Origin of the sequence: Methanobrevibacter sp., from assembly GCF_051877095.1 — an archaeon.
Classification (GTDB): domain Archaea; phylum Methanobacteriota; class Methanobacteria; order Methanobacteriales; family Methanobacteriaceae; genus Methanocatella.
Map to the genome: position 1 here is coordinate 57672 of NZ_JBJEIO010000012.1, position 50332 is coordinate 108003.

Annotated in this window: 54 protein-coding genes and 1 pseudogene (1 of these 55 running past the window's edge); 21 read left to right on the forward strand and 34 right to left on the reverse strand. The window is 28.7% G+C overall.

The genetic code is table 11. The annotated features are described in order from the left end of the window. Positions 1-392, reverse strand: the beginning of a protein-coding gene (gene tgtA, locus ACI389_RS07270) for a tRNA guanosine(15) transglycosylase TgtA (RefSeq protein WP_439780870.1). Its footprint begins 1585 nt before the window's first position; the window shows 392 of its 1977 coding nt (coding positions 1-392); its start codon is at positions 390-392; its stop codon lies off the left edge, out of view. A gap of 180 nt (positions 393-572) precedes the next feature. Between tgtA and ACI389_RS07275 the strand changes: the two genes are divergently transcribed. Further along, complete coding sequence (locus ACI389_RS07275; RefSeq protein WP_439780871.1) at positions 573-1799, forward strand: MnmC family methyltransferase; 1227 nt, start codon at positions 573-575, stop codon at positions 1797-1799. Here the strand turns inward: ACI389_RS07275 and ACI389_RS07280 are convergent. From ACI389_RS07280 to aepX, 15 genes are all read right to left on the reverse strand, one after another. Continuing rightward, positions 1784-3688, reverse strand: coding sequence for a hypothetical protein (locus ACI389_RS07280; protein ID WP_439780872.1), 1905 nt, complete (start codon positions 3686-3688; stop codon positions 1784-1786). The two genes, ACI389_RS07275 and ACI389_RS07280, sit on opposite strands and share 16 nt — an antisense overlap. Before the next feature lie 393 nt (positions 3689-4081). After that, positions 4082-5869, reverse strand: a complete 1788-nt coding sequence (glmS, locus tag ACI389_RS07285; RefSeq protein ID WP_439780873.1) for a glutamine--fructose-6-phosphate transaminase (isomerizing) — start codon at positions 5867-5869, stop codon at positions 4082-4084. Next, entirely contained in the window at positions 5870-6589 is a 720-nt protein-coding gene (gene cobA, locus ACI389_RS07290) for a uroporphyrinogen-III C-methyltransferase (protein ID WP_439780874.1), read from the reverse strand. A 12-nt stretch (positions 6590-6601) separates the two neighbouring features. Continuing rightward, positions 6602-7243, reverse strand: a complete 642-nt coding sequence (gene purQ, locus ACI389_RS07295; RefSeq protein ID WP_439780875.1) for a phosphoribosylformylglycinamidine synthase subunit PurQ — start codon at positions 7241-7243, stop codon at positions 6602-6604. A 9-nt stretch (positions 7244-7252) separates the two neighbouring features. Next, a complete protein-coding gene (gene purS / locus ACI389_RS07300; protein WP_432644752.1) occupies positions 7253-7519 on the reverse strand; it encodes a phosphoribosylformylglycinamidine synthase subunit PurS in 267 nt (88 codons plus the stop codon). Further along, the gene (purC, locus tag ACI389_RS07305) at positions 7520-8248 is read right to left on the reverse strand and encodes a phosphoribosylaminoimidazolesuccinocarboxamide synthase (RefSeq protein ID WP_439780876.1); all 729 of its coding nucleotides are present in this window, start codon (positions 8246-8248) and stop codon (positions 7520-7522) included. 90 nt (positions 8249-8338) lie between these two features. Further along, positions 8339-8623, reverse strand: coding sequence for a hypothetical protein (locus tag ACI389_RS07310; protein ID WP_295029389.1), 285 nt, complete (start codon positions 8621-8623; stop codon positions 8339-8341). A 5-nt stretch (positions 8624-8628) separates the two neighbouring features. Next, positions 8629-9000: a flagellar protein, FliL gene (locus tag ACI389_RS07315; protein ID WP_439780877.1), complete on the reverse strand. Its 372-nt coding sequence runs from the start codon at positions 8998-9000 to the stop codon at positions 8629-8631. Positions 9001-9179: 179 nt separating this feature from the next. Continuing rightward, a complete protein-coding gene (locus ACI389_RS07320) occupies positions 9180-10019 on the reverse strand; it encodes a LicD family protein (RefSeq protein ID WP_439780878.1) in 840 nt (279 codons plus the stop codon). Between the two features lie 18 nt (positions 10020-10037). Next, complete coding sequence (aepY, locus tag ACI389_RS07325; protein ID WP_439780879.1) at positions 10038-11153, reverse strand: phosphonopyruvate decarboxylase; 1116 nt, start codon at positions 11151-11153, stop codon at positions 10038-10040. A gap of 10 nt (positions 11154-11163) precedes the next feature. Next, the gene (locus ACI389_RS07330) at positions 11164-12345 is read right to left on the reverse strand and encodes a saccharopine dehydrogenase NADP-binding domain-containing protein (RefSeq protein ID WP_439780880.1); all 1182 of its coding nucleotides are present in this window, start codon (positions 12343-12345) and stop codon (positions 11164-11166) included. A gap of 2 nt (positions 12346-12347) precedes the next feature. Further along, positions 12348-13118: a DUF6564 domain-containing protein gene (locus ACI389_RS07335; protein ID WP_439780881.1), complete on the reverse strand. Its 771-nt coding sequence runs from the start codon at positions 13116-13118 to the stop codon at positions 12348-12350. Between the two features lie 10 nt (positions 13119-13128). Further along, complete coding sequence (locus ACI389_RS07340) at positions 13129-14133, reverse strand: NAD-dependent epimerase/dehydratase family protein (RefSeq protein ID WP_439780882.1); 1005 nt, start codon at positions 14131-14133, stop codon at positions 13129-13131. A 15-nt stretch (positions 14134-14148) separates the two neighbouring features. Then, a complete protein-coding gene (locus tag ACI389_RS07345; protein WP_439780883.1) occupies positions 14149-14880 on the reverse strand; it encodes a metallophosphoesterase family protein in 732 nt (243 codons plus the stop codon). A gap of 8 nt (positions 14881-14888) precedes the next feature. Then, the gene (gene aepX, locus ACI389_RS07350) at positions 14889-16196 is read right to left on the reverse strand and encodes a phosphoenolpyruvate mutase (RefSeq protein ID WP_439780884.1); all 1308 of its coding nucleotides are present in this window, start codon (positions 16194-16196) and stop codon (positions 14889-14891) included. Between the two features lie 119 nt (positions 16197-16315). On the opposite strand from aepX, the gene ACI389_RS07355 reads away from it, so the two are divergent. Then, on the forward strand, positions 16316-17149 hold the full coding sequence (locus tag ACI389_RS07355; protein ID WP_439780885.1) for a LicD family protein: 834 nt from the start codon (positions 16316-16318) through the stop codon (positions 17147-17149). Between the two features lie 16 nt (positions 17150-17165). Continuing rightward, positions 17166-18161 (forward strand): acyltransferase, encoded by a 996-nt coding sequence (locus tag ACI389_RS07360; RefSeq protein WP_439780886.1) that lies wholly within the window; start codon positions 17166-17168, stop codon positions 18159-18161. Between the two features lie 8 nt (positions 18162-18169). On the opposite strand, the gene ACI389_RS07365 is transcribed toward ACI389_RS07360, so the two are convergent. Genes ACI389_RS07365 through ACI389_RS07375 form a run of 3 tightly spaced genes read right to left on the reverse strand, consistent with a single transcriptional unit; the run spans position 18170 to position 20902 of the window. Beyond that, positions 18170-19213, reverse strand: coding sequence for a glycosyltransferase family 2 protein (locus ACI389_RS07365; RefSeq protein WP_439780887.1), 1044 nt, complete (start codon positions 19211-19213; stop codon positions 18170-18172). Positions 19214-19228: 15 nt separating this feature from the next. Further along, complete coding sequence (locus ACI389_RS07370; protein ID WP_439780888.1) at positions 19229-19921, reverse strand: IspD/TarI family cytidylyltransferase; 693 nt, start codon at positions 19919-19921, stop codon at positions 19229-19231. A 12-nt stretch (positions 19922-19933) separates the two neighbouring features. Then, on the reverse strand, positions 19934-20902 hold the full coding sequence (locus ACI389_RS07375) for an NAD(P)H-dependent glycerol-3-phosphate dehydrogenase (protein WP_439780889.1): 969 nt from the start codon (positions 20900-20902) through the stop codon (positions 19934-19936). A 174-nt stretch (positions 20903-21076) separates the two neighbouring features. Here ACI389_RS07375 and ACI389_RS07380 point away from each other — a divergent pair, with 174 nt between their 5' ends. The 6 genes from ACI389_RS07380 to ACI389_RS07405 all read left to right on the forward strand — a co-directional run bounded on the left by ACI389_RS07380 (position 21077) and on the right by ACI389_RS07405 (position 26772). Further along, the gene (locus tag ACI389_RS07380; RefSeq protein WP_439780890.1) at positions 21077-21847 is read left to right on the forward strand and encodes a uroporphyrinogen-III synthase; all 771 of its coding nucleotides are present in this window, start codon (positions 21077-21079) and stop codon (positions 21845-21847) included. Further along, entirely contained in the window at positions 21840-22943 is a 1104-nt protein-coding gene (locus ACI389_RS07385) for a glycosyltransferase (RefSeq protein ID WP_439780891.1), read from the forward strand. The genes ACI389_RS07380 and ACI389_RS07385 overlap by 8 nt, the downstream gene beginning before the upstream one ends. Before the next feature lie 4 nt (positions 22944-22947). Then, positions 22948-24042, forward strand: a complete 1095-nt coding sequence (glf, locus tag ACI389_RS07390) for a UDP-galactopyranose mutase (RefSeq protein ID WP_439780892.1) — start codon at positions 22948-22950, stop codon at positions 24040-24042. Between the two features lie 9 nt (positions 24043-24051). After that, positions 24052-24321, forward strand: a complete 270-nt coding sequence (locus tag ACI389_RS07395) for a signal recognition particle subunit SRP19/SEC65 family protein (protein ID WP_439780893.1) — start codon at positions 24052-24054, stop codon at positions 24319-24321. Between the two features lie 5 nt (positions 24322-24326). Beyond that, positions 24327-25733 carry a single-stranded-DNA-specific exonuclease RecJ gene (gene recJ, locus ACI389_RS07400; protein WP_439780894.1) on the forward strand — a complete coding sequence of 469 codons (1407 nt, stop codon included), beginning with the start codon at positions 24327-24329 and terminating at the stop codon, positions 25731-25733. Positions 25734-25968: 235 nt separating this feature from the next. Continuing rightward, positions 25969-26772: a DUF7839 domain-containing protein gene (locus tag ACI389_RS07405; RefSeq protein WP_439780922.1), complete on the forward strand. Its 804-nt coding sequence runs from the start codon at positions 25969-25971 to the stop codon at positions 26770-26772. Here the strand turns inward: ACI389_RS07405 and ACI389_RS07410 are convergent, their stop codons facing one another. Then, entirely contained in the window at positions 26773-28056 is a 1284-nt protein-coding gene (locus tag ACI389_RS07410) for a DEAD/DEAH box helicase (protein WP_439780895.1), read from the reverse strand. It lies immediately after the preceding gene. A gap of 27 nt (positions 28057-28083) precedes the next feature. Beyond that, a complete protein-coding gene (locus ACI389_RS07415) occupies positions 28084-28944 on the reverse strand; it encodes an SPL family radical SAM protein (protein WP_439780896.1) in 861 nt (286 codons plus the stop codon). A 60-nt stretch (positions 28945-29004) separates the two neighbouring features. Here ACI389_RS07415 and cas4 point away from each other — a divergent pair. Beyond that, positions 29005-29711, forward strand: a pseudogene (cas4, locus tag ACI389_RS07420) (CRISPR-associated protein Cas4). A gap of 9 nt (positions 29712-29720) precedes the next feature. Here the strand turns inward: cas4 and ACI389_RS07425 are convergent. From ACI389_RS07425 to ACI389_RS07450, 6 genes are all read right to left on the reverse strand, one after another. Beyond that, on the reverse strand, positions 29721-30110 hold the full coding sequence (locus ACI389_RS07425; protein WP_439780897.1) for an RDD family protein: 390 nt from the start codon (positions 30108-30110) through the stop codon (positions 29721-29723). Positions 30111-30119: 9 nt separating this feature from the next. Beyond that, the gene (gene hypE, locus ACI389_RS07430; protein WP_439780898.1) at positions 30120-31142 is read right to left on the reverse strand and encodes a hydrogenase expression/formation protein HypE; all 1023 of its coding nucleotides are present in this window, start codon (positions 31140-31142) and stop codon (positions 30120-30122) included. A 106-nt stretch (positions 31143-31248) separates the two neighbouring features. Continuing rightward, positions 31249-31623 (reverse strand): 30S ribosomal protein S8e, encoded by a 375-nt coding sequence (locus tag ACI389_RS07435; protein WP_432644766.1) that lies wholly within the window; start codon positions 31621-31623, stop codon positions 31249-31251. A 191-nt stretch (positions 31624-31814) separates the two neighbouring features. Then, a complete protein-coding gene (locus ACI389_RS07440; RefSeq protein WP_439780899.1) occupies positions 31815-32045 on the reverse strand; it encodes a hypothetical protein in 231 nt (76 codons plus the stop codon). A 15-nt stretch (positions 32046-32060) separates the two neighbouring features. Beyond that, positions 32061-32339: a hypothetical protein gene (locus tag ACI389_RS07445; protein ID WP_439780900.1), complete on the reverse strand. Its 279-nt coding sequence runs from the start codon at positions 32337-32339 to the stop codon at positions 32061-32063. Positions 32340-32407: 68 nt separating this feature from the next. Then, positions 32408-32752 carry a hypothetical protein gene (locus tag ACI389_RS07450; RefSeq protein WP_439780901.1) on the reverse strand — a complete coding sequence of 115 codons (345 nt, stop codon included), beginning with the start codon at positions 32750-32752 and terminating at the stop codon, positions 32408-32410. A gap of 192 nt (positions 32753-32944) precedes the next feature. On the opposite strand from ACI389_RS07450, the gene ACI389_RS07455 reads away from it, so the two are divergent. Next, a complete protein-coding gene (locus ACI389_RS07455; RefSeq protein WP_439780902.1) occupies positions 32945-33628 on the forward strand; it encodes a DNA polymerase domain-containing protein in 684 nt (227 codons plus the stop codon). A gap of 38 nt (positions 33629-33666) precedes the next feature. After that, positions 33667-34359 (forward strand): TIGR02253 family HAD-type hydrolase, encoded by a 693-nt coding sequence (locus tag ACI389_RS07460; protein WP_439780903.1) that lies wholly within the window; start codon positions 33667-33669, stop codon positions 34357-34359. Between the two features lie 18 nt (positions 34360-34377). Here the strand turns inward: ACI389_RS07460 and ACI389_RS07465 are convergent, their stop codons facing one another. The 5 genes from ACI389_RS07465 to ACI389_RS07485 form a co-directional block, all read right to left on the reverse strand. Next, on the reverse strand, positions 34378-35151 hold the full coding sequence (locus ACI389_RS07465; RefSeq protein ID WP_439780904.1) for an exodeoxyribonuclease III: 774 nt from the start codon (positions 35149-35151) through the stop codon (positions 34378-34380). Continuing rightward, a complete protein-coding gene (gene pheS / locus ACI389_RS07470; protein ID WP_439780905.1) occupies positions 35151-36695 on the reverse strand; it encodes a phenylalanine--tRNA ligase subunit alpha in 1545 nt (514 codons plus the stop codon). Before pheS ends, ACI389_RS07465 begins: the two co-directional genes overlap by 1 nt. 165 nt (positions 36696-36860) lie before the next feature. Continuing rightward, positions 36861-37838, reverse strand: coding sequence for a hypothetical protein (locus ACI389_RS07475; RefSeq protein WP_439780906.1), 978 nt, complete (start codon positions 37836-37838; stop codon positions 36861-36863). Positions 37839-38044: 206 nt separating this feature from the next. Then, positions 38045-38818, reverse strand: a complete 774-nt coding sequence (locus tag ACI389_RS07480; protein ID WP_439780907.1) for a hypothetical protein — start codon at positions 38816-38818, stop codon at positions 38045-38047. 131 nt (positions 38819-38949) lie between these two features. After that, positions 38950-39201 (reverse strand): hypothetical protein, encoded by a 252-nt coding sequence (locus tag ACI389_RS07485; protein ID WP_439780908.1) that lies wholly within the window; start codon positions 39199-39201, stop codon positions 38950-38952. A 156-nt stretch (positions 39202-39357) separates the two neighbouring features. Here ACI389_RS07485 and ACI389_RS07490 point away from each other — a divergent pair, with 156 nt between their 5' ends. The 5 genes from ACI389_RS07490 (at position 39358) to ACI389_RS07510 (ending at position 42778) form a co-directional block, all read left to right on the forward strand. Continuing rightward, complete coding sequence (locus ACI389_RS07490; RefSeq protein ID WP_439780909.1) at positions 39358-40380, forward strand: adenylosuccinate synthetase; 1023 nt, start codon at positions 39358-39360, stop codon at positions 40378-40380. A gap of 344 nt (positions 40381-40724) precedes the next feature. Further along, positions 40725-41696, forward strand: coding sequence for an ABC transporter substrate-binding protein (locus ACI389_RS07495; protein WP_439780910.1), 972 nt, complete (start codon positions 40725-40727; stop codon positions 41694-41696). 85 nt (positions 41697-41781) lie between these two features. Further along, positions 41782-42003 carry a hypothetical protein gene (locus tag ACI389_RS07500; RefSeq protein WP_439780911.1) on the forward strand — a complete coding sequence of 74 codons (222 nt, stop codon included), beginning with the start codon at positions 41782-41784 and terminating at the stop codon, positions 42001-42003. Further along, positions 42003-42155 (forward strand): hypothetical protein, encoded by a 153-nt coding sequence (locus ACI389_RS07505; protein ID WP_439780912.1) that lies wholly within the window; start codon positions 42003-42005, stop codon positions 42153-42155. Before ACI389_RS07500 ends, ACI389_RS07505 begins: the two co-directional genes overlap by 1 nt. Then, positions 42152-42778, forward strand: a complete 627-nt coding sequence (locus tag ACI389_RS07510; protein WP_439780913.1) for a DUF447 domain-containing protein — start codon at positions 42152-42154, stop codon at positions 42776-42778. The genes ACI389_RS07505 and ACI389_RS07510 overlap by 4 nt, the downstream gene beginning before the upstream one ends. A 43-nt stretch (positions 42779-42821) precedes the next feature. Here the strand turns inward: ACI389_RS07510 and acs are convergent, their stop codons facing one another. Next, positions 42822-44918: an acetate--CoA ligase alpha subunit gene (acs, locus tag ACI389_RS07515; RefSeq protein WP_439780914.1), complete on the reverse strand. Its 2097-nt coding sequence runs from the start codon at positions 44916-44918 to the stop codon at positions 42822-42824. Between the two features lie 311 nt (positions 44919-45229). Here acs and ACI389_RS07520 point away from each other — a divergent pair, with 311 nt between their 5' ends. Both ACI389_RS07520 and ACI389_RS07525 read left to right on the forward strand, forming a co-directional pair. Continuing rightward, positions 45230-46150 (forward strand): MJ0548 connectase family domain-containing protein, encoded by a 921-nt coding sequence (locus tag ACI389_RS07520; RefSeq protein ID WP_439780915.1) that lies wholly within the window; start codon positions 45230-45232, stop codon positions 46148-46150. A 10-nt stretch (positions 46151-46160) separates the two neighbouring features. Continuing rightward, positions 46161-47084 carry an MBL fold metallo-hydrolase gene (locus ACI389_RS07525; RefSeq protein ID WP_439780916.1) on the forward strand — a complete coding sequence of 308 codons (924 nt, stop codon included), beginning with the start codon at positions 46161-46163 and terminating at the stop codon, positions 47082-47084. Here the strand turns inward: ACI389_RS07525 and aroC are convergent. Then, on the reverse strand, positions 47081-48181 hold the full coding sequence (gene aroC / locus ACI389_RS07530; protein WP_439780917.1) for a chorismate synthase: 1101 nt from the start codon (positions 48179-48181) through the stop codon (positions 47081-47083). The genes ACI389_RS07525 and aroC overlap by 4 nt on opposite strands. 104 nt (positions 48182-48285) lie before the next feature. Here aroC and hemB point away from each other — a divergent pair, with 104 nt between their 5' ends. Together hemB and ACI389_RS07540 are read left to right on the forward strand one after the other, a co-directional pair. Next, positions 48286-49290, forward strand: a complete 1005-nt coding sequence (gene hemB, locus ACI389_RS07535) for a porphobilinogen synthase (RefSeq protein ID WP_439780918.1) — start codon at positions 48286-48288, stop codon at positions 49288-49290. After that, complete coding sequence (locus ACI389_RS07540) at positions 49287-50165, forward strand: triphosphoribosyl-dephospho-CoA synthase (protein ID WP_439780919.1); 879 nt, start codon at positions 49287-49289, stop codon at positions 50163-50165. Before hemB ends, ACI389_RS07540 begins: the two co-directional genes overlap by 4 nt. Positions 50166-50332 lie beyond the last annotated feature (167 nt).

The window sequence follows — 50332 nt, forward strand, 5'->3', positions numbered from 1 at the left end:
GCTTTTTCCCTATCTACAAATGGAGCTGTTGGAATATCAAGACTAGTTCCAATATCTGTCTTGATTAACTCTTGAAATTCAATTACTTCTTTATTTGTTATTTCTACATCCCCATAAACAGATAACTGAAATGACCCAGAATCAGTCATAATTGGACCATCAAAGTTAATTAATTTATGTAATCCTTCATCAATTGCCTTTTGTTTTAATTCATCATCTTTATATATTAAATAAGCATTAGTAATCACGATGTCTGCACCATATTTTGCAACATCAATTGCTTGTTTTCTAGGATGAATAACCGGCATTAATGCAGGAGTCTTCACATTACCGTGTTTAGTTTTTAAAACACCTACACGACCCATATTATCCTTTGCTTTAATTTCAAACATATTGTAACCATTGTATTTTAATTCTAGTAAAATAAATAATTTAGATTTATTAAAAAAAATATATCCAAAAATTTTGGACATTATAATATCTAGATTTTATTTTAATTAGAAAATTATATAAAGTTTGCTCAAAATTTAAAGTTTATTAAAAAGGACTTCCAAAAATTAAATTTAGATAAAATGAGTTATGAAAATAGTGCTAGAATAATTAATGATGATATTTTTGATTTAGTAAACGAATGTTTTGATCAAGAAAAAAATAGTCGAAATAATAAAAATAGACTTAATTTTTTTGATACTTACAACGATTATTTTGTTTTAACTGATGATGGATCATATTCTATTAATTCAAAAGAGATAAACAACAAAGTTGAAACATTACATACATCTACAGGAGCAATAAGTGAGTCATTTGAGAAATTTATCAAACCTATGAAATTTGATTACACAAAAGATATTGCTATTTTAGATATTTGTGCAGGATTAGGTTATAATTCATCAGCAGCTATTGCTGATTTTATGAAAAATAATCATAATTCAAATTTGAAAGTAGATATGGTGGAAATTTCAAAAGCAACCTTTGCATGTGGTATTTTAGTTCCCTCCCCAATACCAGAACATGATATTACTAAAAAAGCAATTGAAGATGAACTAATCAGACTAGATTATGCGACTTTAAGTTTAGAAAAATGTGAAATCCCAAAAAATATTAATATTAATGTATTTGTTGAAGATGCAAGACAAACTGTCCAAAATCTTGAGGACAATACTTACGATGCAATATTTTTAGACCCATTTAGCCAAAATATGGCTCCAGAACTATTCTCACTTGAATTTTTCAAAGAATTTAAAAGAATAATTAAAGATGATGGTATTATTGCAACTTATACCTCATCAGCACCTATTCGAGCAGCATTTATTGAAGCTGGTTTCTATATTGGTCTTGGTCCCATCTTTGGAAGAAAACAAGGAGGAACTCTTGCTAGTCCAAATCCAGAAATGCTTGATTATTCACTTCCTAAAAATGATGAGATTAGGATTGCACTTTCAGATGTTGGAATTCCATTTAGAGACCCTGGCTTAAATAATTCCAGTGAATTTATCTTAAATAAACGTTCTGAAGAAAGACATGATGCACGTCATAATACTAAAATCTCATCTGCTGTTAAAACACCTATTTTTTTAGGAGATGCAATGGAAAATGATGAAAAATTAAAAAGACGTGTTGAAAGAAACCTTAAAAAAATGAATATATCCTCAACAACTTCACCAGAAGCATTCTACATTATCGAATGTGAAAACGAATATCAAGAAAAACAAGATGAAAAAAACAATTCAACTATTAGAATATTAGATATGAAAAAAAGATTAAAAAAAGTTAAAGAAGGATATTATACTTCAACATAATATCCGCTTTTAAGTAAATATGCCTCTAATTCTGATGATTTAACTGGTTTTGATAAAAGTTTTAAGTTTCTACCACTACCATCATGGTTATGTGAGAAAACAGACCAATCAGCATCACAATACTCACCAGCACCAGTATAATGCATACAAATAATAATACCCTCTAGGTTACCCTCATCATAATGAGCTGGACGACTAGGTGTTGCTGGAAAAGTTCCACCATCTACTATACCAGAAGCCCAAAATATACTCCAATAAAGTTCATGACTTCCACAGATTGGGCAAGTCCTACTTAATTCAGTTTTATAATAAGTATAACCATATTTAGATGTTTCACCAGAAGCAGACGGTCTACCAATTACTAACATTGATTTACCATCTTCTGAAACACCAAACTTATCATAGGATTTACCTTTACCCACTTCTACAACATTAATCTTTTTAGTTATCTTAAATCCAGTGCTTAAATCTTTACAAATTACAGTATGAACACCAGGATTTTTAAAAGTAAAATTATAACTTGCAATACCCCTTGAATTAGTTTTAACTTTGTGTGTTACACCATCAACAGTCATTTCAAGATAAGTATTGGTAGCTGCTTTACCATCCTGTTTTAAAAGTTTAGCAAGGAACATACCTGTTTTTCCTTCTATCGCATTAACATCAATAGCATTAATTGAAGATAATTTTACAGATACTTTCTTATTTAAGACATAACCTGTGAAAGGATCAACAGATTTAAAATTATAAGTTCCTTTACTTAATTTAAAATTAACAGTTGCAACACCATTTGAGTTTGTAGTTACTCTTTTTTTAGCACCATCAACATAAACAGTCATTTTAGTATTTTTAGCAACAGATTCACCTTTATAAAGTTTAACTTGGAATTTTGAAGTAGTACCAGTGAAAACTGTCATTGATTTAGCCTCTAATGTTGGTAATACAACAAGAGTATTAGATTTTTTCTCACCAGTATTAGTATTAATTGAAGTAATCTTATATGTTCCTGGTGCTGAAATTACACTAATAGAAGCTACACCTTTTGAATTAGTTTTTTTATAGAAATAAGTTCCTTTAGTGTAAAATTTAATAGTTTTACCTTTTAATACCTTACCATTTGTACCATAAAAAGTCGCACTGAATACTCTTGAACTTTTATAATGTTTTTTCAAATTGCTAGATACAATTGAATTTTTCACAGTAATCTTATTTGAAATTGTACGTCCATCAGGATGTATTGCATAAATCTTATAAGTACCAATTGTTGAACCAATATTTAATTGAGCTACACCTTTGGAATTTGTTTTCTTAGTGTATGTTTTTCCATTTACTTTAAATTTAACATTAGTATTAGCTAACGGTTTACCATTACTTTTTAAAAAAGTAGCAGAATATAGTACAGTATGCTTATAAGTTGTTGTAACATCCTTTCCTTTTACAATATCCAATACTTTAATAGTGTTCTTTGTTGTTAAATTACCATAAATAACAGTAATAATATGATTTCCAACAGGTAAATTTTTTATTAAAAGAGAAACTTTACCTTCAGAATCAGTAGTTCTATTATAATTTTTACCATTAATATTTAATGTAACTATTTTTCCACTTACAGGAGAACTACCATTAGATAAAGATACCTTATAATTAGCATCTCCTTTATAATAAGTAGTTACATCATTACCTTTTAAAGTATAATCTTCTTTTTGAGTCGAATTAATAGTATTACTATTATTAGTTGATGCTTCTTGATGAACTTCCACCGAATCATCAATATTATCATCACTAAGCATTACATCATCAGTTGAATTCGTATCAGTTGCAACAACTGCAGAAATAGATAACATAAAAATTAGTGTTAATAAACTTAAACAAATTTTTTTATTAACCATAAATAAACTCCATTTAATATTATTGTATTTAATTCTTATTTGGTTTAATGTATAAAAAGCTTTTGTTTTACGAAATAAGCTTAAATAAGCCTAAATTAAAAAAATAAAGAAATAAAAAGCTGAAAATCGTAACAAATATGTTGGAATAATTGAAATTATCAACAAAAGAAAAAAGCAAATAGAAATTTAAATCCCAAAAATGAAAAATGAAAGAAAAGGAGTCTAAAAACTCAACAACTTATATACAAAATATAAACATATATTTACTCAATGAAATTAAATTAACATTAATAATTTAAGATAAAACACAAATAGCTATTTTAAAGATGCTAAAATAAAGAATAAAGTACGAAAAATCGTTAAATAAAAAAAATCAAATAAGGTTGAAACACCTTATTCAACAGTTACACATTTTGCTAAATTTTTAGGTTTATCAGGATCATGTCCTTTCTCAAGAGTAATGAAATATGCGATTAATTGAAGAGGAACCACATAAATCAAAGGTGCAATTAATTCATCTATCTCAGGATTAATTGTAATAACATCATCTGCTTGTTCCTTCAAAGCATCATCATCAGCTGAACCAATAGCAAGCACATTAGCTCCACGAGATTTAACCTCTTCTAAATTACTCATTGTTTTTCTGTAAGAATCACCTGGAGGAACAATAACCACAACTGGAATTCCTTCATCAATTAAAGCTAAAGGACCATGCTTAAGCTCACCTGCAGCATAACCTTCACCATGAATATAAGTAATCTCCTTAAGTTTTAAAGCACCCTCAAGAGCAGTAGGGTATGAAAAACCTCTTCCTAAATAAAAGAAATCACGAGCATAATTATATCTTTTTGAAATTCCTTTTATAAAGTCAATATTTTCAAGAGTTTCATCAATGAAATCTGGAACCTTATCAAGCTCATTAACTAACTCTTCATTTTTAGCAAGTAATGCTGAAAATAGATAAATTGCTGTAAGTTGAGCCAAATAAGTTTTTGTTGCTGCAACTCCAATTTCAGGACCTGCTTGAGTTTGAATCACATATTGAGCTCTTCTTGTAATTGATGAACCTACTACATTAACAATACCTAAAGTTTTTGATGTTTGATTTGCAATATCTAATGCTTTAAGAGAATCAGCAGTCTCACCAGATTGTGAAATAAATATAACTAAAGTTTTATCATTTAAAGTATTAGCTGAATATTTAAACTCTGAAGCTAGAATAACATCTGTTGGAATGCCTGCAAGGGATTCAATTAAATATTTTCCAGTCAATGATGCATGATAAGAAGTTCCACATGCAACAAAACAAATTCTTTGAATATTTCCCTCAATATCATCAATAATCTCTTGTATATGTTCTTTTTGAGTTAAAGTATTCTTAACAGCACTTGCTTGTTCATTAATCTCTTTAATCATGAAATGATCATAACCTTCTTTTTCAGCCATTTCAGGTGTCCAGTTAATTGATTCTATTTCTTTGTTGACTATATTATCAAATTCATCATGAACAACAACACCATTCTCATCAAGGATAACAATTTCTCCTTTTTCAGGATAAATAATATCACGAGCATATTTTAAAATAGCTGGAGAATCTGATGCAAGGTAATATCCATTTTCACCAATCCCAACAATTAATGGAGAATCTTTACGAGTTGCAACAATTTTATTTGGTTCTTTTGTTGATATTGCTGCAATTGAATAAGCTCCATGAATAACATCAATTGTTTCTCTAAGTGCATGCTCAAGGTCAAAACCTTCATTCATAAATTTTTCAATTAAATGAGGAATAACTTCAGTATCAGTATCAGATTTAAATACATGACCTTCTTTTATTAATTCTTCTTTAATTTCCAAATAATTTTCAATAATACCATTGTGGACAATAGCTAACTCTTTTCTTTCATCAACATGAGGATGTGAGTTTAATTTAGATGGATCACCATGTGTTGCCCATCTTACATGAGCAATACCTAACTTTCCAGGCATATTAGAGAGATTCAATTTATTCTCTACTTCTTCAATTTTACCTTTGTCTTTTTTAATGTGAATTCTATTTTCACTATAAGTAGCAAAACCAATTGAATCATACCCCCTATATTCCAATTTAGAAATACAATTAAAAAGAATTGGAGCTACATCCTCATCATTTTTTAATATACAACCAACAATTCCACACATCTAATCACCTTGATAATTATAAATGTCTTTATACATATCTACAACATCACCAATTATTAAAATAGCTGGAGTATTAATTTTTTTATCGGAAATATCTCCAAGAGTGCCAAATATTAAATTTTGATTAGGTAATGTTCCACTTTCAATAGCACAAACAGGAGTATCAGGTGAACGATATTTCATAATTTCAGCAGTATTCTCTTTGATATTTCCAATTCCCATTAAAATAATCAAAGTATCAGCAGTATAATCCCAATGAACTTGACTTTCAGGTTTTGTAGGATCTTCATGACCAGTTACAACAGTAACAGATGTTGCTACTCCCCTATGAGTTATTGGTAGTCCTAAAGAAGTTGGTGCTCCAATAGCTGAAGTTACACCTGGAATAACCTGAAATTTGATATCATGTTCCATCAAAGCCAATATTTCTTCTCCTCCACGACCAAAAACAAAAGGATCGCCTCCTTTTAATCTAACAACATTTTCATGAGTTTTGGCTTGTTTTATAATTAATTCGTTGATTTCATCTTGAGTTTTGTAATGCTCACCTGCTTTTTTACCTACATATATTCTCTCTGCAGTTTCAGGGACATGGACTAATATTTCATCATTAGCTAAATAATCATATAAAACAATATCTGCCTTATTTAAAGCTTTAACCGCTTTAAGAGTTATTAAATCAGCATCTCCAGGTCCTGCACCAATTAAATAAACTACCATTATATCACTTTATTAGAATCCTTTAAAGAAGTTTAAACCATCACCAGATCCAAATATACTTTCACAAGCCCTTTCTGGATGAGGCATCATAGCAACAACAAGACCAGATTCATCACATACACTTGTAATATTCTCCATAGATCCATTAGGATTTTTACCTTCAAATTGTAATACTATTTGATCTTGATCTTTTAACAATTCAATATCTTCTGTATAAAACCTTCCTTCTGCATGTGCAATTGGAAGATCAATAATTTGACCTTTTTTAAATGCTTTTGTAAATGGTGTTCTGTTAGTTGCAACTTTTAATTTAGACCATTCACAATTGAATTTAGGATTTTCGTTTGTAATGAAAATTCCAGGAATAAGACCAATTTCCCCTAAAATTTGAGCACCATTACAAATTCCAAGCACTGGTTTTTCTTCTTTTACTAATTCTTTAATTCCATCGATTACTGGTGTGATGGAAGCCATTGCACCAGCTCTTAAGAAATCTCCATAAGAAAATCCCCCAGGAATAACAATACCATCAAAGTCAGTTAGCTTTTCTTCACTCCACCAAACATACTCTGGTTCAAGGCCTGCAAGCTCGCAAGCTTTTGCAACATCTCTGTCACAATTAGTTCCTGGAAATCTAATTACTCCAATTTTCATCTTTTCACCTTATTTACCACAAGCCATATTTTGTGGAATAACATTAATCTTATAATCATGAATTACAGGGTTACAAAGTAATCTTTCACACATATCAGTTACATTTGCTCTGATTACTTCTCTATCTTCACCCTCCATTTGGAATTTAATGATTTCATCAGTTTTCACATTTTTAACTTCATAACCAAGTAAATCTAGAGATCTTTCAATTGTAGTAGCTTCTGGGTTTAACATACCACTTTTAAGTGAGATTTTAACTTCAATATCAAATAACATTTAAATCACCTTTTCATCTTCAGGCATGATTCTATTATAAACTTCTATATAAGCAGCCATAACTTCATCATCTTTTCCTTTTCTAAATAATTCTTTATCTAACATGTCTAATGTTTCGCTATCCCATAATCTGCATCCATCAGGAGATATTTCATCACCTAAAAGAATATTTCCATCTTTATCTTTACCGAATTCAACTTTATAATCAACTAAAATAATACCTGCATCAGCGAAGAATTTAGTTAAAATTTCATTGATTTTTAATGCTTTTTCAGTTAAAATATCAATTTCTTCTTGAGTAGCTATTCCTAATGCTTTGATAATTGAATCATTAAGCATAGGGTCATGATATTCATCATCTTTAAAATCCATTTGAACAATTGGTGGATTTAATTCAGTCCCATCTTCAATTGGATATTTACGTACTAAACTACCAGTTGCAATATTTCTAACAATAACTTCAATAGGAATCATTTCAAGTTTTTTTGCAATCATAACATTTGGTTGTGGAAGATCAATAAATTGAGTTGCAACACCATTCTCTTCTAATACTTTAAATATTTTAGAAGAGATTACTGCATTATAAGCTCCTTTATTATCCATTGTCTCTTTCCTTGCACCATCACCAGCAGTCATGTCATCTCTAAACTCGATGATTACTTTATCGTCATCATCTGTATTGAATACACTTTTTACTTTACCAGTATTAATTAACTCTTTTTTGTTCATGATATCAACAGAATAATTAAATTATTATAATATAGTTTTTAGTTTTAATATTATATAAAAATAGTTAAAAAAAATAAGAAAATAGTAGTATTATACTTTATTAATGTAATCCACATCATCTTCAGTAAGCCCAAATTTCATCCCATTTAAAAGACCATTTGGAAGCTTTGACAATATAGTTACAGGATAACTATCATTGGGCATTATAAACATCTGATGAGTGACATTTTGACGTGTTTTAACTACTATTTTATAGTTTCCATCAATTTTAGATAAATTTCCATCAATAAATACATCATTAAATGACTGATTGAGAAGATATGTTGGAAACTCCTCTTTGATATTAAAATACTCTAATAATTCAGCAAAAATCATTTACTTCATTCCATACTTGGTAGTTTATCTTGATCTGAATCATATGAAGAACCTATTAATTTACCAGTGTCAACATCATATTGACGGAAATTACCATCATCATAATTTACTTCACGGTAATAACCTTCACCAGCTTGTTTATTAAATTTTACGTCTTCACTAACAACAGAAGGACCAGATGAATCTGAATTAGCAGTTGTGCGTTGACTATCACTAGTTGCAGTTGTTGCATTTATTACATTTGTTGCATTTGAAACATTGTTTTCTACCGCAATAGGTTCATCTTGAGAGTTTTGCATAGATGTATATGCAATAGCACCAACAACAATTATCAATGCGATGATTACACCAATCAAGATTATAACATAGTTTTTCATAATTTTCACCTCAATAAAAATTCATTGAATATAATTAACATGAATCTATTAAAATATTTTTCCATTTTTAAGAGTGAATTAATTGGAATAGAAATTCAACCTAATTAATATTTTACAAATCAATCAAGATTTTAAAAAAAAGTATGAAAACTATTAGATTTATTAAATAATTTTAAACATTATAATTCATAAGGACCAAAATCTAAGGTTTCTGTAATGTGGTTATACCTATCTTCTTTTGGAGGTAATTGCATATAATCCCCATACAAACTTTTTAAAATATAATCATAATTAGCAGGTACATTAACTTCAATGTCTTCAAATTTAATCCGTTTTATAGATTCAAAATCACTTTTACGAAATATTTGAGGATATTCATTTGCATTAGCTGAAATATCAAAAACATACTCTGCATTAGGATTTTTATATTTCTTTAAAAAAGAAAGGCATTTTTTATTTATTGTTGATGGTTTAATTCTAAATAAATTTAAAATATGATAACCAACATGAGTTATTACTTTTGTAATAAACGGTAAATCATCTAATTTTATTTTAGACATAATTAATAATTTATTATATAAAAAAGATTTTTTAAGTTGGAAGCTTCTTTTTAATTTATTATCACTTAAATCATCCAAAACAAAAATATCTATATTAATTCCAATATTAAAATCAACCTGATTAACCCACTTTTCCTCAAACTTAGTATTATTAAGCATTAATTTAGAAAGTAAATGGAAATAATCTTTTTCAGTTTCAATAGATAATAATTTATATTTATCATTAGGTGAATTGAAAATTTTCTTGAATTTTTCAAAGTCATCTCTAAACATGATGACATCTAAATCATCATCCCAAGGAATAAAACCATTATGCCTAATAGCTCCTAAGAGAGACCCAGCATACATATAGTAAGTAAGATCATTCTCCTCGCAAATCTTAATGAAATCTTTTAAAATCATTAATTCTAAACTTTGTAAATGTTTTAAAATTTTATCATCATACTCATTATACTTCAAAATATCACATTCAATTCATCAATCTAAAAATTTCATAAAGTTTTCTTTATTTTCTAAAGTAGTTGTAGTTGGCCTTCCAAGATCATTACGAGCACCAATTGCAGATAAAACCTCAATAAAACATAATTTACCCATATTTTTTATTTTAATAAGTTCTTCATCCAAATCTTTCAAGTTATCAACAGACACTGCATAATCATAACCACAAGCTTTTGCAATAGCAATAAAATCCATATTTGATGCTACAGTAGGCATTCCACCAACAGTCTCATGAGCACCATTATTAATTAAAATATGAACTAAATTATCAGGATGAACATTCCCAATTACTGGCATGGACCCCATATGCATTAATAAAGCACCATCCCCATCAACACACCAAACTCGTTTTTCAGGTTTATTAATAGCAACACCTAAAGCAATAGAAGAAGAATGACCCATTGATCCAACAGTTAAAAAGTCATATTTATGAGATTGATTTTTAGATTCTCTTATTTCAAAAAGTTCACGACTAGCTTTACCAGTTGTTGAAATAATTGGATCTTCACCAGACACATTAACAATATGTTCAATTATTTCTTCACGGAAAATCTCATTATCATTTTCATAAACCACTTTTTCATCATATGTTAAAGCATTTTTACGAATAACAAATGCAACACTTTTACCTGCTTTAAGACTCTCATTAAATTTGACCATTACTTCATAAAGCTCGTCAATTGTAGTATCTTCACTAACTACAAAGTTTTCAATGTCCATTAAATCAAGTAATTCACAGGTTATTTTACCTTGATATATATGTTGAGGTTCATCATGAATTCCAGGTTGTCCTCGCCATCCAATAACAAAAATAGCTGGAATAGCATAAACTTGATCATTTAAAAGTGATGCAACAGGATTTATAATATTCCCTTCACCACTATTTTGCATATAAACAACAGGAATTTTACCAGTAGCTAAATGATAACCTGCAGCAAGAGCTGTAGAATTACCTTCATTTGCAGCTATTAAATGATGTTTTTCATCAATACCATAATTATTTATTAAATAATTACATAATGCTTTTAATTGTGAATCAGGAACCCCTGTATAAAATTCAGAATCTAAAACATGAACAAAATCTTCAACTTTCATTTTATTAATCCTATTTATTTAATTGAGGAGTAATTATCTTTTCAATTAGGAATTCTGCTGTTTTATCAATTTCATCGTATTTAACTTCTTTTGGTAAAGATTCTCCAAAAGCGTTTTCGACTTTTTTAACTAAATCATCAGTATAAATTAATGTTGCATCACGAATATCTTCTACACCATCTAAAGCTAATGATTCACGGTTTGCTTTATTCATTTCATCAAAAGTAAATACAGATTCATCAATCCAAGCAGAAATTTCACCATTTTTATAACCTATAATTACAGGATATCCTCCAATTTCTCCAAATACTCCTGGTGAGAATACTTTTTGATTATTACCTGTTCTTATTGCATCAATTATTGCAGAAATAATACGATAATTACTTGAAGCATTCATCATATTCCTTTTTTGGTCAACAGGCATACTAATAGAACATGCTTTATATATCTCATCATGAGGAATATCTTGTTCTTCACCTTTGTAGTATATTTTAAGAGGTAAATCGACACCTTCAGTTTGTCCTTCTTTACTGATACATACATCATGGAAATGTGCTGCTGCGAAATTAAAGTCAATATTCCAGAAATCATCAACTTTTAAAATATTTGCTACTGCAAATTTCATTCTAGGAATTAAATGATTTAAATTTCCACTTCCAAAATCAGGATATGCTTTTCCAGCACTTTTAAGCCATGGAATAACAGCATCAGAATAAGAAGTATTAATAACTACAGCATTAGTATCCGCATTTTCACATGCTTCCATTATATTCCTTGTAAATCTAATAGATAATGGAGTCCAAATACCATATGCCCTTACATTACTCCAAGAAATACTACCATATTTAAGACCAGGATATGCTCTACTGGAATTAACAATAAAATCAGGATTATATTTGTTTATTGCTTTTTCAATTGATTCAATGTCATTTAAGTCCACTCCTGCTTCAACTTTAATTTGAGATTTATTAGTTTCACGAATAAGACTAGCAACACGAACAATATTGACATCAGATTGCATTTTTTCTTGGTTTCTTCCTACAACAACTAATTTTATTGCAGGATCATTTTTACTTACTAAAAAGTCTAACAAATATGTTCCAACACTACCTAAACCAATAATCATTATAGTTATTTCATCATCATTTACATGTTTTTCTACAATTTTTAACCTTTCATCTAAATTTTTCATAATCATTTCCTCCAGTATTCCACTATAAATCGATAATCATCACGAGTATTACAATTAACCCAATGTTTCAATCCAATAAGCTCAATATCTTCTTTATTTTTAATCAAATCAAAATATTTCTGAATTATACCTAAATTAGTATCCTCTATACTATTATTATAAAAGTTATCATTAGCAATTTTAAGTAATTCCATATCTCTAAATTTCCAAGTTTGACCTGAATTAAAAATAGCTTTAAATGGTTCTTTTAAGTTTAACATTCCATGATCACTGTTAAATAAATATTTATACTCATCATTTTCATTTTGATATAAAACTACTGCTTTATTTGAATAAATTGGCTCTCTATTAAATGTTAAAACATTTTTATCAGATTCAATAATTTTTGTAAATGATTCATTATCAATATCTAAATCCCCCTCAACAAAAAGTATTTCATCAATTTCATCAAAATTATCTAAAGCTTCTTTAATTCCTAAATATAAACTGTAACCTGAACTCAAATCATCAAAATGGTCATTTTCAACAAGAATGATTTTTTCTTGTAGTTCCTGTGAAATTTGTTTATCAACATATTCCATTAAATTAGAATATTTATATCCTCCAACAATAATTATTTTATCATAAGACTCTAATTTTTTAAGCATTTGATAGATTAAAGTATCTTTAGGATTTTCATCATAATATAAACATTTTAAAATCTTTTTTTCATCAGCAATATCTTTATTAAATCTACTAGAAACTCCAGCAACTGTAATAATAGAAATTTTCAAATTTACTCACCTAATTTTTAGTGTAATTTTCAACACATTCATCTAATCCTTTATCTAAATCAATAATCGGTTTCCAATTAGTTCTAGTTCTAATTTTTTCTGTAGATAATAATCTTCTTTCAGGATCAGATTCACGATAACCTTCAAATTTAATAATTACCTCATCAATATCCATTTTTTGAGCAATTAATTTAGTTAAATCAATAATAGAAATCTCTTCATCTGTAGCGACATTGTAAATAGTACCATCAAGTGCAGAGTCTGTTTTTGCTAATTCAAGTACTGCACTACAACTATCATAATTGTTTAAGAAAGTTCTACAGTTCTTTTTAGAATTTTCCAGTAAAACAACTTCTCCTTTATTTTTAAAGCTGTCAATAATATATGGAATAATATGTTTTGGATATTTCTCATCTTTACTATAAACATTAGCAAAACGAATAGAACAACCTTTAATTTTTCCAGCATCAACTGCATCTTTCATGAAAAACTCAGTTAATAATTTACCAGTTGCATAACTAGTCCTTTGGCTGTGTTCTGCATTAGCCATAGTAATATAATCAGATTCTTTAACTCCGCCATCTTCATTCCAAGAATTCATTGAATAAATCTCTGATGTAGAACAATTAATATATTTTTCAGCACCTACACGAATAGCTTGTTCTAAAAATCGATTCATACTAACAACATTTGTTTCATAAGTCTCATAAACATTATAAAAATGCTCTGTGTGAACAACAGCTGCACAATTAATATAAATTACTTCATGAAAATCATCTTTTAAATCCATAACTATTGATTCAATTTTATCCATATCTTCAATACTATTTAAATCATATTCATAAAAATCAAAACGTTCATCTTCAATACAATCACTTACAGTATCAATTGAAGATGCATAAAAATTATCAAAACCAATGATTTTTACAGTATTTTCACTCTGATTTAATAACTGGCGGACTAATTCATTACCAGTCATTCCTGTAATACCACTAATAACATATAACACATCCATTTCTCTTCCTCCTTACTAAATCCCATTTTCTAATCTTTTTCTATAAAAATCATCAATACTTCCATCATATAAATCCATAGATTCATGTTTAGGGTAATTAACAGATTTTAATTCAACACTCATTAAATTTGTATCTAAAATTGCATATTGAGCATTAGGATTATGATTTCTAGGTTGACCAACAGACCCCGGATTAATAAATAACACTGATTTTTTATTTCTCATAGATGGATTTTCAAACTCATAAAACTTTTGAAAAACATGAGGATAATGAGAATGACCTGATAAAACAATATCATAATCAATATAATTTCCATTTAGATTATCTGGATAAATTGCCCTCCAATAATTATCATTTAGAGATCCATGAACTGCTAAAACTTGTTTTCCATCTAATTCAAAATCTATTCGACCACCTTGAATTAATTCATTATTTAAATAATCCTTAGATTCATCAGTTAAAATAGACTCAGTAAACTTTGCTGATTCAATACCTCTTGAACTTGAAAAATAATTAAAATCTTTTGTCAAAATAGCTTTTTCATGATTTCCCCAAATATTACAAATAATTTTTGAAGAGAATTTTTCACGAATGAACTCAACAACTTCATTAGATTGCATCCCATAGTCTATTAAATCACCTAAAAGGATTATTGAATCAATATCTTGATTAATTAAATCATTGAAAACTTCCTCTAAAGCAAATAAATTCCCATGAATATCTGATAAAATTGCATATTTTGACATTTAAACACCTATAACTCATCAATTAAGGTAATAATCTTTTTAATAGATAATAACTCTTCATCAATTTCATGTGCTCTATGATGTTTTAAAATACTTTTTGCAGCATTCTGCATTGCAGGGAAAGCTGCTCTTAATAACTGATTTGCATAAATTACAATATTAACTCCATGACTAATTAATTCTTCTTCAGTAATTGTATTATATGAAGATGGAACTACAACAAGCGGAGTTTTTTTATCTTCTTGTCTGAATTTATCGCAGAATTCTAAAATTTCATCAGGTTCTTTTTTTCTACTATGAATCATAATTCCATCTGCACCAGCATCACGGAATGCAAAAGCTCTTTTAAGTGCATCATCCATACCTTGTTCTAAGATAAGACTTTCAATCCTTGCAATAATCATGAAATCATCAGACAATTGTGCATTTTTACCTGCAGCTATTTTTTCACAGAAATGATCGATTTCATCCTGTGTTTGTTTTACTTCATTTCCAAATAATGAATTTTTCTTTAATCCAATTTTATCTTCAATAATAACTGCTGAAACGCCCATTCTTTCAAGAGACCTAACAGTATAAACAAAGTGTTCAGTTATTCCACCAGTATCTCCATCAAAAATGATTGGTTTTGTAGTAACTTCCATAATATCATTAATAGTTCTAAATCTTGAGGTCATATCCACTAATTCAATATCTGGTTTGCCCTTTTCAGTACTATCACATAAACTTGAAATCCACATTGCATCAAACTGATCAATGCATTCATCATCCGCAATAACAGTTTTTTCAGCTATTAATCCTGTTAAACCACTATGAACTTCAATTGTTTTAACAATTGGAACCATATTTAATAATTTTTTTAACCTTGCTCTTCTGAGTTCAGGCATAGCTAATTTTTCCCTCATTTGCCTGTCCACTTTTTGTATTTTCTCATTGAAAGTATATGGAACTTCAATTAATTCTCCACCATATTTATCAAGAACAGAAACAATATTTTTCCTTATTACTTTCATAGAATCTTCAGCCCAATTATTCCCATGAATAATATAATCAGGTTTGAGTTCACGAACAACATCATCATACATTATTTTATTTTGGACAATTACATCTTTAACATCAGGGATTTCTTTAACTAATTCCATACGTTCTTCAGTTGTTTTTAATGGGAATCTATTATATTTCACCATTTCAGAGTCACAAAGAACTCCAACAACAACATCACCATATTTTTTAGCCTCCTCAATTAAATTTAAATGTCCCTCATGAATAACATCAGTACAAAAACAAGTGTATACAATTGGATTATCAGATTTCATAAAATTACCTTAAATTTACTAAAATTGTGTTTAATATTATTATAATCTTTAAAAAAAGAAATATTTAAAAATTTCCAACACATAAATAAATTTAATAAAAATAATATTGGGAAAAAACTATGTTTAAATCAAAAAGATATGACGATGAAACATTAAAACACTTACAAAGAGTTCAGATGAAAATTTTAAAATATTTCATTGAAGTTTGTGACAAACATGATTTAACTTATTTCATTTATGGAGGTAGTTTACTTGGAACTATAAGACATCAAGAATTCATACCTTGGGATGATGATATTGATGTGATAATGTTTAGAGAAGACTTTGAAAAGTTAAATAAAATTTTAGAAAAAGAGATTGATGAGAAATATAAGTTTATTAATGTTTTAAACGAGAAAACTTATCATTATACTTGGGGCAGATTAATGTTAAAAAATACTGTCTTTAATGAATGGTGGGCAGATCAAGTTGATTACACTCAAAATATTTTTATTGATGTTTTTATCTTAGATAATATCCCAAACAACAAATTTAAAAGATTTACCCATAAATGGACTTGCTTTTTACTTAATCAATTAACAATGCATGCATTTCTTAAATATGACAATAACTCCAAAATAAAGAAGATAGTTGAACAGGCATTATATTATTTCTTAAAAATAATTCCAATTTCACCATATAACATTAAAAAGAAATGTGTAAAAACATACAGAAAGTATCAAAAGGACGATTGTGAACAAGTATGTGATTTTCCAGCAATATGTCAAATGCCCGTTTATGATAAAAAGGATTGGTTACCTCCAAAAAAAGCAAAATTTGGAGATATTAAAGTTAATGTCCCGAATAATTATGATAAAGTATTAACTAGAACCTATGGAAATTATATGCAATTACCTCCAGAAGAATCAAGATGGCGTCCAGCACCTGATTACATTGATTTTGGAAAATATTAAACATTTACTGATTACAATGAAAACTAAAAAAGAAAGAATATTTTATTACGACTTTTTAAGAGCATTCGCAATTATTGCAGTTATTATTTGTCATGTAGATGCTTTTTTCGGTCCATTAACTAATACAACACAAATTGTTGCTCAAATGACATTCCATGACATTGGAAGAATAGGTGTACCTATATTTTTCATGATAAGTGGGGCACTTATTTTAAATCGAGAATATCCTAGCTTGAAATTTTTCTTAAAAAAAAGATTCGTTCGTATTATTTATCCGTTTATTTTTTGGATTATACTTATTTTAGTTCCAATTGCATATACTGGAGGTAATCAAACTTATCTTTGGAATGTATTTACTGGAAATCCATCATTTACTTGGTATTTCTGGGTTTTAATTGGAATTTACTTATTTATGCCTATTCTTAATTCATTTGTAAAAGAATATGGTGATGAAGCACTAAAATACTTTTTAATTATTTGGTTTGCACTTATGGTATTGCAAACATTCCATATCGAGTTATGGGAGCATCTTAATTTAAGTTACTTTACAGGTTATGTTGGATATCCTATTTTAGGTTATTATTTAGCAAATAAAGAATTTAAAATAAGTGATAAAAAAGTTTGTATTTCTGGATTGATTATCCTTTTAATTTCACTAGCTTGCTTTGTGTATCTAAACTACATTGGAAGCTCAGCAATTGAATCTATTTACGAAAATGTACCAATGATATTCATGGCATCAGGTTTATTCTTGTTTATTCAATATGCAGATAAATTAAACAAATTTAAATCAATTAAAAATAATTTTATTGGAAAATCAATAGTATCATTAAGTGTGTGTAGTTATGGAATGTACTTTTCACATGTTATTGTGACTAAATTTTTATCTTATTACAATCCACACTCTCATTTAATGTTTCCAGTGATGTTTATTATTATTGTTTTCTTATCTTGGTTATTACCGTATATAGTAAGCAAAATCCCACATTTAAAAAGATTTAGTGGAGCATAATAGAAAATTTAATGTCTATGATTAAATTTTCTATAAATTTTTTTAATTTTTTTATTATTATATAATAATGAATAAACATTTGAAACAATAATAGCAAGTGTGAAATGTCTTTTTAATATTAAATTATTTAAAAAGTCTAGCTCTTTTTTTTGGAAATCCACTTGTTGGTCTAAAGAAATTTCAAAATCATAAATTTTTGAAATATTCTCTTTTTTATCTTTAATACTTAAATTTGAAAATATTAATAATAAACTTCCCATATTACTAAATAAAATTCTTTCTTTTGTGAAAGGAACATCTTTAAGTAAATCCATTACATTTTTGAAACCTTCAAAGAAATAATTGAATTTTTTCAAATTATGATCATGTATGACTGAATTTTGACTTTCAAGTACATTATAAATATATAATCTATCATTAGGAAGTAATGTTACTTTTTTTGAATTAATTAAAGCCTTAAAATAAAAATAAGTATCTTCAGCTAAAGTATCCTCTGGGAAATAGATATCATTGTTTACTATTAACTCTTTGTTAAAAATTTTACCCCACGGTGCAACATGATTATAACTAAGTCTAATAAAATTTATCTCATTTAATAATGGGTTAATATTAATTATATCAGATTTATCCTCACAATTATGGAGAATAGTTACTTTCATTTTTTCACCATCTAAATTCCAGAAATGAGCACACATTACAAAATCAGAATTTTCACTAGTTATTGTATCATACAGTTTTTCACATGCATTTGGTAAATATTCATCATCAGCATCTAAAAACATCAAATAAGGTGCTGTTGCATATTTAATTCCAGTAGATCTCGGTTTTCCAGGAAGTCCTGAATTTTCACTTAAAAACACACCAATAATATTATCATATTTATTAGCATATTCCCTGATAATTTCTTGAGATCCATCATTAGAATTATCATCAACTAAAATTAATTCAATATTCTCAAATCCAATAGTCTGATTAATAATTGAATTTATTGCTGATTCTAGAAATTCCTGAGCATTATAAACTGGTACAATCATACTAATTTTATAATCCATATCCACACCTCATATTTATTTAAACATAGCTTCTGCAAGTACAATATCAAAAGGGCGAGTTATTTTAAAATTATCTTGATTACCTTCAAATAATTTAACTTCCACATTCCTTAAGTGAAAAAGAACCATAGCTTCATCTAATTTAGCTATTTCCTCATCAGATAAATCTTCGTAAATTTCTAAAAATTTATCAATATTAAATGACTGTGGAGTTTGTGCATGACATAAATACTTTCTCAATGGAACATCAGTTAATTTTCCATCTTCTTTTGATTCAAATATAACATCAGTTGCAGGTATTACTGCACTAGCTGCACCTACTTCAATTGCATATTTAATACTGTCTTTAATTAACTTTTCAGACACAAATATCCTTGATGCATCATGAGTTACTAAAATTGAGTCATTTTCACAGTTTTGATTTTTCATATAATTAATAGAATTTAAAATAGTGTCATTTCGAGTCTCTCCACCTTCAATAACAACAATCCTATCACAATTAGGGAAATATTCATCCATTAAACTATTTGTTTTATCAACATGTTCTTTTGGAGAAGATACAATAATTTTATCTAAATCATTAACATTTAAAAATGTTTCAACAGAATGAACTAAAATTGGTTTATTATTAATATTAACAAACTGTTTAGGTTTTCCTTGATTTAATCTAGATCCTATACCACCAGCTAACAATGCTGCACATATCATCAAAACACCACACTACAATTTATCCCAAAACTTCTTAAAAGCATCCTTAGGATTAATTCTACCAATAATTACATCATATACAAAATCAACCGTTGCAGAGTCAATATTAAATTTTTTGCATAAATCTTTCATTATTACAATTGTATTTTTTCCTTCAAAAAGAATTCCAGATGCTTGCTCATCAATTATAATATTTTGACCATATAACACACCTAAAGTATGATTCCTACTTACAGTTAATGTTGAAGCAGTAATAATATCACCAAATCCACAATAATCATCAACAGTGTCTCGTAAACCACCAAATTTTTCTATTAACTCTTTTGTTTCATTATATGTTTTTGTAAATACAGAAAAACGTGCATTTTCATTTACTTTCATTCCTTGACAAATTCCTTGAGATATTGCAATTACATTTTTGATTACTCCACAATATTCCACACCAATAACATCATCAGTTGCAGAAACTTTGAATTTAGGAGTTTCAAGAGCTTTTTTAACTTTTTTAAGATATTGTTTATTACTACATGCAATTGATGCTGAAGAAAAAGTTCTCTCAACCATTTCAGCAGCAATATTTGGTCCAGACAATACACAAGCAGGTCTTCCAGTTTCTTCCATAATAATTTCACTCATTCTCTTTTGAGTTCCTTTTTCAAGACCTTTAGCTGTATTTACTAAAATACAATCCTCAGAGATAATATCTTTTAAATCAACAACAATTTCCCTTATGGTTGAAGAAGGCAATGTTAAAAAAATAATCTCTGCATCTTTTAAATCATGTAAATCATTAATAGCTATAATATTATCTTCTAAGCGAATATTTGGAAAATACTCCTTATTAAAATGAGTTTCATTTATATAATTTGATACTTCTTCCCGCCTTGCATATAATAAAACTTTTTGAGTATTTTCACAGATAGTTTGAGAAATTGCAGTTCCCATAGCTCCTGCACCAACAACACCAATATTCGAAAACATGAATAAATATCTTAATTTCTTAATATAAAAAATTAATACTTGCCAAAATTAAGAATATTTAGTTATAAATAGAAAATTCAATCCATAAATCTTAATATAATTACAAATTAGCAAATAATATAAACGAATTAAAACAAAATATATAACATTATAAATTAATGAAGGTAATATAAAATGTCAAAACCAGTTGTCGCAATAACAAGACCTAAAGATAGGGCAAAAAAGGCTTGTGATATTGTAGAAAAATTAGGTGGAGAAGCTATTTTAGCACCAACACTTGATTTAAAACCTGTAAATAGTAAATCTTTAAAAGATTTAGTAAAAAGAAAAAATGAACTTGATTGGATCATATTCACATCTCCTACAACCATTATTTCACTAAATAAATTTTATCCTGATTTTTTAAAAAGTTTAACATGCAAATTAGCAGTTATTGGAAATAAAACAGGTAAACTTGCTGAAGAAAATGGTTTAAAAGTTGATTTAATTCCAAAAGAATTTACTGCTGAAGGTTTAATTGAAGAGTTTAAAAAACGTGGAATTACAAATAAAACAATTGGAATTCCAAGAACTGCTTCTGCAAGACCAATTTTACCAGAAGAATTAGAAAAACTAGGAAATAAAGTCATTTTAGCTGAAGCATATAAATCATTATTCCCAATGGATAAAGTTGCAGTTAAAGAATTGATTTCTAAAATTGAAAAAAAAGAAATTGATGCTATTACATTTACAAGCCCATTAACTGTTGAAAATTTCTTTAAAATAGTTGAAGATAAAGAAAAAATAGCTAAATTATTATCTAATAATTTATTGACTGTTTGCATTGGCCCCATTACAGCAAAAGTTTTGGAAAAATATAATATTACCTACATTTACCCTGATACTTACACAATTCCCGATATGATGGAATTATTATTTAAAAAATGGAGAGAGTTAAATGGATGATAAAATAAGTATTATTTTACCAATTTTTAATGTTGGTGACCACTTAAGAGGTGGAATTGACTCACTTATTAATCAAACTATAGGAAATGAAAATTTAGAAATTATCATGGTTAATGACTGTTCAACTGATGGATCTGATAAAATTATAGATGAATATGCTGAAAAATATGATTGTTGTATTGCAATTCATCATGAAAAAAATAGTGGTGCAGCATATACACCACGTAATACTGGTATTGATGCTTGTACTGGAGATTATATAATGTTTTTAGATCCTGATGACAGATACACACCATCTGCATGTGAAAAATTATACTATGCAGCTAAACAAAACAATGCAGATGTTGCATTTGCTCGTTTTAGAAGAATATTTGAATATGGAAATAAAGTTCAAAAATCATTTTCACCTTATCTAGACAGTTTAGAAACAACATACCCTAATGAACATTTTGAAACCGCAAACTTCTTAGATATCCCTGATTTCATTTGGGATAATTTTGTTGAAAGATTCCTTTATGGTAAAACATTAGAAGTGACTTACCCAAGAGATACTCAAATTGACACAATAAACATTGATAATATCGAACAGGAACCTGACTTATTAAAAATGGCCCCTGCTGTCTGGAGTAAAATTTATAAACGAGAATTAATCATGGACAATAATTTAAGATTCAAACCATTTGTTTCAGGAGATGACATGGCATTTTCACTAGAAGCTCTATTAAAAGCAAAAGGAATCATATTTTTGAATAATTTCATGTGTTATGATTACTACATTAGAGATTTACCAGACGATAAATCAATTACTAATAATGTCAATTTTAGACTGCTAGATGAATTAATGGAATCATACATTTACTGTAGACAATGCACTGAAGAATTTTCAAAAGAAGTTCAAACTGTATCATTAAATCCACATTTACTCCACTGGACTAATTCATGGAAAAACTCTTCATTTACAAAAGAAGAAAATAAATTATTACTCAGTAAAGTAAATAAACTTAAAAGTATTCACAATACTGATTTTAAAACTAAACTATTACTAAGTTCAATTTCAAAAGCAATTGAATCTAAAATTCAAATTCAAAAGGAGTAAAATAATGCTAAATTATAAATATGTAATTGTAGGTGCTGGACTTTCAGGTTTGACAATTGCTGAGAGGATTGCAAATGAACTAGATGAAAAAGTATTAATCATTGAAAAACGTAACCACATTGGAGGTAATGTTTACGATTTCTATAAAGAAAACATCCTAATTCAAAAATACGGCCCTCACATTTATCATACTAGTGATGAAAAAGTTCACAAATACTTATCCAAATTTACAAAATGGACCAATTATGTACACAGAGTTTTAAGCTACGTTAATGATAAACTCGTCCCAATGCCAATCTGCATAGATACATTAAATAAGTTATATAATTTGGATTTAGACGAAAATTCAATGAAAGAATGGATTGATGAACACAAAGAAGATATTGACGAGATAAAGTCCTCTGAAGATGTTGTTCTGAAGAACGTTGGTCGTGATATCTACAATAAATTATTCAAGAACTATACTGAAAAACAGTGGGGAACATCAGCAGCTAATTTAAGCCCAACAGTAATTTCAAGAATTCCATTTAGATTTAATCATGATGATAGATACTTTAGCGATACTTATCAAGGAATGCCCGAAGAAGGATTTACTAAAATGTGTGAAAACATGGTAAAGTCCGATAACATTCACATTAAACTTAACTCAGACTATAAAGATTATATCGATGAAATTAATTACGAAAAATTAATCTACACAGGTCCAATTGATTACTTTTACGATTACAAATATGGAGAATTATTATACAGATGCTTAAACTTTGTATATGAAATTTTAGATGAAGATTCATATCAAGAAGTTGGTGTTGTTAATTATCCAAATCACCCATATTTTACAAGAATAACTGAATTTAAAAAATTAACTCAACAAAAAGTTGATGGAAAAACTGCTATTATGAAAGAATATCCTGGATTCAATGGTGAAAAATGTTATCCATACCCCACCCAAGAATATTTAGATAAATTCAAATTATATGAAGCAGAAATGGAAAAAGAAGAAAATGTAATCTTTGCAGGTAGACTTGCTAAATACAAATATTATAATATGGATTTAGTTGTTAAAGATGCATTAGAAATTTTTGAAAAAGAGATTAAATAGGTGTTAAATATGATTACTGTTTGGCCACAATATTTAAATAAAAATTTGACCCTTGGTGAAGGTCGGAAAATTAGTTTAAAAGATGCAGTGAAAGATCCAACCATAAACGACATAGAAAGAGCTCTAAAAAGATTAGGACTTAAATATGAACTTGAAAAAAATAAATCATTTCCTGGAAAATGGTATGAAAAATCTGGAAGAGCTCTCGTTGAATGGGATAAAACCAAATTAGAATTAATAAGAGAAATTAGTTTAAAAATTAAAGAAATGAGAAATTGATTACAATGCAAATACCTCAATTAATGCACGAGCAATACTGTCAAGCAAAAGAACTTATCGAAAATACCTCCGATATTAAAGTTTATTCACACATTGATTGTGATGGTATATGTTCCGGTGCAATCTTATCAACCATACTAGATAGACAAAATAAAGAACATGAAATCGAATTTGTAAATTTAGATGTCTTAGATGATATTGAACTTACACATGAACTTACAATCTTCTCTGATTTAGGGTCTGGGCAAAAAATAGATACAAAAGCCAAAAAAAATCAAAAAATACTCATATTAGATCACCATCCTCCATTAAGAGACTTAAATTACAAAAATGATAAGGAATATACTTATTTAGAAATTAACCCACACCACCATAGCATTGATGGATCATACTATGTTTGCGGTGGAGGATTATGCTATTTTCTTGCAAAAGAATTTGGATATAATGATTTGAGTTGGATTGGTGTTCTATCAGCAATTGGAGATATGCAAAACACAAAGACAGGTCATTTTGAAGGATTAAATGAAATTATTCAACAAGATGCAATTGACGGAGGATACCTTGAATTGGTGAAAAATGACATTAATATTTATGGGAGAAATACACGCCCACTATTTGTCGCTCTTTCTTATTTTAGTGATGTTAAACTTCCAATCACCAACAACACTAATGAAACCATGGCTATTCTAGAAGAGTTAGGTATTGATGAAAAGCATAATAGGAAAACTTTAAATGAATTAACAAATGAAGAGAAAGGTAAACTTTTCCAATATTTAATGTCAATGCTTACAAAAGCAGTTCCACCAAAATATATCCAATATTTGCCTCAGTTAATATTAGGTGATTCATATACTTTCTTAAAAGAGGAAGAGGATAGTATTTTAAGAGATGGATCTGAATTTTCAACAGCAATGAACGCATGTGGAAGAAATCATGAAGAAAAAATAGCTATGGAAGTTTTAAAAGGAGATAGGTTTGTTGCACTTGACGAACTTGAAGCAGTAAGTAAAATTCATAGAACTAATCTTGCCAAAGGAATCAGTAGTGTTGCAGAAAGTGATGAAACAAACATCATCGAACTTGAAAATTTACAGTACTTTGATGGAACAGGGATTGCTCCTGAAATTGTTGGAACAATTACTGGAATGATTTTAGGATACTGTAATTGGAAAAAACCAATTATAGGATTTACACAAACAGAAAGTGACGGTCTTAAAGTATCACTTAGATGTTCTAGATTACTTTCCTATGATGGAATTCACTTTGGAAATATTATCCGTGAAGTCGCAGGTACAGTTGGAGGAACTGGTGGAGGTCATTCAATGGCTTGTGGAGCATATATTCCAATTGATAAAAAAGAAAAATTTTTAGAAGAATTCAATCATAAATTAGATGGAAAATTAACAAAATAAACTAAGAAAAAATTAAATATAATACATTTATTAATAATCACTGAAAACAATATCCAATGAATCAAAAAAAGTATACTACTAAAATGTTTTTGATTCAATAAATCCAATTATCACCTCACTTAATTAATAATAAACAAATTTTTAAAATTCCTCAAAATAATTAAAGAAAAGATAATATAAATAATATAAAATTAAATATATAAATTAATCAATTTTAATTGAGGAGTGAAGTATGATGAAAGCATTTAAAAAAAGAGGTGCATTAACTCATTTTCAGATTTTAAGTGAAATCTCAAAACAAGACCCTCACCTCAAACAAAAAGATTTAGCTAATACATTAGGAATCACAATTCAAGCAGTTTCCGAGAATATTAAAACATTAATAGAAGAAGAATATATTACTTCTAAAGATGGTAGATCTCCTTACAAAATAACTCAAAAAGGTATTGAAAGAGTTAAAAAGGATGCAATTAGTCTTAGAAAATATTCTGACTCAGTTTTAGAAACTATGAATCATTTTAAAACTATTTGGCCAGCTATTGCAAAAGAAGATCTTAAAAAAGATGATATGGTGGGTCTTTTTATGGAAAATGGCATATTATATGCTCATAAAAAAGAAGAAAATGCAACAGGAATTGTCATAAATGATACTGAAAAAGGAATGGATGTATCATTATCAAACCTTACAGGAATTATCGATGTAAGTATTGGTGATGTAACAATCATTAATGTTCCAACCATAAATGATGGAGGATCTAATGCTTCTAACTTAGAGTTAATTAAAAGAGTTTATGAAAATGGAACAAATAGTGGTAAATCAATCGATAAAGTTGCATGTTCAGGTACTGTTGCACGTGCAATTATTAATAAACTAAATTTACCACTTGATATAGAATATGCTGCACCTTATGCTACAGCAAATGCTGCACGTAAAGGATTAAATGTCCTTGCCATTTGTGTCGGTGACATGAGCAAAGCATTTACCCGTGAACTTGAATCTGAAAAAATAAAATATAATATTATTGATGGTAAAAAGTAACTAATCTTCCCTTATCATCTTCAATAAACCCGCAGCCAATAGCTGTGCGTTTATTTTTTTATTTGTATTATCTTTTATTGAATCAATATAGTAATCATCCACTTGTCCACGTTCAATAATATTTATAACTTTATTTAAAATTAGTTTATTTTTGATATTTTCAACATCTTTATATGATGGAATTTTCTTTTCTGTGATTTTAGTATTATTTGCCTTTTTAATAGCTGTAAATCTTCTAGTTTCATCTCTACATACTAAAGTAAAAGCATAACCAAGCTTACCTGCTCTTGCAGTCCTTCCAATTCTATGAATATAATTTTCAGGATTCTGTGGAACATCATAGTTTATTATAACATCTAAATTGTCAACATCCAATCCTCGTGCTGCTACATCAGTTGCAACTAAAATATTAATATTACCATTTCTAAACTTGTTCATTACTTTATCTCTCATTTTCTGAGTCATATCCCCATGAAGACTATCAACAGAATATCCTCTTTTTATTAAGTGCTTTGCAACATAATCAACACTTTTTTTAGTATTACAGAATATCAATGCAAGTTCAACATCATATACATCAATTAACCTTGTCATGTCATCAAATTTATATTTTGCATTGCATTTAAAAGAATATTGAGTTATTTTAGGAGTATTTTTCTTATTTGCTTTAACTTTGATAAATTTGGGATCATTTTGATATTTTTTAGCTATTTTTTTTATTTCATTAGGTATTGTAGCTGAAAATAACAATGTTTGTCTGTTTTTAGGAGTGTTTTTTAAGATAAATTCCATATCATCTATAAAACCCATGTTCAACATTTCATCAGCTTCATCTAAAACAACACTCTCAATACCATTTAAATCAAGATTACCTCTCTTAATATGGTCAATTACACGACCAGGAGTTCCAACGACAATATGAACCCCTTTTTTCAATACTCTTGATTGTTTTCCAATTGGTTGACCACCATAAACAGATAAGATTTTAAGTTTCTTAAAATTAGATGCAACTTTTGAAATCTCATTTGCCACTTGCATACATAATTCTCTTGTTGGACATAAAACAATAGCTTGAGGGGACTTATCTTCAATAAAAATCTTTTCAATGATTGGTATTGCAAATGCAACTGTTTTACCAGACCCTGTTTGAGCTTGACCTATTACATCACAGCCTTTTAATGTTACAGGAATAGATTTTTCTTGAATGGGTGTTGGTTTAGCAAATCCCATTTCATTCATTGATTTTTTAATTTTATCAGAAATATTTAATTCATTAAAATTCATTACATTAATATTTAGTGAAATAACTATTTATATTAATCTAGATTGAACAGATTTTTGTGGAAAATCAGATAAGAATTCAAATATTTCCCGAGTATCATTCAAAATCCCATGTTTTTTAGTTTTATTTAAAAAATGACCCATCAATTCCTTATTATTTGGACTTGGAAGAGAATAACTATCTCCAAATTCTCGAATATATTTCTCTTTAAGACCGGGAAAATGTTGGTCTAACTTTTTATAATAATATTCACGGTCCCCCTCTCTTAAAGTCAAACCCATACCATAACATAATATTCCAGAAACCCCTACATCAATACATGAATCTAAAATGGAATCAATATTATCATAGGTATCATTAATATAAGGTAATATTGGACATAACCAAACAACAGTTTGAATACCTTCATCTTGAAATCTTTTTAAGACATCTACTCTTTTAGATGTAGTGCAGACATTCGGTTCTAATATTTTGCACAATTCATCATCTGCAGTTGTCAAAGTCATCTGAATGACTACCTTTGACTTTTCATTAATCTTCTTAAGTAAATCCAAATCTCTTAAAATCAAATCAGATTTAGTAATACATGAAAAACCAAATCCATACCTATAAATTAATTCCAAGGATTTTCTAATATATCTAAGATTTTTTTCAAGAGGAATATATGGATCATTCATTGCTCCTGTTCCAATCATAGCTTTTTTCCTTTTGATAAGTTCTTTTTTTAGTAATAGCAATGCATTTTCCTTAACCTCAATATCCTCAAAGTCATGATTCATATTATAAATATCACTACGAGAATCACAGTATATACAACCATGACTACACCCTCTATAAATATTCATCCTATTTTTTGGTGACAGTATGCTTTTTACAGTAGTATAATGCATGAATATAATTTTGATTTTGAAAGATAAATAATTATACTTCAAAAAAAAATATAATAAAATATGATAGAAAAAAACATTATTGAATATTCAAAGGAATATGAAATTAAAGACCATCCTAACATAAAAGGACTTCAAATAATCAAAGGTAAGAATAATTTCCCAATTAGTTGGTTAAATAAGCAAGATATTGTGAATATCAGCTATATCTCGAGCACATAAAAAATATAAAAACTCCACCAACACCAGAAATGACACATGGAAGTGCAATTCACAAGCAACTTGAAGATATATTCAAAAAAGAAGCCTTACCCACAACATTTGAAGAAGCCGTTGAAACATCTAAAACAGAAGAATCAATGTCAAGAGAATGCTTTGTAGTATCTCCCACCTATGGAATCCGAGGATTCATAGATGAAATCTGGATGAAACCTAATGAAATTATTATAATTGATGACAAACCCGGAAGAACACCTTACAACTCAACAATGAATCAAGTAAGAGCATATTGCCTTGCATATAAAGATATGACAGGTGATGAAATAACTATCAAATCAGCACTAAGAGAACGAGGAACAAATAATCTCTTTTGGATTGAAATATTTACTCCAGATATTGAAAAAGAAATCAAATTCACAATCAATAGAATCCATGGTTTATTTGATGGGACAAAACCATTTATACCAACAAAAAATCCTAGAAAATGCCATGCTTGCAGGTTCAAACATGATTGTAAATACTCACCAAATTTAAATAAAAAAAATAATTAGTGGGCTTATTTAAGCTCCAATAACAACAGTTTTTGAAATAACATTAAAGAATCTATCTTCTTTTAAAATTTTACCAATAGCCCAGTCAAAAATTATTGGAATCCAATAAATTTTAGTTAGATTACGTACAATAGCTTGACTCCAAGAGATAGGTGCACCATTTTGAGATATTACTTGTAAATACATTAATGATTTACCAACACTAGAACCAGCAAACTTCTCACATACTACAAAGTAAACCATAATTAAAACTGGAACCACATATATGAAATAATGATATATTGGATTATTAACACTTAATACTAATGATAATAAATAAGATACAATCCACATAAATGCTGAAACTACAAAGAAATCCATAAAATATGCAATAACTCTTTTTAAAAATACACTCATCATTTTATCACCTTAACAGACTCTAGGAACTGGATCAGCAATCGGTGCTTCAAGTATTCTTTCACCACCAATAGGAGTATTAATTACAACATAATCTCCCTCGATAACTTCACCAATTATAGCTGCATTTTCACCATATTTTTCACTTTTAATAGCTTCAAGGATTTCCTCTGCCTTATCGGCTTTAACACCCATAACAACTTTTCCTTCATTTGCTACTTCAAATGGATCAATACCTAACATTTCAGATACAGCATGAACTTCTTCTTTAATTGGGATTGATTCTTGTTCAAGAACAACACCCACACCAGATTTTGAGGCCATTTCATTAATAGCATTTGCAAAACCTCCGCGAGTTGGATCTTTCATAGCAGTAACTCCTCCAACATCCAAAGCTTTTTTGATGATATTCCACATTGGAGCAACATCAGATTTTAAGTCAGTTTCAAATCCAAAACCTTCCCTAAAAGACATTAAACTCATTCCATGATCACCTAAACTACCAGTTATAATAATCTTATCCCCAACTTCTAAAGTTGAATCACGAATAACTTCACCTTTTTTAGCTATTCCAAGACCAGTTGTAACCATTACAATACCATCAAGTTTGTCTTGAGGCATTACTTTAGTATCACCAGTAATTACAGCAACATCTACTTCTTCACAAGCTTCATTTAATGATTTAATAATCTTATCTAAATCTTCAATTGGGAATCCTTCTTGCATAATTATCGCATTTGAAATAGCTAACGGACGAGCACCCATTACTGAAACATCGTTAATTGTTCCTGCAGCTGAAATCCTACCAATATCTCCTCCAGGGAAGAATAATGGATCAATAGTATGACCGTCAGTTGTTAAAACAAGTTCATAATCATCTCCAATTGGTATTGATGCACCATCATCTAATGCATCTAAACTAATACCACCATTAACACTTTTTTTAGTGATATTATCTAAAATTGTGCTAGCTATTAAATTAGCCATTACTTCTCCGCCAGCACCATGATTCATATTAATTTTATCTTGTGACATTTTATCTCCTAATTAAAAATAATTAATGAAATAACATTTGTAAAAACAAGTATATTAATATAATCAAAAAAAGTAAAAAAAAAGAGAAAAATTAAAGAAAAAATCTTTAAATTAAAATTCCGTTAATAACACCATCTTGACCTGGTCTGGATGTTACTTTAGCATTACCTTCAGCGGTTTCTACAATTGCACCTTTGGTAATAATGTTCCTTCTTACGTAGTTAGGGTTTGCAGAGTTTTCCACTACATTAAGAATATCTAAAACTTTGGTTTTACCATCAGCATCAGTAACGTTGATTTTATTACCAGTAGCTAACCTAAGTTTTTCATTTCCACCACGGGTTCTAATTTTTCTTAATTTTTTTTCATCTAATCTAGTTTCTGCTGGGTCTCTTCCTAATTCAGATTTCCTTTTTCCACGGTTTGCAACATTTCTTGCACCTGAAGGACTCCTTGTTGATTTTCCTTGAGAAATTGCCATTATTTCACCTAATAAATATAATTATATAAATAATAATCGCTGCCAATAAACCTCTTTTCTATTAACTTATTTGCAAGATTAATAATAAGCTAACTTTGAGAGCAAAAAAGAGCCTTATTGAATAATGATAATAAAATATTACTTTATCATTATATATAAATGTTTTATTTTTAAGATTAAAAATAGTAATTTTACTCTTTATTTTTCAAAATAAATTCATCAACTAATTTATCAAATTCTTCTTCAGTTAACTCTTCATTAGCTGAGGCATCTAAAATTTTTTGAATTTCTTCTTCAGAAACTTCATCACCCAAAATAGATAATAATAATTCTTTTAAATCATCATCAGCAATATAAGGTTCATTACTTGAATTTACTTTTCCATCTTCATCTAAAACATAATATGGAACTTCATAATCCATAATTTCACCTACTAATTAATCCTCTTCTGGAAACTCATAATATACAATACCATAAGGATCATCATCAAAATACCATTCATTCGGCTCTAATATATACTCCTCATCGTCGATGAAATCCTCTCCTAACTCATCAGCACCTTCAACTTTAATTACAATATTGACATCCTCACCTAATTGCTCAAGATCTATGCCTAACTCTTCTAAATCAATTACTAACTCGTCTTCGCCAACACCTTCAGGAATAACAATCACAATTTCATCCCCAGAGTTAACATTTATTTTCGGATTATTCACGACATCATCTCCATTAGTATAAATATTATATTTATTTAGTAATATTTAAAATTTAATAGATAGCAACTTTAAAAGTTACTATCCATTTTAAAGTCAACAATTGGAATATCAAATATATTTTTACATTTAAGAGAACAGATACGCAGATTTTCAATAAACATTGTAAAATACAAGCATATAGAATTACATTTAATGTTGATTTTAACATTTGAATTTTCTAAAGTTTGTTTTGAAACATTCAGTACACGAGATGCATCACATATGTATACTGAATTTGGGAAGTTATTCTTGTTTATTCCAATAAATACTCCATCTGAAATACCAAAGTCTCTACAAAAACCACTTTCACCATCAATTTTCCCGACAAAAATGTCATTTATCTCATCATAGCTTGAAATTAATCTTTTCTTCATTATACCAGACCTCACAGATATATTATTGATTAAAAGATATAAAATACGCCTAATAGCATTTGAAAAGTAATTTAAAGTATTTTTAACATGAATAATACTATTTTAAGTAAATAAAACAAACATGATTTTAAAAAATTGTACTAGAAAAGTATTATTAATAAGCTACATCAAATTTTAAAATAGGTGTCATAATTGGTTAATGAAACAAAAGAACAATTAGAACTTGAAGAAGAAATCAAGACCCAAGCTCAAATATTCTTAAAATATCTTAATTCAACTCTTCCAGAAAGCATGGAGCTCGAATACGAAGGATTTTATAGAAGAGGATTTTTTGTAAGTAAAAAAAGATATGCTGTAATTGAAAATGGAGAAATCATAGCTAAAGGATTAGAATTAGTTAGAAGAGACTGGGCACCTATCGTTAAGAAAACTCAAGAAGCTGTTTTAATGGCTATTTTAAAGGAAGGAGATGCTGATAAAGCAATCAATGAAGTTAAAAAAGTTCTAAAAAAGATTAGAAAAGGTGAAGTGGATAAAAAAGAAATGATTATCCATACACAAATCACCAAACCTCTTGACAAATATAAGCAAGTTGGACCCCATGTAATAGCTGCAAGGAAAATTGAAGAACATGGAATTAAAGTGTCTAGTGGAACCATTATACAGTATATAATCGTTAAGGGAAAAGGTTCAATTAGTCAACGTGCTATTCCTTATGAATATAGTGAAGGTTATCAATATGACAAGAATTATTATATTAATAATCAACTAATTCCAGCTATTGAGAGAATCATGTATTCTTTTGGATATACAAAAAGTGATTTAGAAGATATGGCAAAGGGTGAAATCCAACAAAGTTTAGATGCATTCTTCTAAAAAAATTTAAATAATCATAAGATTATAATAAACATCATATGACTAATAATAATGATCGCGTAGTTTTTTTTGATATAGATGGAACATTACTCGACACTTCAAACTTTGCTGAAACAGCTAGAAAAGCAGCTATTGGATTGATGGTAGATAATGGATTACCATTAGATAAAGATGAAGCATATGGTGTTCTAAAAACAATTATCCGTGAAAAAGGATCTAACTATCCTCGTCATTTTAATATATTAACCCAAGTTGTTTTAGGACATGAAGATCCAATGCTTATAGCACTGGGAATGGTTACCTACCACAACGTTAAAATGGCACTTTTGAGACCTTTTGCAGAAACCATCAACACACTAATTTATCTTAAAAGTAGAGGATATCGCCTAGCAGTTATTTCAAATGGCATATCCATCAAACAATGGGAAAAACTTGTTAGACTTAATGTCTATTCATTTTTCGATGCAGTAATTACCTCCGAAGAAGTAGGTAAAGAAAAACCAGATGAATTAATATATAATGTTGCACTTAGAAAAATGAACGGAAATCCTGAAAAATCTGTCATGATTGGTAATAAATTAAAAGAAGATGCATTAGGTGCAGTTAATGTTGGAATGAGTGCTATTCTTGTAAATGCTGAAGTTACAGAAGACGATAGAAAATTTATCAAAAAAAATAAATTAAACATTACAATTATTGATGATATTGGTGATGTAGATACAATATTATAATCACCAACCAATAATTTTTTAAAAATTAAGTTCTAAAGTTACAGGGCAATGATCTGAGCCAAAAACATCACTTAAAATTTTAGCTGACTTTACATTATCTTTTATTTCTTCATTTACATAGAAATAATCAAGTCTCCAACCAGCATTTCTCTCACGAGCACGTGTTCTATAACTCCACCAAGTAAAATTATTTTCACCTTCATTAAACATTCTAAATGTATCAACAAAACCTGCTTTTTCAAGTTCGTCTAACCACCTACGTTCTTCAGGCAAATATCCAGATTTTCCTTCACAATTTTTAGGATTGTAAACATCAATTGGGTTGTGAGCAATGTTATAATCTCCAGTAATAATAACATTTTTACCATCATTTTTTAAATCAACAATTTGATTGAGTAATGTATTACAAAAATCAACTTTAAAATCCAGCCTTTTAGCTCCCATACCACTATTTGGGAAATAAATGTTATATAAGAAAAAGTCAGAATATTCCATTCTTAAGACTCTTCCTTCACTATCAAGTTCTTTAACACCTAATCCTTTAACAACATCAAGGGGTTTAATTTTAGAATAAGTTGCAACACCACTATATCCTTTCTTTTCAGCTTCATTAAATGATTGGTGAAATCCTTCAATATTACTTAATTTTTTGGGAATTTGTTCCTGTGTAGACCTTACTTCTTGAAAATTAATAATATCTGCATTAGTATTATCAAACCAATCCCAAAATTCCTCTTTTTTAGAGACTGCTCTAATTCCATTAACATTCCAAGAAACTAATTTAATTGACATTATAATTCAATTCCCTTATCAATAGGTAATTCACGAAGCCATTTAATATCACTTTTATAAAGCATACGGATATCTTCTACATCATATCTAATCATTGCAAGTCTTTCAATACCTAAACCGAATGCTAAAGCAGGTTGATTAATTCCTAGAGGCTTTAAAACTTCAGGTCTAAACATTCCAGCTCCTCCAAGCTCAATCCAACTTTCTTTTTCTTCAAGATAAATCTCAGATTCAGTAGATAAATAAGTATAAGGGAAGTAAGCTGGCCTAAATCTTACTTCAAAACCTAATTTTTTATAAAATTCTTTTAAAGTTCCAAGGAGATTTTGGAAACTAATTCCTTCACCACATACAAGCCCTTCGACTTGGTGGAATTCAGGCAAATGTTTATAATCAAAAGTTTCTCTTCTAAATACTCTTCCAACAGAAAACATTTTGATTGGGGGTTCATGTTCAAATAAATGTTTTGTAGATATTCCAGTTGTATGAGTTCTTAAAACACTTTGACGTGCGATATCATCACTCCAATCATATTGCCAACCAATTGAACCTGTATCTGCACCATTTTCATGAGTTTCAGCTGTGAACTTTACTAAATCCATATCAGGTAAATCACAAGTCAATGGATTTTTCAAATAGAAAGTATCTTGCATTTCACGAGCTGCATGATCTTGTGGTTGGAAAAGAGAATCAAAGTTCCAAAATGCTGATTCAACATATTCTCCTTTATCTTCAGAGAATCCCATATTCAAGAAAATTTCCCTAATTTCATCAATAATAACTCTTAATGGATGTTTTTTACCTGTAAAAACAATAGGAGCTTCAGCATTAATATCATAAGGACGATATTTTAGGTTTTTCCATTCACCATCTTTTAATTGTTGGTGTGTTAATTGAGTAGCTTGTTCTTGAATGGTAAAACCTTGTTTAAGTATTTTTTGACCTTTATCCAAAACCTTAAAAGAATGTGAAGTATTCTTTTTAATATTTAAAATGTTTTTTCTGTCATTTAATTTCTTAAATCCATCAATTAAATCGCCAGTTAATTTTTCCTTAATGACATTTTTAGTTTCGATTAAAACATTAATCAATTCTTCATCATCACCTAATTTATCTTTAAATGCAATACCACCATCAGTTACTTTAACAACACCTTTGTCAATTTGAGCCCAATTTTTACGTCGTAACCAACCAATTGCAATATTAGATTCTTTTTTATCAAGACCAGAAACACTAGCTAAATCTTTCATGTGTATTTCTTTTTTTTCAGTTAAAACATCAAGAATTCTACGTTCTGGAAGTTTATTTTTAGCAAATTCTAATCCTACATCAGATAAAGAGATTTCTTCCTCAACATCTTTTTCCACTTCAATAATCTCCTTTGAAGCAAGAGATCCAGCTGCACTCATAACTGATTTAATATCCATACCAGTTTTTTCAGCTATTTCTTCAGGAGTTGCATTTACATTTGCTTCTAATTCTTTTAAAAGTTTCTTTTCGTAAATATGTAATTCATTAATGGTTTTTTTAATATGCTCACTCATTTAAACACCATAAAATTATAGATTAATAATATAATAATTTATATAGATTAAATAATATAAAAATTGCCCTTTTATCTATAAAAATTTTTTATTTTTTTATATATGAAATTTTTTAAAAAAAAAAGAAAAGGTAATGATTTTATACATTACCTGAATTAGTTGAATTTATTTTTTACGTTTAATTGGGAAAATTAAAGCTAATAAACATAACATCATTAATAATAATGGATTACCTGTTTTAGGACTACTAGTGATTAATTCACTTTTATTATTGTCACTATTTAAGGCATCTACACCAGTATTATCATTATCACTCCGATTTGTATCATTACCCGGTGTTACTGGATTTACAGGATCTACAGGAGTTACTGGAGTTTCATTTTTATCCAATATTTTGATATTAGCACTAGCATTTTTGTCTCCTACTTCATCAGTTGAAACAATAACCATGTTAGTAGCATTTCCAGGTTTCACTGCTTCAAAAATGATTTTTAAGATTATTGTTTTATTTATTCTTAATTGTTGTTGGTAAATGAATGTATTATTTTCACGAATCCAGTGTTCACCTTCAAAACTTTTGAAGATTAAATTATCTGGATAATTCTCATTAACACGAATATTGTTTAGAATTGTGTCACCAGTATTCTTTATTGTTATAATAAATTCTACTTCATCACCAATAGTCACATTCCAATCATTGGTTATTTTATCGACAGTATAATTATAATCATTACCTAAATAGTCTATTTTAAACATGAATAGATTTTGAACAGCTGCAGCTGCCCCAACATAGAAATTAATTGTAGCTTGGGTTTTATTCTCAAGTATATATGTAGCATTATGACTAGGAACTCTGAAACCAGAATCATATAATCCAATAATCTTATTTATCACATCTTCAGATACATTTCCGTAAGTTACATTATTTGTAAACCTATGGACATAACTCTGGAAATCTTTTAAATCTATATTTATTTGTTTGGTACAGTTTAAATAAATCAAAATTTTTAAATAATCAAAAACATTATTTCCATCTGTATCAATAACTAAATCAGTGTTGTTTGTTATAAAAACACTAGTTGAATTCATCATCCCTAACTGAATACATAAACCAATAAAACCATCTTCAGTAGTAAAAATCATATTTGACAAATCTTGTGTAACATTGACTCTTATTAAATTTTCTCTATGAATATTTGACTATCTGAAAGGTTAATATTATTTTTTAGATTTAAATTATTTACTGAATATACTATTGTGTTCTTCAATGCATGATTGTTTGCAAAAGTAGAGTTCATAATGTTAGCATTTTCAACAGCAACTATACCAACACCTTTTGCATTATTATTTTAAAAAGTTGAATTAATGAGATTTAAATGACCGGATTCTATAGCTCCACTTTCAGCAGCAGAATTATTGATGAAAACGCAATTTTCAATATCAGCTATTTCATCCATTATACAACCTCCATATGCTGCGGAATTGTTAATAAAATTGGAATTTTTAATAGTTGAATTTAAGTCACCATTAATTACACCACCACAATACCTTGCACTATTATTAATAAAATTTGAGTTTGAAATTACATTAACTCCATTATTACTAAATATAATTCCACCACTTTCGTTTGCATAGTTTCCTAAAAAGTCAGAATCAGATATTATAAACATACCTTCACAATTATAAAGTGTTCCACCATGACCATTTGAAGTATTGTTTACAAAAGTTGTATTTTGAATATTAACTTTAGTAAATGCACTTAAAATTGCTCCAGCATAATTACCAGCAATATTCTCTACAAAAGTAGAATTATAAATATCAATATTCACTGCAGAATTAATTAAATCTAATTTATTTCTATTATGAGAATATATTACTCCTCCAGCATCAGAAGCAAAATTATTTTTGAATGTTGAATTAATAATTACACATTTAGAATTCTCCCAGGCGTAAAGTGCAGTACCTCTTATTGCAGTATTATTAATAAATTTAGTATTATTAATATTGGTTCTTCCAGACCAATCATAAATTGTCCCATAAACTGCAGAATTATTAATAAATTCAGCATTGTCAAAATTACAATCTCCAAGATAATTAAAGACTACTCCACCAAGTACTCGCACGTTATTATTTATAAAACTGGAATTATAACAATTAAAAGTATTTTGTTGATTATAAATTACACCTGCATAATTATTAGCATAACAACCTACAAACTTAGAATCAAAAATATTAAGATGTCCCCTATTATAGATTACACCAGCATATCTATCTGCATGGCACTCTTTAAATTCAGAATTAAAAATATCAATATTACCATGATTATTATAAATTCCCCCCCATCATTTGAATAACAATTTTTAAAAGTGGAATTGGAAATATTAACATTACCCTGGTTATAAATTGCACCACCTAAAGAACCAGAATATCCATTAACAATGTTTATATTATAAACTCGAACTTCTTCAATCTGTTCTAATTCTCTATATTGTTTTTCAATATGCATTCGAATTACCTTGAATTTATTAAATATAATAGAATTTTTATTTAACATGATATTTATATTATTGGAAAAGCTTTTTAATCATGAAATATATAATATTATTGTTATGAAGATTTTCATGAAGATTTTCAAATATTAATTTTTTTAAGGAGTTATTATATGACTTGTAATATTTTAGTTGGTGGTGCATGGGGTGATGAAGGTAAAGGAAAATGTATTACTTACCTTTGTAACAATGATAAACCAGATATTATTGCTCGTGCAGGAGTTGGGCCAAATGCAGGCCATTCTGTTGAATTCAATGGTGAAAAATATGGTTTAAGATTAACACCGTCTGGTTTTGTACATACTGGTGCTAAACTTATGATTGGAGCTGGAGTTTTAGTAAATCCAGATGTTTTATTTAAAGAATTTGATGATTTAAAGAAGTATAATGTAAAAGAGAGGATGTGTGTTGATCCTAGATGTGCTATCATTAGTAAAGAACACATGGAAAGAGATAAATCTTCTAAACACTTAGCTGAAAAGATTGGAAGTACTGGGTCTGGTTGTGGACCTGCAAATTCTGATAGAGTATTAAGAACAATTGATTTAGCTCGTGATATTCCTGAGCTTGAAGAGTATATAACTGATGTTTCTTTAGAATGTAATGAAGCTATTGATGATGGCAAAGATGTATTTATTGAAGGATCCCAAGGTTTTGCATTATCTCTTTATTATGGAACTTATCCATATGTAACTAGTAAAGACACTACTGCATCTACATTTGCTGCAGATGTTGGTGTTGGACCAACTAAAATAGATGAAGTTATTAATGTATTTAAATCTTATATTTCTCGTGTTGGTGAAGGACCATTTCCAACTGAAATGACTCAAGAAGAAGCGGAACGTCATGGATGGGAAGAATATGGTGTTGTAACTGGACGTCGTAGAAGAATAGGATACTTTGATATGGATCTTGCAAAAGAATCTTGTAGAATTAATGGTGCAACTCAAATTGCTTTAACTTGTGTTGATAAATTATATCCTGATTGTGCAAGAACTCAAGATTATAGTGAGTTATCTGCTGAAACTAAATCTTTCATTGAAGATATTCAATCTGCAACTGGAGTGCCAGTAACTATTATTTCCACTGGACCAGATTTGAAAGATACAATTGATTTAAGAAAAGAGTTATTATAACTTCTTTTTTATTTTTTTTAATAAAAATTAAAGTTATTCATTTAATTGGTTTGTAATTTTTAGAATTATTATTATTTTAAAAGGATCTAATCCAACATTAATTATTTTTTTTAATTTTTCTTAAGTAACTATGTTAAGAAAAAAGAAAAGTTAAATGAATTTTAATTTTGAGATTAGTATATTGTATAAATAGCTACTTTCTCTAATTTAATTTATTTATTTGATTATTTTATATAGTATAATTATTAGGGAACTATTATTTGTTTAAAAGCAATGTATTTATAATTATGTTTTAAATATTAAATAATGTAGTTAATATTAAATTAAATACATGGTGATAAAAAATGAATAAAAAGATTACATTTATTTTAGTGTTAGCACTTGCTGCATGTTTAGCTATTGGTTCAGTTAGTGCTGGTCTTTTCGACTTTTTAGGTGGAGGAGATGATACTGTAAAAATAGGTTACTTGCCTTCTGATCACGATGCAGCATTATTTGTTGCTGATGCTAAAGGCATGTATGAGGATAATAACATTACTGTGGAACTTGTTCAATTTAATAATGGTGGAGATTTAATGACTGCTATGGCTAGTGGAGAGGTTGATGTTGGTTATGCGGGAATTACTCCGATTTTATCTTCAATTGAAAAAAATGTTCCTGTAAAAGTTATTTCATCTGCTCAAACTGAAGGTTCAGGCATTGTTGTTACTGATGATTCTGGAATTAAATCTCCTACAGATTTAAAAGGAAAAAGTATTGCAACTCCTGGAGAAGCTTCTATTCAACATGCTTTACTTGTTTATTATTTAAATCAAAATGATTTAACAGTTGATGATTTAAACATATCTGCAATGAAAGTGCCTTCTATGAATGATGCTTTAAAAACTGGTCAAATTGATGGTATTGTTACTTATCAACCTTATGTGTCCATTGCTGCAAATCAAAGTAATGCTCATGTATTAGAAAATTCCTCTGAAATATTACCAGACCACCCATGTTGTGTGGTTGCTGCTTCTGATGATTTCATCAAAAACCATGAAGACCAAGCAAAAACTATTGTAAAAGTTCATGAAAATGCAACTAAATTCATAAATGATAATATCAAAGCAGGTAAAGTTGATGATATAGTAAAACTATTACCAAAAGATATTGTTTCTGATGCTGGTTTAGAAGCTGATTCTTTAGGTAGTTTCCCATTCATATCTGGTATTGATGATGATTTCAAATCAGATGTAGATGAATTCCAAGCACTTGAAGCAGATATTGGACTTTTAAATAATACTATTCCTCAAGATAAAATTTACTGGGAAGCATAGTTAATTAACTATGCTTTTAATTTTCTTTTTTTTAAAAACTTTAATAAAATATTAAATTCATAATAATAACCATATTGGTGATATTATGGATGGTGAAATTGATTTAGAATTATATACCATATCTATGATTCGTTTAAATTCTATTTTTCAAAAAATTGAAAATAATGATATAGTAACTAATATAATTCCAGATATTGAAGATTGCTTTAATGATTTAAACCGATTATATGAAAGTATCTTAAATGATTTATCACAATATGAAATTAATATTAATGAGTATGATCCATTTTTTGAAAATGGGATGTGATGTTTCCAGAATATATTCGAAATATTGATGAGACAATAGAAAAAACAGATGATGAAAATCTTAAACTTGTATTAATTAGTTTATCAGATATTTTTGTAAAATTAACTAAAAAAGAAAATGATTATTTTGAAAAAAGGGGTGCATTTAAATGAAATATGATTTATTAAAAATAGGAATCGAAACAAATTTACAATATGAATGTATTACAACAACTATTGATAAAGAGGGTGTGAAAAATGCTGGTGCTTTTGCATTTAAATATTTAGGTGAAGATAAAGTTTATTGTAATATATTTGAAGGATCAAAAACCTTAAAGAATATTTTAGATACTCGTGAATATGTAGTTAACATTACACAAGATCCACTAGTTTTCACATATGCTACATTAAAATGCTTAGGCGATGAATATTATACTGAGGATGACTCAATAGCAATCATTAAAAATACTCCAGCTTACATTATTGTTGATGTTGAAAATATTGAAATTAAAACACCGGAAAATTTCCCCATTAAAGGAGATAATAATATCTATTTAATATATGGAAAAATCAGAGAATTAGTTGTTAATGATAAAAGAGCAACTGCATTTAACAGAGGACTCTCATCATTAATTGAGATATTAGTTAACTTTTCAAGGTATAAAATTGTAGATGATGAAAAAAGAAAAGAGTATATAGATAGGTTAATTGAAAACCAAAGAGTTATAAATAAAGTTTCAGATGAAAGAACTAAAAAAGCAATGAATAAATTAAAATCTGAATATGATAAATACTAATTTTTTAAAAAAATAAAAAAAAGTTAATTTCTCATGTGAGAAATTATAATTTAATTTTAATATCAAGTGCACTTGAACCTTCTTCGTAAACGAAGATTGGATTAATGTCTAACTCAGATATTTCTGGGAAGTCTAAAGTTAATCTAGCTACTCTTTTAATAGCTTCTTTAACTTCTTCAACATCACAAGCTGCTTCTCCTCTGTATCCTGCAAGTAATTTAGATACTTTGGTACTGTTTATTTGCTCATCGATTTCTTGAGAGCTCATACCTTTTGCAAGATTAAATGAAACATCTTCAATAAGGTTGACATAGATTCCACCCATACCGAATGCAATCATAGGACCAAATTGTTTGTCACGAATCATACCAACAATGACTTCTTCACCGGAATCCATCATTTTTTGTACTTCCACACCATCAGGGATAATATCTGGGTGTGCTGCTTTTGCATTTGCGATAATTTCATCATAAGCTGCTTTAGCTTCTTCAACATTATTAATTCCTACTTTTACACCACCAATATCGGATTTGTGTAAAATTTTATCAGATGCAATTTTAAGCACAACAGGGAATTCCATTTCTTCTGCAAGTAAAGCTGCTTCATCAGCACTAGTAGATAATTTAATTGGTGCTGCTGAAATTCCATATGCTTCAGCTACTGCATATGCTTCACTACCAAGTAATGTGTCTCTTCCATCAGCTTTAACTTTTTCAAATATTTTTTTTACGCTGTTTTTATCAACATCACTTACTTTTTCAACAACATCATCATATACTTTATCTTGAAGTTTTGCATAATCAGTCATTGCTTTAAGTGCGGTTACTGCAGTTTCTGGGAATACATAGGTTGGCACTCCATTTTCTCTTAAAACATCGTTTGCTTTTTCAAAGGATGGACCACCCATATTTACAACTATAATTGGTTTGTCAAATTCTTTTCTTTCTTCTAATATTGCATTTGCAATTCCATCAGGATCTGCAGATGCGGTAGGACAAACCATAACGATTAAACTGTCAACTTCATCTTGACTTAATACAATTTCTAAGGATTCTTTATATCTACTTACAGGTGCATCTCCTAATACATCAATAGGGTTTTTAGCACTTCCTTCTTCAGTAACACATTTTTTTAGTTTCGCAGTAGTTTCTTCATCAAATTGAACGAGTTTTAAGTCTGCTTTTTCCATAGCATCTACGGTAACTACTCCTCCACCACCTGCATTAGTAATAATTGCTACATTATCTCCTCTTGGAAGAGGTGCTTTTGAGAATGCTAAACCTAAGTCAAATAATTCAGCCATAGTTTCTACACGAATAATTCCGGATTGGCGGAAGGATGTATCAAATGCTAAATCACTACCTGCGAGTGCTCCAGTGTGGGATGATGCAGCTTCTGCTCCTGCGGAACTTGAACCAGATTTAAGTATAATAATTGGTTTTTTAAGTGCAGTTTCTCTCATAGTTCTTACAAAGTCTTCATCTTCAGAAATAGATTCTAAGTAACAAATAATTACATTAGTTTCATCATCATCTGCTAAGTATTGTAATAATTCAATTTCATTTACACCGGCTTTATTACCTAAACTTATAACTTTACTGAAACCAATTCCAGAAGTTACACTCCAGTCTATGATAGCTACCATCATAGCCCCACTTTGTGAAATAAATGCCATATTTCCAGTTGGTGGCATCATTTGTGAGAATGATCCATTTAATGGTGTATGTGAATCAGTAATTCCTAAACTGTTTGGTCCAATAATATTTATTCCGTATTCTTTACCAAGTGCTGTTAGTTCTTCTTCTAATTTAGCACCTTCTTCACCTACTTCTTTAAAACCAGCAGTGATGACTACCATATTTTCTACACCGATTTCACCACATTCTTTGACTGCAGTATTAACGAATGCTGATGGAATAGTAATTATAGCAAGGTCTACTTTTTCAGGAACATCTTTTATATTTGTATATGCTTTTTTGCCTAATATTTCTCCACCTTTAGGGTTAATTGGATAAATTGTTCCTTCAAATCCATCATTGATAAGATTATCAACAATAATATATCCCACTTTTCCAGGAGTATTGGATGCACCAATAACTGCTACAGATTCAGGTTTAAACATTTTATTGAGATCTACCATAGTTTGTCTCCTTATATACTTTTAAATCTAATAATAATTTATAATGATAAATAATTAAAAATTATATTAAATTTATACTGGTTATAATCTTAGTTTTCGTTATATTTAAATATATGTTTTATTTTGCTTGTTTTATTATAAAATTGCCTTAAAAAATTTTTAAGAAGTACATACATCTTTAAATATTTTTTTTAATAATCGTGTCTGTTAAACTTTATAACATAAGATTACTATAAATATATATGATTATTAAATAATTGATATTTTGCAATATTTGAATATTTTAATAAATATCAAAATTAGGAGATATTATGAGCTTAATTATTGCTTACATAGGTAAAAAAGGATGTGTAATGGCGGCTGATAAAAGGAAAGTAGGGTATTTTGGTGATAAAAAGAATTTAGATTTATTAGAAGAAGAATTGTATGGTGGATCTATTAGTAATGATGAAGACTTTTTAAGTAGAGCATCAGAACTTGGAATTTCAGTTAAAATTACTGATGATGCAAATAAATTAAAAACAGTTGGAAATTGTATTCGTGGTGAAGTAAGTACAAAAGGAGCTATGGAAACAAAAAGAAAAAGAATTTATGGTACAACCAATGGTTATCAGATTATTGAATTGTTAGGTTCACAGACAAAATCACGTACTGCTGGTGAAAGTGGAATTGTTATTTTTGGTAATAATTTTGCAAAGCAACTAGCTCACAATTTAATTTCAAAAAAATTAAAAGGCTCTAAAAGTTTAAGATATATGGGAGAAGTATTTGAAGACATTTTAAAGGAAGTTTCTTCTAAAACTCCCACTGTTGGAAAAAATTTTGATATTTTAATGCAACAACCTAATTTCAATAAAGGTGAAGCTCAAAATCACTTGAATTTAACTATTGACCATGACATTAAAGTATTAACTAAATTTAGACAGGAATTAACAGAACAACTTGTTCAACAATCTATTGAAATTGAAATGGTTAATAAGATTATTAACAAAGGTAGTATTGGTAATGTTGTAAATGTTGAAGGAAATATGGTAATTGTTCAATTAAATGATAAAACACAAGCAATGGATAGTAATTGGAAACAATTAGCAGCACCAGGTAAAAATGTATTAATGTTTAGTGAAAGTAATAATGTAGAAATTGGAGATGAAGTTGTTATTGAAAATGAAGAGTTATGTCTCAAAAAAGATAAATCCTCTCTTAAATGTGATATAATTTTATGTTCTTTATAAGGTGATTAAAATGAAAATTACATTTTTAGGAAGTGGTGGGGGAAGATTTTCAGCTATTTCTCAAAGAAGAATGACTGGAGGATTTAGAATTGATAATCTAGGTGGTAAGAATTATCATGTAGATCCAGGTCCTGGTGCACTTGTTAGAACATATCAGTTTGGTTTTGATCCTCGTAACTTAAGTGGAGTTTTTGTTTCTCATGCCCATACAGACCATTATAATGATGCCGAGATTCTGATTGAATCAATGACAAGAGGTATGACTAAAAATAATGGGACTATTGTCGGAAGTTCCAGTGTTTTAGAGGGTTATAAAGAATGGGGGCCATGTATTTCAAAATATCATCAGTCAAAATCACGAATTGTTATATTAAAACATGGTGAATTTAGTGAAATTGATTCAATTAAAGTGAAAGGTACTGAAACTCAACATAGTGACCCTGCAGGTTCAGGATTTCAAATAGATTATAATGGATTCAAAATATCTTATACCTCTGATACTGGTTATTTTGATGGATTAGTACAAGACCATGAGGGTGCGGATATTTTAATCGCTAGCGTATTGCGGCCTGGGGAAAAACCAATACCTGGACACATGTGTTCAAGTGATTTTATTAGTTTAATTGAAAAAATAGAACCGAAAGTTGCAGTTATGACTCATTTAGGTCTTAAAATGATATCTAATAATCCTGTTGTTGAAGCTAAAAAAATTTCTAAAAAAACAGGTGTTAAAACAATAGCAGCATTTGATGGATTGTCATTTAATATAAACTACAATAATCCAAGGAAATTTAGATTAATTTCACTTAAAGATGTTGAATCTTCAATGCATAGTACTAGTCATGCATTGTTTAATAGTGGTAGGAGAAACTCATATCAAACTTCTGTTAAAAGAAAAGAGTTTGATGAGATGTCTATAATGAAGAAAAATTAAATATTTTTCTCTAAATTGTTAGGGTGAATGAATCCTGAACGAATCATGTGGTCTGCAAGAACAATTGCAGTACTTGATTCAGCTACCACTGTCACTCTAGGACAGATACAAGGATCATGACGTCCTTTAATTTCTATTTTTTCATTCTCCATTTTTTCCAAATTAATTGAGTCTTGGCATTTAGAAATAGATGGTGTAGGTTTAACTGCAATTCTTGAAACTATTGGCATTCCATTACTCATTCCACCAATAATTCCACCAGAATTATTTGTTTTTGTTGTAATTTCATTGTTCTTAATCTCAAATGCATCGTTAATTTCAAGTCCACTATGATTCGCTACATCAAATCCGAGACCTATTTCAACTCCTTTAACTGCACCTATATTCATTAAAATTTTTGCAAGATCACCATCTAATCTCTCAAAAATTGGTTCTCCTAAACCTTTGGGAACTCCAATAGCTATTGTTTCTACAATTCCTCCAATAGAATCTCCTTCTTGTTTTTTAGTTAAAATTAATTCTTCCATTTCTCTTGATGTTTTTAGGTCACCACATCTAATTGGGTTTTTTTCAATATTTTCTTTTATAATATCATATTCTTGAGGCTCTGCTTTAATATTTCCAATTTGAGTTACATGTGAGATAATTTCAATTCCTTGTGTTTTTAAGAGTTTTTTTGCTATTGCTCCACCAATAACATGGCCAATAGTGACTCTTCCACTACCTCTTCCTCCTCCACGGTAATCATAGTTTCCGTATTTCATCATCCAGCCAAAATCACCGTGAGATGGGCGAGGAGTATTTTTAAACATAGAATAATCTTTTGAATGTTGATTTTTATTAAAAACAACACAAGCAATTGGTGTTCCATCAGTTTTACCTTCAAATATTCCTGAAAGTATTTGAACTTCATCACTCTCTTTTCTAGGGGTAGTCACACTACTTGTTCCTGGTTTTCTTTTATCAAGTTCTTTTTGTATATCTTCTTGAGTCAATTCAAGGTTTGCAGGACATCCATCTACAATTGCACCTACTCCAATACCATGGCTTGAGCCAAAACTTGTTATTTTAAATTTTTCTCCAATTGAATTTGACATGTTTAGCCTCTTTTTAATAAATATTCATAATTTTAATTTTTAAATTATATTAATATATTAGTTTAAATATTTTTAAATCAATAATTATTAACTAAGTGATTATTATGGAATTTCCAACTACAAGAATGAGAAGACTTAGAAAAAATACTAAAATTAGAGATATTGTTCGTGAAACTAAACTTCTAAAAGAAGACTTAATTTATCCAATTTATTTTAAAGAAGAACTCCAAGGAATGGAAAAAGAAGAGATTTCACCCCTTCCAGGTGAATTTAGATATTCTCTTGATAGTGGTATTGAATTTGCAAAACAACTTGAAAGTAAAGGATTAAAATCAATTATTGTATTTGGAATACCAAAAGAAGAAACTAAAGATGAAATTGCTTCTCCTGATTATTCACCAATAGGTATTGTTCAAAAAGCTATTAGGAGACTTAAAAAAGAAACAAATCTTGTTGTAATTAGTGATGTATGTTTATGCCAGTACACATCTCATGGTCATTGTGGTATGATTAAGGATAATGAAGATACTGATGATGGAATTGAAATTTTAAACGATGAATCTTTACCGTATATTGCAAAAGTAGCACTATCTCATGCTGAAGCTGGTGCAGATATTGTTGCACCTTCTGATATGATGGATGGGAGAATAAAAGCTATTCGTGAAACATTAGATGAAAATGGATATTATAATGTAATGATAATGTCTTATTCAGCAAAATATGCATCAGCATTTTATGAACCGTTTAGAGTTGCAGCATGCTCATCACCTCATTTGGGGGATAGAAAATCTTATCAAATGGATCCTGGCAATGCAATTGAGGCAATTCGTGAATGTGAACTTGACGTAATTGAAGGATGTGACTTTTTAATGGTAAAACCTGCACTTCCATATCTTGATGTAGTTCGTATGGTTCGTGATGAGTTCATGTTGCCATTAGTTGCATACAATGTAAGTGGAGAATATTCAATGATTATGGCAGCTATTGAGAAAGGATATCTAACTGAAAGAGCAATTATGGAATCATTGCTTTCAATTAAAAGAGCTGGAGCAGACTTAATAATCACTAATTTTGCATCTTATTTACTTTTAAATGATGTGATAGAATGAATGCATATGAAATTGCAAAAATGGCTCAAATTGCATCAGCACTTGAAGTTAGTGGATATCCGAAACCAGGTAATGTTCACAGAACTCGTGATTATGAGGATATGGAATTTGAAGACTTTATAATAAGTGGAATTGTAATTGGAGATACTATTCGTGAAGCATGTACTGATGTTGATGTTGAAAATCCAAAATTAGGTAAATTCATATTGCAGGCAGTAGCTGAAACCGATAGATGGATTAAAAATAACACTAACCTTGGAATTGTCATGATGATAACTCCAATTGCAGTTGCAGCAGCTATTAGTAAGTCATTTGATGAAATTCGTGAAAACATAAAAGTATTAATGGCAAATACTTCAGTTGATGATGCATGTAACTTGTATGATGCGATTAGTATTGCAGATGCTGGAGGAATGGGTGACCAGGATGAATATGACGTTGCCAGTGGCAATGCCAAAAATGAGCTTAGGGAAAATAAGCAGACAATGTTTGATGTTTTAAAAATTTCTGCACCATGGGACATGCTAGCCCGTGAGATGACATCTGACATGCCTGCGGTTTTTGAAATTGGTTATCCTACTTATCATAAATTATCCAAAGAGAAATCCAAAAATGAATCTTGTGTTTTAACATTTTTAACAATACTTTCACAGGTTCCTGATACTTTAATTTCAAGAAAATATGGGTCTGATGAAGCATTAAAGATATCTATGATGACTAGGGATTTGCTTAATATTAAAGATGAAAGTGATTTTGAAGATAAAGTTAAAGAATTTGATGAATTTTTATTTAAAAATAAGTATAATCCAGGAACAACTGCTGATTTAACTGCAGCTTCTATTTTTGTAAGTTATTTGAAAGATTATTTTGAATAATTTATCTTCTTTTTTTAATTAAGTTTATTAATGTTTTAGAAAATATTATTTTTGTTTAATATTGATTTAAATAGTTAAAAAATATATATTTATTTAAGCTTTTTCAAGACTCTTTCAAAAACTTTGTTGATTTTCAAAATCCTTTTTGCGGTTGTCATTCCAAATTA

What these genes read in the sequence shown, in the direction of transcription:
- ACI389_RS07315 (WP_439780877.1), bottom strand. Translation starts at nt 9,000, where the DNA reads ATGAAAAACTATGTTATAATCTTGATTGGTGTAATCATCGCATTGATA.
- ACI389_RS07435 (WP_432644766.1), bottom strand. Translation starts at nt 31,623, where the DNA reads ATGGCAATTTCTCAAGGAAAATCAACAAGGAGTCCTTCAGGTGCAAGA.
- aepY (WP_439780879.1), bottom strand. Translation starts at nt 11,153, where the DNA reads ATGAAAGTTGAAGATTTTGTTCATGTTTTAGATTCTGAATTTTATACA.
- ACI389_RS07485 (WP_439780908.1), bottom strand. Translation starts at nt 39,201, where the DNA reads ATGCATATTGAAAAACAATATAGAGAATTAGAACAGATTGAAGAAGTT.
- ACI389_RS07465 (WP_439780904.1), bottom strand. Translation starts at nt 35,151, where the DNA reads ATGTCAATTAAATTAGTTTCTTGGAATGTTAATGGAATTAGAGCAGTC.
- ACI389_RS07340 (WP_439780882.1), bottom strand. Translation starts at nt 14,133, where the DNA reads ATGGATGTGTTATATGTTATTAGTGGTATTACAGGAATGACTGGTAAT.
- ACI389_RS07365 (WP_439780887.1), bottom strand. Translation starts at nt 19,213, where the DNA reads ATGGATTATAAAATTAGTATGATTGTACCAGTTTATAATGCTCAGGAA.
- ACI389_RS07275 (WP_439780871.1), top strand. Translation starts at nt 573, where the DNA reads ATGAGTTATGAAAATAGTGCTAGAATAATTAATGATGATATTTTTGAT.
- ACI389_RS07310 (WP_295029389.1), bottom strand. Translation starts at nt 8,623, where the DNA reads ATGATTTTTGCTGAATTATTAGAGTATTTTAATATCAAAGAGGAGTTT.
- ACI389_RS07345 (WP_439780883.1), bottom strand. Translation starts at nt 14,880, where the DNA reads ATGTCAAAATATGCAATTTTATCAGATATTCATGGGAATTTATTTGCT.
- purS (WP_432644752.1), bottom strand. Translation starts at nt 7,519, where the DNA reads ATGTTATTTGATATTGAAGTTAAAATCTCACTTAAAAGTGGTATGTTA.
- ACI389_RS07520 (WP_439780915.1), top strand. Translation starts at nt 45,230, where the DNA reads ATGAGCTTAATTATTGCTTACATAGGTAAAAAAGGATGTGTAATGGCG.
- ACI389_RS07385 (WP_439780891.1), top strand. Translation starts at nt 21,840, where the DNA reads ATGGATGATAAAATAAGTATTATTTTACCAATTTTTAATGTTGGTGAC.
- ACI389_RS07410 (WP_439780895.1), bottom strand. Translation starts at nt 28,056, where the DNA reads ATGAATTTTAATGAATTAAATATTTCTGATAAAATTAAAAAATCAATG.
- ACI389_RS07475 (WP_439780906.1), bottom strand. Translation starts at nt 37,838, where the DNA reads ATGATTTTTACTACTGAAGATGGTTTTATTGGTTTATGTATTCAGTTA.
- aepX (WP_439780884.1), bottom strand. Translation starts at nt 16,196, where the DNA reads ATGAAATCTGATAATCCAATTGTATACACTTGTTTTTGTACTGATGTT.
- ACI389_RS07490 (WP_439780909.1), top strand. Translation starts at nt 39,358, where the DNA reads ATGACTTGTAATATTTTAGTTGGTGGTGCATGGGGTGATGAAGGTAAA.
- ACI389_RS07415 (WP_439780896.1), bottom strand. Translation starts at nt 28,944, where the DNA reads ATGCATTATACTACTGTAAAAAGCATACTGTCACCAAAAAATAGGATG.
- cobA (WP_439780874.1), bottom strand. Translation starts at nt 6,589, where the DNA reads ATGGTAGTTTATTTAATTGGTGCAGGACCTGGAGATGCTGATTTAATA.
- ACI389_RS07450 (WP_439780901.1), bottom strand. Translation starts at nt 32,752, where the DNA reads ATGAAGAAAAGATTAATTTCAAGCTATGATGAGATAAATGACATTTTT.
- ACI389_RS07405 (WP_439780922.1), top strand. Translation starts at nt 25,969, where the DNA reads ATGAAAGCATTTAAAAAAAGAGGTGCATTAACTCATTTTCAGATTTTA.
- pheS (WP_439780905.1), bottom strand. Translation starts at nt 36,695, where the DNA reads ATGAGTGAGCATATTAAAAAAACCATTAATGAATTACATATTTACGAA.
- recJ (WP_439780894.1), top strand. Translation starts at nt 24,327, where the DNA reads ATGCAAATACCTCAATTAATGCACGAGCAATACTGTCAAGCAAAAGAA.
- ACI389_RS07510 (WP_439780913.1), top strand. Translation starts at nt 42,152, where the DNA reads ATGAAATATGATTTATTAAAAATAGGAATCGAAACAAATTTACAATAT.
- ACI389_RS07360 (WP_439780886.1), top strand. Translation starts at nt 17,166, where the DNA reads ATGAAAACTAAAAAAGAAAGAATATTTTATTACGACTTTTTAAGAGCA.
- ACI389_RS07280 (WP_439780872.1), bottom strand. Translation starts at nt 3,688, where the DNA reads ATGGTTAATAAAAAAATTTGTTTAAGTTTATTAACACTAATTTTTATG.
- aroC (WP_439780917.1), bottom strand. Translation starts at nt 48,181, where the DNA reads ATGTCAAATTCAATTGGAGAAAAATTTAAAATAACAAGTTTTGGCTCA.
- ACI389_RS07355 (WP_439780885.1), top strand. Translation starts at nt 16,316, where the DNA reads ATGTTTAAATCAAAAAGATATGACGATGAAACATTAAAACACTTACAA.
- ACI389_RS07500 (WP_439780911.1), top strand. Translation starts at nt 41,782, where the DNA reads ATGGATGGTGAAATTGATTTAGAATTATATACCATATCTATGATTCGT.
- ACI389_RS07525 (WP_439780916.1), top strand. Translation starts at nt 46,161, where the DNA reads ATGAAAATTACATTTTTAGGAAGTGGTGGGGGAAGATTTTCAGCTATT.
- ACI389_RS07460 (WP_439780903.1), top strand. Translation starts at nt 33,667, where the DNA reads ATGACTAATAATAATGATCGCGTAGTTTTTTTTGATATAGATGGAACA.
- ACI389_RS07505 (WP_439780912.1), top strand. Translation starts at nt 42,003, where the DNA reads ATGTTTCCAGAATATATTCGAAATATTGATGAGACAATAGAAAAAACA.
- glf (WP_439780892.1), top strand. Translation starts at nt 22,948, where the DNA reads ATGCTAAATTATAAATATGTAATTGTAGGTGCTGGACTTTCAGGTTTG.
- ACI389_RS07375 (WP_439780889.1), bottom strand. Translation starts at nt 20,902, where the DNA reads ATGTTTTCGAATATTGGTGTTGTTGGTGCAGGAGCTATGGGAACTGCA.
- ACI389_RS07370 (WP_439780888.1), bottom strand. Translation starts at nt 19,921, where the DNA reads ATGATATGTGCAGCATTGTTAGCTGGTGGTATAGGATCTAGATTAAAT.
- acs (WP_439780914.1), bottom strand. Translation starts at nt 44,918, where the DNA reads ATGGTAGATCTCAATAAAATGTTTAAACCTGAATCTGTAGCAGTTATT.
- ACI389_RS07440 (WP_439780899.1), bottom strand. Translation starts at nt 32,045, where the DNA reads ATGGATTATGAAGTTCCATATTATGTTTTAGATGAAGATGGAAAAGTA.
- hypE (WP_439780898.1), bottom strand. Translation starts at nt 31,142, where the DNA reads ATGTCACAAGATAAAATTAATATGAATCATGGTGCTGGCGGAGAAGTA.
- ACI389_RS07425 (WP_439780897.1), bottom strand. Translation starts at nt 30,110, where the DNA reads ATGATGAGTGTATTTTTAAAAAGAGTTATTGCATATTTTATGGATTTC.
- purC (WP_439780876.1), bottom strand. Translation starts at nt 8,248, where the DNA reads ATGAACAAAAAAGAGTTAATTAATACTGGTAAAGTAAAAAGTGTATTC.
- ACI389_RS07395 (WP_439780893.1), top strand. Translation starts at nt 24,052, where the DNA reads ATGATTACTGTTTGGCCACAATATTTAAATAAAAATTTGACCCTTGGT.
- ACI389_RS07540 (WP_439780919.1), top strand. Translation starts at nt 49,287, where the DNA reads ATGAATGCATATGAAATTGCAAAAATGGCTCAAATTGCATCAGCACTT.
- hemB (WP_439780918.1), top strand. Translation starts at nt 48,286, where the DNA reads ATGGAATTTCCAACTACAAGAATGAGAAGACTTAGAAAAAATACTAAA.
- ACI389_RS07380 (WP_439780890.1), top strand. Translation starts at nt 21,077, where the DNA reads ATGTCAAAACCAGTTGTCGCAATAACAAGACCTAAAGATAGGGCAAAA.
- glmS (WP_439780873.1), bottom strand. Translation starts at nt 5,869, where the DNA reads ATGTGTGGAATTGTTGGTTGTATATTAAAAAATGATGAGGATGTAGCT.
- ACI389_RS07330 (WP_439780880.1), bottom strand. Translation starts at nt 12,345, where the DNA reads ATGAAAAATTTAGATGAAAGGTTAAAAATTGTAGAAAAACATGTAAAT.
- ACI389_RS07495 (WP_439780910.1), top strand. Translation starts at nt 40,725, where the DNA reads ATGAATAAAAAGATTACATTTATTTTAGTGTTAGCACTTGCTGCATGT.
- purQ (WP_439780875.1), bottom strand. Translation starts at nt 7,243, where the DNA reads ATGAAAATTGGAGTAATTAGATTTCCAGGAACTAATTGTGACAGAGAT.